Annotated in this window: 38 protein-coding genes, 1 tRNA gene, 1 pseudogene and 1 riboswitch; of the genes and pseudogenes, 23 read left to right on the forward strand and 17 right to left on the reverse strand. The window is 62.9% G+C overall.

Going from position 1 to position 42,170, the window contains the following annotated elements; translation table 11 throughout:
• Positions 1-191 precede the first annotated feature (191 nt).
• The 5 genes from budA (at position 192) to GEU01_RS04130 (ending at position 7,230) form a co-directional block, all read left to right on the forward strand.
• The gene (gene budA / locus GEU01_RS04110; RefSeq protein ID WP_026018484.1) at positions 192-995 is read left to right on the forward strand and encodes an acetolactate decarboxylase; all 804 of its coding nucleotides are present in this window, start codon (positions 192-194) and stop codon (positions 993-995) included.
• Between the two features lie 80 nt (positions 996-1,075).
• The gene (gene alsS / locus GEU01_RS04115) at positions 1,076-2,767 is read left to right on the forward strand and encodes an acetolactate synthase AlsS (RefSeq protein WP_019085052.1); all 1,692 of its coding nucleotides are present in this window, start codon (positions 1,076-1,078) and stop codon (positions 2,765-2,767) included.
• Positions 2,768-2,970: 203 nt separating this feature from the next.
• Positions 2,971-4,704: a D-lactate dehydrogenase gene (gene dld, locus GEU01_RS04120; RefSeq protein ID WP_019085053.1), complete on the forward strand. Its 1,734-nt coding sequence runs from the start codon at positions 2,971-2,973 to the stop codon at positions 4,702-4,704.
• Positions 4,705-4,839: 135 nt separating this feature from the next.
• Positions 4,840-6,534: an alpha-keto acid decarboxylase family protein gene (locus GEU01_RS04125; protein ID WP_019085054.1), complete on the forward strand. Its 1,695-nt coding sequence runs from the start codon at positions 4,840-4,842 to the stop codon at positions 6,532-6,534.
• Between the two features lie 252 nt (positions 6,535-6,786).
• Positions 6,787-7,230: an NUDIX hydrolase gene (locus tag GEU01_RS04130; RefSeq protein WP_019090977.1), complete on the forward strand. Its 444-nt coding sequence runs from the start codon at positions 6,787-6,789 to the stop codon at positions 7,228-7,230.
• Positions 7,231-7,287: 57 nt separating this feature from the next.
• Here the strand turns inward: GEU01_RS04130 and GEU01_RS04135 are convergent, their stop codons facing one another.
• The 3 genes from GEU01_RS04135 to GEU01_RS04145 all read right to left on the reverse strand — a co-directional run bounded on the left by GEU01_RS04135 (position 7,288) and on the right by GEU01_RS04145 (position 10,258).
• A complete protein-coding gene (locus tag GEU01_RS04135; RefSeq protein WP_019085056.1) occupies positions 7,288-7,473 on the reverse strand; it encodes a hypothetical protein in 186 nt (61 codons plus the stop codon).
• Between the two features lie 277 nt (positions 7,474-7,750).
• A complete protein-coding gene (locus GEU01_RS04140) occupies positions 7,751-8,734 on the reverse strand; it encodes a phosphotransferase enzyme family protein (protein WP_019085057.1) in 984 nt (327 codons plus the stop codon).
• Positions 8,735-8,779: 45 nt separating this feature from the next.
• Complete coding sequence (locus GEU01_RS04145; RefSeq protein ID WP_026018486.1) at positions 8,780-10,258, reverse strand: carbohydrate porin; 1,479 nt, start codon at positions 10,256-10,258, stop codon at positions 8,780-8,782.
• A 262-nt stretch (positions 10,259-10,520) separates the two neighbouring features.
• Here GEU01_RS04145 and moaB point away from each other — a divergent pair, with 262 nt between their 5' ends.
• Together moaB and GEU01_RS22270 are read left to right on the forward strand one after the other, a co-directional pair.
• Positions 10,521-11,075, forward strand: coding sequence for a molybdenum cofactor biosynthesis protein B (gene moaB, locus GEU01_RS04150; protein WP_026018487.1), 555 nt, complete (start codon positions 10,521-10,523; stop codon positions 11,073-11,075).
• A 25-nt stretch (positions 11,076-11,100) separates the two neighbouring features.
• A pseudogene (locus GEU01_RS22270) lies at positions 11,101-11,677 on the forward strand (DJ-1/PfpI family protein).
• A 75-nt stretch (positions 11,678-11,752) separates the two neighbouring features.
• Here the strand turns inward: GEU01_RS22270 and folE are convergent.
• The 3 genes from folE to metZ all read right to left on the reverse strand — a co-directional run bounded on the left by folE (position 11,753) and on the right by metZ (position 14,113).
• Positions 11,753-12,358, reverse strand: a complete 606-nt coding sequence (gene folE, locus GEU01_RS04160; RefSeq protein ID WP_010509068.1) for a GTP cyclohydrolase I FolE — start codon at positions 12,356-12,358, stop codon at positions 11,753-11,755.
• A 57-nt stretch (positions 12,359-12,415) separates the two neighbouring features.
• On the reverse strand, positions 12,416-12,826 hold the full coding sequence (gene apaG, locus GEU01_RS04165) for a Co2+/Mg2+ efflux protein ApaG (protein ID WP_019085061.1): 411 nt from the start codon (positions 12,824-12,826) through the stop codon (positions 12,416-12,418).
• An 84-nt stretch (positions 12,827-12,910) separates the two neighbouring features.
• Positions 12,911-14,113: an O-succinylhomoserine sulfhydrylase gene (metZ, locus tag GEU01_RS04170; RefSeq protein ID WP_019085062.1), complete on the reverse strand. Its 1,203-nt coding sequence runs from the start codon at positions 14,111-14,113 to the stop codon at positions 12,911-12,913.
• 125 nt (positions 14,114-14,238) lie between these two features.
• Positions 14,239-14,319: riboswitch (SAM riboswitch) on the reverse strand.
• A gap of 114 nt (positions 14,320-14,433) precedes the next feature.
• Here metZ and GEU01_RS04175 point away from each other — a divergent pair.
• Positions 14,434-14,507 (forward strand) — tRNA-Gly (locus tag GEU01_RS04175).
• 56 nt (positions 14,508-14,563) lie between these two features.
• On the opposite strand, the gene GEU01_RS04180 is transcribed toward GEU01_RS04175, so the two are convergent.
• From GEU01_RS04180 to GEU01_RS04230, 11 genes are all read right to left on the reverse strand, one after another.
• Complete coding sequence (locus tag GEU01_RS04180; protein WP_019085063.1) at positions 14,564-14,980, reverse strand: hypothetical protein; 417 nt, start codon at positions 14,978-14,980, stop codon at positions 14,564-14,566.
• 237 nt (positions 14,981-15,217) lie between these two features.
• Positions 15,218-15,895 (reverse strand): PqiC family protein, encoded by a 678-nt coding sequence (locus tag GEU01_RS04185; RefSeq protein WP_010509075.1) that lies wholly within the window; start codon positions 15,893-15,895, stop codon positions 15,218-15,220.
• Positions 15,892-16,857, reverse strand: a complete 966-nt coding sequence (locus tag GEU01_RS04190) for an MlaD family protein (protein WP_019085064.1) — start codon at positions 16,855-16,857, stop codon at positions 15,892-15,894. Before GEU01_RS04190 ends, GEU01_RS04185 begins: the two co-directional genes overlap by 4 nt.
• A complete protein-coding gene (locus GEU01_RS04195) occupies positions 16,857-17,669 on the reverse strand; it encodes an ABC transporter ATP-binding protein (protein ID WP_010509078.1) in 813 nt (270 codons plus the stop codon). The genes GEU01_RS04190 and GEU01_RS04195 overlap by 1 nt, the downstream gene beginning before the upstream one ends.
• Positions 17,670-17,674: 5 nt before the next feature.
• Positions 17,675-18,811, reverse strand: coding sequence for an MlaE family ABC transporter permease (locus GEU01_RS04200; protein ID WP_019085065.1), 1,137 nt, complete (start codon positions 18,809-18,811; stop codon positions 17,675-17,677).
• A gap of 205 nt (positions 18,812-19,016) precedes the next feature.
• Positions 19,017-20,087, reverse strand: coding sequence for a hypothetical protein (locus GEU01_RS04205; RefSeq protein WP_019085066.1), 1,071 nt, complete (start codon positions 20,085-20,087; stop codon positions 19,017-19,019).
• Positions 20,087-20,821 (reverse strand): 2OG-Fe dioxygenase family protein, encoded by a 735-nt coding sequence (locus GEU01_RS04210; RefSeq protein ID WP_010509085.1) that lies wholly within the window; start codon positions 20,819-20,821, stop codon positions 20,087-20,089. Before GEU01_RS04210 ends, GEU01_RS04205 begins: the two co-directional genes overlap by 1 nt.
• Positions 20,814-23,369 carry a mechanosensitive ion channel family protein gene (locus GEU01_RS04215; RefSeq protein WP_026018488.1) on the reverse strand — a complete coding sequence of 852 codons (2,556 nt, stop codon included), beginning with the start codon at positions 23,367-23,369 and terminating at the stop codon, positions 20,814-20,816. Before GEU01_RS04215 ends, GEU01_RS04210 begins: the two co-directional genes overlap by 8 nt.
• Before the next feature lie 191 nt (positions 23,370-23,560).
• Positions 23,561-24,154 carry an RDD family protein gene (locus tag GEU01_RS04220; protein ID WP_019085068.1) on the reverse strand — a complete coding sequence of 198 codons (594 nt, stop codon included), beginning with the start codon at positions 24,152-24,154 and terminating at the stop codon, positions 23,561-23,563.
• Positions 24,155-24,269: 115 nt separating this feature from the next.
• Positions 24,270-25,505, reverse strand: coding sequence for a bifunctional glutamate N-acetyltransferase/amino-acid acetyltransferase ArgJ (gene argJ, locus GEU01_RS04225; protein WP_019085069.1), 1,236 nt, complete (start codon positions 25,503-25,505; stop codon positions 24,270-24,272).
• Positions 25,506-25,608: 103 nt separating this feature from the next.
• Positions 25,609-26,526 (reverse strand): peptidylprolyl isomerase, encoded by a 918-nt coding sequence (locus tag GEU01_RS04230; RefSeq protein WP_026018489.1) that lies wholly within the window; start codon positions 26,524-26,526, stop codon positions 25,609-25,611.
• Between the two features lie 248 nt (positions 26,527-26,774).
• Between GEU01_RS04230 and secA the strand changes: the two genes are divergently transcribed.
• The 15 genes from secA to GEU01_RS27710 all read left to right on the forward strand — a co-directional run.
• Positions 26,775-29,516, forward strand: a complete 2,742-nt coding sequence (secA, locus tag GEU01_RS04240; protein WP_026018490.1) for a preprotein translocase subunit SecA — start codon at positions 26,775-26,777, stop codon at positions 29,514-29,516.
• 59 nt (positions 29,517-29,575) lie between these two features.
• The gene (locus tag GEU01_RS04245) at positions 29,576-30,325 is read left to right on the forward strand and encodes a YebC/PmpR family DNA-binding transcriptional regulator (RefSeq protein ID WP_019085071.1); all 750 of its coding nucleotides are present in this window, start codon (positions 29,576-29,578) and stop codon (positions 30,323-30,325) included.
• 8 nt (positions 30,326-30,333) lie between these two features.
• Positions 30,334-30,840 carry a crossover junction endodeoxyribonuclease RuvC gene (gene ruvC / locus GEU01_RS04250; RefSeq protein ID WP_019085072.1) on the forward strand — a complete coding sequence of 169 codons (507 nt, stop codon included), beginning with the start codon at positions 30,334-30,336 and terminating at the stop codon, positions 30,838-30,840.
• Entirely contained in the window at positions 30,837-31,457 is a 621-nt protein-coding gene (ruvA, locus tag GEU01_RS04255; RefSeq protein WP_019085073.1) for a Holliday junction branch migration protein RuvA, read from the forward strand. Before ruvC ends, ruvA begins: the two co-directional genes overlap by 4 nt.
• On the forward strand, positions 31,454-32,500 hold the full coding sequence (gene ruvB, locus GEU01_RS04260) for a Holliday junction branch migration DNA helicase RuvB (protein ID WP_010509097.1): 1,047 nt from the start codon (positions 31,454-31,456) through the stop codon (positions 32,498-32,500). Before ruvA ends, ruvB begins: the two co-directional genes overlap by 4 nt.
• Entirely contained in the window at positions 32,501-32,920 is a 420-nt protein-coding gene (locus tag GEU01_RS04265) for a YbgC/FadM family acyl-CoA thioesterase (protein WP_010509098.1), read from the forward strand.
• Positions 32,921-33,121: 201 nt separating this feature from the next.
• Positions 33,122-33,787: a protein TolQ gene (gene tolQ, locus GEU01_RS04270; RefSeq protein ID WP_010509099.1), complete on the forward strand. Its 666-nt coding sequence runs from the start codon at positions 33,122-33,124 to the stop codon at positions 33,785-33,787.
• A 2-nt stretch (positions 33,788-33,789) separates the two neighbouring features.
• Positions 33,790-34,224 (forward strand): protein TolR, encoded by a 435-nt coding sequence (gene tolR / locus GEU01_RS04275; RefSeq protein ID WP_026018492.1) that lies wholly within the window; start codon positions 33,790-33,792, stop codon positions 34,222-34,224.
• Positions 34,225-34,254: 30 nt separating this feature from the next.
• Positions 34,255-35,247, forward strand: coding sequence for a hypothetical protein (locus tag GEU01_RS04280; protein WP_010509103.1), 993 nt, complete (start codon positions 34,255-34,257; stop codon positions 35,245-35,247).
• 30 nt (positions 35,248-35,277) lie between these two features.
• Positions 35,278-36,642: a Tol-Pal system beta propeller repeat protein TolB gene (gene tolB / locus GEU01_RS04285; RefSeq protein ID WP_026018493.1), complete on the forward strand. Its 1,365-nt coding sequence runs from the start codon at positions 35,278-35,280 to the stop codon at positions 36,640-36,642.
• Between the two features lie 247 nt (positions 36,643-36,889).
• Positions 36,890-37,360, forward strand: a complete 471-nt coding sequence (gene pal / locus GEU01_RS04290) for a peptidoglycan-associated lipoprotein Pal (protein WP_019085076.1) — start codon at positions 36,890-36,892, stop codon at positions 37,358-37,360.
• A gap of 111 nt (positions 37,361-37,471) precedes the next feature.
• Entirely contained in the window at positions 37,472-38,200 is a 729-nt protein-coding gene (locus GEU01_RS04295) for a tol-pal system YbgF family protein (RefSeq protein WP_010509122.1), read from the forward strand.
• Between the two features lie 17 nt (positions 38,201-38,217).
• Positions 38,218-39,480, forward strand: coding sequence for a tRNA lysidine(34) synthetase TilS (gene tilS, locus GEU01_RS04300; protein WP_019085077.1), 1,263 nt, complete (start codon positions 38,218-38,220; stop codon positions 39,478-39,480).
• Between the two features lie 144 nt (positions 39,481-39,624).
• A complete protein-coding gene (ftsH, locus tag GEU01_RS04305; protein ID WP_019085078.1) occupies positions 39,625-41,565 on the forward strand; it encodes an ATP-dependent zinc metalloprotease FtsH in 1,941 nt (646 codons plus the stop codon).
• 232 nt (positions 41,566-41,797) lie between these two features.
• Positions 41,798-42,170 (forward strand): dihydropteroate synthase (locus tag GEU01_RS27710; RefSeq protein WP_456303507.1); only part of this gene is annotated, 373 nt, incomplete at its 3' end.

Here is a 42,170-nt window from a genome sequence, read left to right on the forward strand (position 1 = left end):
GCGCTGCCTTGGGCAAGCGCGGGGGCTGCACGCCAGTCCAGACGGAGCGGGACGGGACCGGCCTTTCCATATTTTTTATATATGGAAAGAGCCTTGAATATATATTGGACGTAAGAACCCGCCTGCTTCACCATCCTCGGGCAATCACACATGACCGGGAAGTGCCGCGCCCAGGGGCGTGCTGTCACCCGATGCAGGAGACTCAGGTCTTGAAGCTGAAATGCTATTCGGTAGGCGATGTCGATACCCGCTCCAGCGCCGCGGATGCGACCGGGGTGCGTCCGCGCATGAACCGCCTGTACCAGACATCCACCATGGCTGCGCTGCTTGACGCGGTGTACGACGGGGAAACCACGCTTGACGAACTGCTGATGCACGGCAATTTCGGGCTGGGCACCTTCAATTCGCTGGATGGCGAGATGATCGTCAATGACAGCGTGATCCATCAGTTCCGTGCCGATGGCCAGGCCGGTCGCGTGCCCGGCGACCTCAAGACCCCGTTCGCATGCGTCACCTTCTTCAACCCGGAGAAGGAATACATGATCGACACCGCGCGCGACAAGGACGGGTTCGAGGCGATTGTCGACCAGCTTGTCAACAACCCCAACCTGTTTGCCGCCGTGCGCTTTACCGGCATGTTCGAACGTGTCGAGACCCGCACCGTGTTCTGCCAGTGCCGTCCCTATCCGCCCATGCTTGACGTGGTCGCGCGCCAGCCCACCATGCAGCTTGGCGCCTCCACCGGTACCATGCTCGGCTTCCGCACGCCGGGCTACATGCAGGGCGTGAACGTCGCGGGTTACCACCTGCACTTCCTGACGGAAGATGGACGGCGCGGCGGTCACGTGACCGATTACGCCGTGCTGAAGGGCAGGCTGGAAGTCGGCGTGATTTCCGATGTGGAAATCCAGCTGCCCCGCACGGAACAGTTCGCACGCGCCAACCTGTCCCCCGAAAACATTCACGAAGCCATTCGCGTGGCTGAAGGCGGCTGAGGGGTTTTCCCCTCCCGCTCCCTTGGATTGACCGCCCGCGCACTGGCTGCGGCGCCTACCCGTTCAGGATATCTGAAATAATGACTGACAAGAACAAACCGGCCGCGCCTGAGTGCGGGGCGGACATGATCGTGCGCAACCTGGTCGCACACGGCACGACCCACGTATTCGGCATTCCCGGCGCGAAGGTGGACCGCCTGTTTGACGCGCTGGTGGACAGCCCGATCGAAACGGTGGTGACCCGGCACGAACAGAACGCCGCCTTCATCGCCGGTGGCATTGGCCGCCTGACCGGCAAGGCGGGTGTCGCCATCGCCACATCCGGTCCCGGTGCATCCAACTTCGTGACCGGCCTGGCCACCGCCAACTCCGAAGGCGACCCGGTGCTGGCGATTGGTGGCGCGGTGAAGCTGGCCGACCGGCTGAAGCTTACGCACCAGAGCATGGACACGGTCGCCCTGTTCCAGCCGATCACGAAATACAGCGCGGAAATCACATCCCCCGCCGCCGTGTCGGAATGCATCTCCAACGCCCTGCGCTTTGCCGAAGGTGGTCGCCCGGGTGCCGCCTTCGTCAGCACGCCGATGGATATCCTGTCCATGCCGGCCGAAGGCAAGGTGCTGTCGGGCCGCAAGGTGCCCACCGCGGGCGCCGCCCCGGCTGAAGCCGTGAACGAGGCGCTGGCGCTGGTGCGCAAGGCGCAGCGTCCCGTCATCCTGCTGGGCCTGCTGGCCAGCCGCCCCGATGTGGCCGACGCCGTGCGCGCGCTGGTCGCGACCACGGGCGTGCCGGTTATCGGCACCTATCAGGCGGCGGGCGCCGTGTCGGAAGACCTGTCGGACCGTTTTGGCGGTCGTGTCGGCCTGTTCCGCAACCAGCCGGGCGACCAGCTGCTGCATGAAGCGGATCTGGTGATCTCGATCGGCTACAACCCGATCGAATATGATCCGTGGCTGTGGAATGTCGATAACGCTCGCAAGATCGTTCATATCGACGTGGTCGCCGCCGAACTGGACACGCATTACGACCCGGCGGTTGAACTGGTGGGGGATATCGCCGCGTCCGTGCGTGCCCTTGCAGCGCAGGCGGGCAAGCTGCCGCGCGCGCCGCAGCTGGAAGAAATCCTGTCGCAGTACCACGCGACCCGTCTGGCCGCCCTGTCGGGCGCGCGCAGCACCTCCAACACGGCGGTGCATCCGCTGCAGATCGTGCGCGAGCTTGAGCCGTTCGTGACGCCTGATGTCACGATGTGCCTTGACATGGGCACCTTCCACATCTGGCTGGCGCGTTACCTGCTGTCCTTCCGCGCACGCCAGATGCTGATCAGCAATGGCCAGCAGACCATGGGGGTCGGCCTGCCGTGGGGTATCGCCGCGAGCCTGGTCAACCCGGCGCAGAAGGTGATCTCCATTTCCGGTGACGGCGGCTTCATGATGTCGTGCATGGAACTGGAAACGGCGGTGCGGCTGAAGTGCAACCTGATCCACATGGTCTGGGTCGATCAGGCCTACAACATGGTCGAGATGCAGGAAAAGAAGAAGTACGGTCGTGGTTCCGGCGTGGAATTCGGGCCGATCGACTTCGCCATGTTCGCCCGTTCCTGTGGCGCGCACGGCATTTCGGTGCAGTCCGCCGACGGGATTGCCGGCGCAATGCGCGAAGCCATGGAAATCGAAGGTCCGGTCGTGATTTCGGTGCCGGTTGACTATTCTCAGAATCACCTGCTGATGAAGCCGCTGGCGACACTGGGTGAAACTTCGGCAGCCGCGTAAAACGGCCGCATGCGTGACGAAAACGGCCCGCCACGCCCTGACCGGCGGGCGGGCCGTTCTGTTTGGACATGTGACATCGGCATTTTATGCGCACGTCGTCCGATACGGAACATGCCAGACTATAAAACGCCATTTTGGGAATGCGGCATGGCCCGGGCACGGGCCGCCGACAGGTTCCGCAATGGGATTGAGGAACAAATAAAATGCTGAAAGCGGCACAGGACATGTCATCTACTGCGGGTGCGCAACTGATTACGGAACTGCAGCAGGTCGTGGGTCACCACCACGTGCTGACCGAAGACGGGGCAACCCTGCCGTACCGCCGGGGATTCCGTTTTGGCGAGGGCCGTGCGCTGGCGGTGGTCATGCCCGGTTCGCTGGTGGAACAGTGGCGTGTACTGCAGGCCTGCGTGAAGGCGGGTGTGATCGTGATCATGCAGGCGGCCAATACCGGGCTGACCGGCGGGTCCACGCCTGATGGCAATACCTATGACCGCGACGTGGTGATCGTGCACAGCATGCGCATGCGCGCGATCCACCTGATCGGCGAAGGCAAGCAGGTCGTGTGCCTGCCTGGCGCCACGCTGGACCAGCTTGAAAACATGCTCAAGCCCATCGGGCGTGAACCGCATTCGGTCATCGGGTCGTCATGCATTGGCGCATCGGTGTTCGGCGGTGTCAGCAACAATTCCGGTGGTGCGCTGGTGCGCCGTGGCCCGGCCTATACCGACATGGCGCTGTTCGCGCAGGTTTCGGACAAGGGCGAGCTGCAACTGGTCAACCACCTCGGCATCGAACTGGGCAGCGATCCCGAGGAAATCCTGAAGCGGGCGGAGGAAGGCAACTTCCCCGAATCCAGCATCAACTGGAACGCGGGCCGCGGGCATGATGACGATTATGCCCGGCATGTGCGTGACGTGAATGCCGACACGCCCGCCCGCTATAATGCCGACCTGCGCCGCCTGCACGAAGGGGCTGGCTGCGCGGGCAAGCTGGGTCTGTTCGCCGTCCGTCTTGATACGTTCGAGGCGGAAAAGGATCCCGTCGTCTTCTATATCGGCACCAATCAGACCGATGTGCTCGAAGACGTGCGCCGTCACATCCTGTCATCCTTTGCCGAACTGCCGATCGCGGGCGAATACCTGCATCGTGATGCGTTCAACATCGCCGAGAAATATGGCAAGGACACGTTTGTCATCATCCGCATGATCGGCACGAAGCGCCTGCCGGCCCTGTTCGCGATGAAAAATGCGTTTGACCGCCTGGCGGACAGGATCTGGTTCCTGCCCAAGCATTTCAGCGACCGGTTCATGCAGTTCATAAGCCATTTCTTCCCGCAGCACCTGCCCGCGCGCATGCGTGACTACCGTGACCGGTTCGAACATCACCTGATGCTGAAGGTCAGTGCATCGGGTGCGCAGGAAGCGCGGGATTTCCTGAAAAGCCATTTCGCGACGCATGAGGGCGATTTCTTCGAATGCACCCCCGATGAGGGATCGAAGGCGTTCCTGCACCGCTTTGCCGCCGCAGGCGCTGCCGTGCGCTACCGCAACGTCCATACCGACACGACCGAGAACATCGTGGCGCTGGACGTGGCCCTGCGCCGTAATGACCAGGACTGGTTCGAGGTGCTGCCCAAGGACATCAATGACGAGATCATCGTCAAGCTGTACTACGGCCATTTCCTGTGCCACGTGATGCATCAGGACTATGTGGTCCACAAAGGGTATGACTGCATGGCGCTGGAACATCGCATGCTGCCGCTGCTGGACAGACGTGGCGCGCGGTACCCGGCGGAACATAATTTCGGGCACCTGTATGCGGCGCCTGATGACGTGCTGGCGCATTACCGCCAGCTCGATCCATGCAACTGTTTCAATCCGGGCATTGGTCAGGCCACCAAGCGCCGGAACTGGGTTGCCGAAAGTGTAGGGTGAATACTGGCCGCGCATGCGGCCCCTGCTGTCCTTTCGGCATGATGGCCAGGTTGCGGGCCATCCATGTGGTCCCCCCCAGATGGGGAAAGGGCGCGGTCTTCCGCGCCCCCACACAAGGGAAGGAAAGTCGAAATAATGACGTATACAGTTGGCCATTACCTTGGTGAACGTCTGGCGCAGATCGGGCTCAAGGATCATTTCGCGGTCGCGGGCGACTATAATCTTGTCCTGCTTGACCAGCTTCTTGAAATTGACGGCCTGCGGCAGGTTTATTGCTGTAATGAACTGAACTGCGGTTTCAGCGCGGAAGGCTATGCCCGTGCGAACGGGGCGGGTGCTGCTGTCGTCACCTTCAGCGTGGGTGCGTTGTCAGCGCTGAACGCCGTTGGCGGCGCATATGCCGAAAACCTGCCGGTCATCCTGATTTCGGGTGCACCCAATTCCAACGATCATGGCAGCGGGCATATCCTGCACCATACCATTGGTACGCCGGATTACGGCTATCAGCTTGAAATCGCCAAGCGCCTGACCTGTGCGGCGGTCTCGATCACTTCGGCCGAGGATGCGCCGGTGCTGATCGACCATGCCATCCGCACTGCGCTGCGTGAAAAGAAACCGGCCTATATCGAAATCGCGTGTAACGTCGCCCCCATGCCGTGCCCGCGTCCCGGTCCGGTTGGCGCGATCCTGGCGGATGCGCCATCCGACCCGGAAACGCTGAAACTGGCGATTGACGAACTGGCCAGCTTCATTGCCGCGCGCAAGAAGCCGATCATGCTGGTGGGCAGCCGCCTGCGCGCCGCAGGCTGCGAGGAAGCGGCCATCCGTCTGGCCGATACGCTGGGTTGCGCCGTGACCTCCATGGCGGCGGCCAAAAGCTTCTTCCCCGAGGACCATCCGGCCTATGCCGGGACATACTGGGGGGATGTCAGCAGCCCCGGCGCACAGCAGATCTTTGACTGGGCGGATGGCGTGCTGTGCCTGACGCCGGTGTTCAATGATTATTCCACCGTTGGCTGGACCGCGTGGCCCAAAGGCGACAACGTGGCGCTGATGGACGGACGGCATATTGCGGCCGGGGGCAAGGCGTTTGACGGCGTGCACCTGCGTGACGTGATCGATGGCCTGATCGAACGGCTGAAGGGCCAGCCGAAAAAGGATGCGACGCTGGTTGAATACCGCCGCATCAAGTCTCCGGAAGCGCCGGTGGCTGCGGCCGATCCCAAGGCGCCGCTGGTACGCGCCGAAATGGCCCGCCAGATCCAGGGCCTGCTGACATCCGACACGTCTGTCATCGCCGAGACCGGGGATTCCTGGTTCAACGCCATGCAGATGAAGCTGCCGCGCGGCGCGCGCGTGGAACTGGAAATGCAGTGGGGCCATATCGGCTGGTCCGTGCCCGCCACCTTCGGTTATGCGGTGGCCGCACCGGAACGCCGGATCATTGCCATGATTGGTGATGGGTCGTTCCAGCTGACGGCGCAGGAAGTGGCCCAGATGGTCAGGCTGAAGCTGCCGGTGATCATTTTTCTGGTCAACAACCGTGGCTACACCATCGAAGTCCAGATCCATGATGGTCCGTACAACAACATCAAGAACTGGGATTATGCCGGGCTCATGAACGTGTTCAATGCGGAAGATGGCCACGGCAAGGGTTTCCGCGCCACGACCGGCGCAGAAATGGAAAAGGCCATTGCCGCGGCCGTCGCGAACAAGGAAGGGCCGACGCTGATCGAATGCGTGATCGATCGTGACGACTGCACCAGCGACCTGATTTCGTGGGGTCGCCGCGTTGCAACCGCCAATGCCCGGCCGCCTGCCGCGCGTTGATTGCGAACGGCTGTAACGCCGGAACAGGATCATGTGGGGGCGCCTTCGGGTGCCCCCTTGTCGTATGGGATGCGTTTTTCAGAGGCTGTTTTAAAAGTCGGCAGATCATTAAGAAGTTTTTGGTGAAGCTTTTTGCAAAAAGCTTCAAAGGGCGCCGTCTTTTTGGAAAAAGGCAGCATCCAAAAACTTTTATTATTTTATTATCAACCGGTTGTTTTGAAGAAGTTTCTTAAAATAGGAAGACGTAAAAATATGACAGCAATAACCGGCCCACGCGTGGGATGTGGGGCAGCCATCATAGATGAAAAGGGCCGTATCCTGCTGCTGCGACGCCTGAAACAGCCAGAGGCCGGATGCTGGGGACTGCCCGGGGGCAAGGTGGATCCATACGAAACCACGACCGACGGAACGGAGCGTGAAATCGCGGAGGAACTGGGCATCACCATTCAGGCCCGTGACCTGCTATGCCTTGTGGAGCAGATGGACGCCGATGCCGGGTATCACTGGATTTCGCCCGTGTATTTGGTCACGTCGTGGCAGGGCGTGCCAACCCTTATGGAACCGGAGAAACATGAAGGTCCGCGGTGGTATGCACTGGATGCGTTACCTGCTGACCTGACTGAACCGACCCGTCATGCCCTGAAGGCCCTTCAGGCAAGATCGGCGGCAACAGCACAAAATAATATCAAAGTTTGATTTTTATCGTGGCCGGTATGCTGGTTGTGCGGTCAACTGACCACACGGCGCAGGGGATCAGGTGTTGTCGGTCGGGATATTCAGCGTGCGGGCGTAATCCCGCAGGGCACGGCGGTGACGGGAATAGATCATGCGCGTGGTCTGCGACCGGGTCGGGATTTCATCGGTGGCTACGGACAGCCCGGCGGCAACGACAGGGGAAGCTGCCGGGGACGGAGTGATCGTGTCAACTGCAGGGGTCATTGCTGTTTTTCCGTTATGTGCCAAGGACGGGACGGGCTCCGGTGAATCGGGTTGTTAACCGAACGACACATTACCTAACGTCCATACATGTCAGGAATGAGGCATAAAAGACATACCACGCCGCAAATGCGATTCTGTAAGTCACATTTAATTGATCTCATGCAACCAACGGCATTCTGTCCTCAGCATTACAAAAGTTTCCAAAAAGTAATGTGGGCGCATTCCTCGCAAAGATGAATTAAAAAAATATCTAATTATCCCACCGTTCCCGCCAGTTTCAGCCGATATCGTGCAGTAGTTTCCCCCGTGTCCACGCATGGCATAACCCCAGCGTGCGACCAGCCCAGTCGGGGCCAAGGCTGCGGACCTGCTGCGTATCGTGATGTGTGCCGGTCCATGCCAGTAACTGGATGCGGCGCTGGATGACCAGGGCGGGCAGGATGTCCAGGTCCGCCTGCGTGACGGCGCCTGTCGTGCTGTAGCCGCGCAACCAGTGGTCGACCCAGCGGGACACATGCGGGTGGTCTTCATGGAAACTCAGGGCCGCTGCAAGATCCTGCATGAACCAGCTTATGCCGCAGTCATCAAAGTCGATCAGGCGTGTCTGCCTGCCACTGACCAGCAGATTGGCCAGCCGCAGGTCGGCATGGATCAGCCCGAATCGGTGGGATTGCCTGCCGTAGCCGGCCAGTTGCGCATCAACCTGCCGCACGCAGTCTGCAATCAGGCTGCGCGCCGGTTCGGTCATGCCCGGTACCGTGTCCCATCGTCCCCACAGGGCGTGGGGACCGGTCATGGTGTCGGGTGTCCAGACCTTGCGGATAAACCCGTCGGGGCGTGTCCAGTGTCGGCTGTGGTCATGTAGGCGCGCGGTAATGCGGCCCAGCCGGTCAAACGCTGCGGGATCAATGTCCGGCGTAGGCTCGGTACCATCCATCCAGGCAAACAGGACCGCATGGCGTATTATGCCATCATCACACCGCACGGTGCGCAGGGACATGCCATCATGGGCGGGAATGGGTAGGGGAACTTCCAGCCCTGCCGCATGCAGGGCGTCAAGCCATGCCAGTTCGCTGCGAATTTCGGGCGCGCTGTGGTAACCGGGCCGGTGCAGGCGCAGCGCATAACGTCGCCCGTCGCCCGCATCGATCCGGAAGATGACATTTTCTGAAATGGAAAGCAGCGTCGCCCGCGCGTCCGGCAGGCGATAATCGACCAGCGCCGCATGGGCCTGTCGGTAAAGGAAGGCTGGATCGGTCATGATCCGCCTCCCATACCGTGGGACATCCTCTTGATGAAGGGGGCGTTACAGGATGCAGTTGAACTGCAGGCCCATCACCGCCGCATCATGATAGGTCGTGGTGCCGCCGGGGCGGTTGATGTACTGGAAGTCCGGCTGGAAGCTCATGCCACGTGCGGTGTGGATGTTGTAGAACACTTCGTACACATCCTCATGCGTCTGGATGCCCCATGCCTTGCCCCACTGGTTGGTCAGGAATGGCGTGCCCGCCAGCACCGAGGATTCCTGCTGCAGGACGGATGCACGGCTCATTTCGAAATAATGGAACATCGCACCCACCGTATCGAGCGGACGGCCCCATCGCGCGCCGGTTTCCACGATGCCGGCCCATGCATGGTACTTCATCGCCGAGACCTTGCCCGACGTATACATGAAGCCCGCAAGCGCGATCAGGCCGTTGGTCGGACCCGCGCCATTGCGCATGAACATCTGGTCTGCCTGGAACCATGCGGTACTGACGCCCGACTGCTTGCGGAACGGCCGGCCGGTCAACACGGCGGAATTGCCGTTGATGTCCTGATACAGGTCGCTGTACTGGGAATTGTCGTAGCCGTAGCCTGCCTTGTAGTGACCGGCCAGATGATGACGACCGAATTCCGGCAGCCAGCCGAATTCCACCGGGGTGGAGAATTTGCCAAGGCCGCTCTGCGCCCATGACCAGCCTGAAATGCCACCGTTATAGGAATGCGGCGATACGGCGAACATGCTGGCCATGATGTAGGTATCGACCGTCGGCATGACGCGGGCCACGACCCCCAGGTTACCCGAGGGCCAGTCACGCCCGCCCGGCACGTATTTGCCCGGTGCGGGGTTACCGCATATCGACACGTTCATGAAGTCACAGAACAGCGGGGATGCGGCAAAGAAGCTGCCCACCGGAATCCAGCCCGCGCTGATGTCCAGCCGGTTATGGAACAGGGACTGTTCGGCATACATGTAGACCAGATGGGCAACCACGTTACCACGGGCACCGTAGATCTGCTGCACGCCGGCAAGGGAATCGTGAATGTAGTCCGTACTGTCATTACGGCCATGACCGTTCACGATCATGGTATGTGTCCAGAAATTCTTCGGTGCACCGGCCAGCTTGTGCCAGTCGATATCGATTTCCACGCCGACCTGCCCCGCATCGGTCACGCCCTGCTTGGCGCCGCCGCGGAAGTTGCCTGCCAGTTCTTCATGCACATCGGCTTCGATATGCACGCCATGTTTCAGCAGGAAGGGCTGAAGTCCGGCCCAGTCCCCGAAAAAATGCTGGTTTCCGTAGGGCGCGCTAAAAAACGATCCCGGATCGTTTACAGGAACATTACGTCGTGAATTGACGTTCAGGCTGGGCTGGGAGCCGATCACACCCTGCCCTTCGCCGGGAATGGCCTGTGCCGATGCGGTTTCACTATGGGTGAAAAACGCAAGAAGAAGCAGGGATAGCGGTATAAAAAATCGGGGGAACGTTCTGGTCATCCGCGTATCGATAGCATATTTCATGCCGAATATAAACCTTGGCAGGGGAATTATGTAAAAACTAATGTTTTGTAAAATAACGGTAAAGGATTTTTTTTTGTTATATCAATAGACTTATGTAGAATGTTACTATTCATGCATATGTTTTTTTGTGCAATGCACAAATACATCAGAATTTCGTGTTTGTTCTCACATATTACTCATTATTTCCCTGTCGCAATGGTGGCGCGCCCTCCTGCCGCGCTGCCCGTTGACGCCACGGCGCGGGAATGGTGAACATGGTTTCATGTCGCGACTTGATATGAAAAAAACCTTCCTGCCTGTCCGCATCGCGGTGCTGACGGTATCCGATACCCGCACGCCGGAAACGGACAGATCCGGTGACATACTGGCCGCGCGCATCACCGCGGCAGGACATGTCGTGGCCGCGCGCGCCATCGTGCCCGATGATGTCGACCGCCTTGCCACCACCCTGTCGGGGTGGGTGGCGGACCCGCAGGTGGATGTCGTCATTTCGACGGGCGGCACTGGAGTGACGGGCCGCGATGTCACGCCGGAGGCTTTCGATAAAGTGATCGAAAAACGGATCGAAGGTTTTGGGGAGCTGTTCCGCATGCTGTCCTACCAGAAAATCGGTACGTCCACGATCCAGTCGCGCGCACTGGCCGGGGTCGCGAACGGGACCTATCTGTTCGCGCTGCCCGGATCATCCGGCGCGGTGAAGGACGGGTGGGACGACATACTGGTCTGGCAGCTCGACAGCCGGCATGTGCCCTGCAATTTTGTCGAACTCATGCCCCGGCTGCGTGAACACCTGTCCCCGGACGACCATCACGACTGACCGGATAACGGGAAGGAAACGGATAATGAGCGCACCAAGGCTGCTTTTTCTGGCTGGCGATTATGTCGAGGATTATGAGGTCATGGTGCCCTATCAGGCCCTGACCATGCTGGGCTATCACGTTGATGCGGTGTGTCCCGGCCGCAAGAAGGGCGAGCATGTCCTGACCGCCATTCATGATTTTGAGGGCGCCCAGACCTACAGCGAAAAACCGGGGCACCGCTTTGCGCTGAATGCGACGTTTGATGATATCAGCCACGCTGATTACGCGGGCCTTGTTCTGCCTGGTGGGCGGGCGCCGGAATATTTGCGGCTGGACGCGCGGGTGATCGAACTGCTCCGCGCCTTTGCCGACCGGCCGATCGCCGCGATCTTGTCACGCAGGCCAGCTTCTGGCCGCAGCGCGTATCATTGCGGGACGGAAGGTTTCAGCCTATCCCGCCTGCCGTCCGGAAGTGGAACTGGCGGGTGGCATCTATGCCGATATCGCGCTGGATGCCGCGATTACCGATGGGAAGCTGGTCACGGCGCCCGCATGGCCGGCCCACCCGGCATGGCTTGCGCAGTTCATTGCCGTGCTGGGGGCAAAAGTCACCCTATAGCGTTTTGTAATTGATACAGAAGAATGCCGCCTTTTTGAAAAAAGGCGGCACCCAAAAACTTTTATTTTTTATCAATCAGATACCGCTGCTGTTCATGGCCGGACGGTTGAGTATCGACAGGAATTCGCGCCGCGTATCCGAATTGGTGCGGAAGGTGCCCAGCATGCGGCTGGTGACCATCGACACGCCGGGACGATGCACGCCACGCGTGGTCATGCACTGGTGCGATGCCTCGATCACCACACCCACACCATAGGGTTGCAGTTCCTCGTTTATGGTATTGGCGATCTGGGCCGTCAGCCGTTCCTGGATCTGGAAACGCCGGGCATAGGCGTCCACCACGCGGGCCAGCTTGGAAATCCCCACCACCCGCTTGCGCGGCAGGTAGGCCACATGCGCCACGCCAATGATGGGCACCATATGGTGTTCGCAATGGCTTTCCACGCGGATATCGCGCAGCAGCACCATCTCGTCATAATCATCGACTTCTGAGAAAGTGCGGCGCAGCAGGTCGACCGGATCTTCCGCGTAGCCGCAGAAGAACTCGTCATAGGATTTTATGACGCGCTGGGGCGTGTCACGCAGCCCCTCGCGGTCGGGATCTTCACCCGCCCAGCGCAGCAGGGTGCGGACGGCCTCCTCTGCTTCCGTGCGGGAGGGGCGGGAATCGATGGGAGTCATGCTGTTGGTTCTTGTTGCATGGGCATGTCCGGCACGGACACGCCGCAGAGGGAAAATTCAGTGGAGAACGGTCGGGTGATGCGGGCTGTACAGGCTGAATACGGGAATGCTGACATCGAAATGCTGCCGGCTGGCGGGACGGATCATGTGGTACATGCCCCCCATGAAGCCGGTTGGCGTTTCAAGGGCGGCCCCGGACATGTATTCGAAACTGGCCGCGGCGTCGATAAGGGGCTGTTCCCCCACCACGCCGTCGCCTTCCACCCGGTCGATCCGTCCCTTCCCGTCCACGATGCGCCAGCTGCGGCGTAGCAGCTGGATCTGTTCCGTGCCATGGTTTTCGATACGGATCCGGTAAGCCCATACATAACGGTGTTCGTCCGGTTCCGACTGGTCATCCAGCCAGAAGGTCTGGACAACCACGCGCACGTCATCGGTCGTCGCTTCGAAACAGGGGGTATTGTCCATTGTCTCGCCCAGCGGGGACTCCGCTCCTTCCCCGCCGGGGGGAGGGAAAGGCCTGTTCTTGCTCATGACGGGACTGCTCCTTGCTTACCGGTTGGCCAGCGCCGCGATGCCGCGCTTGAGGTCGTCAATCAGGTCGTCGGCATCTTCCAGCCCGACGGAAAAGCGGATCGCCCCGTCGGTAATGCCAAGCCGGGCGCGTTCTTCGGGCGCCAGTTTCATGTGTGTGGTCGTGGCCGGATGCGTGACAAGGGAGCGCGCATCGCCAAGGTTGTTGGAAATCGAGATCAGGCGCAGCGCGTTCATGAAGGCGAACGCCCCTTCCTTGCCGCCCTCGACCTCGAACGCCACCAGTGTGGAACCGGCGGACATCTGCTTCTTCGCCAGTTCGTACTGCGGGTGGTCCTTGCGGCCGGGATAGAAGACCCGGACGATGCCAGGCGCCTCCGCCAGGAAGTCCGCCACTTTCGCGGCATTCTGCGTCATGGCGTTTACACGCAGGCCCAGTGTCTCGATGCTTTTCAGCATGACCCATGCGTTGAAGGGGGACAGGCTGTTGCCGGTATTGCGGGTGAAGGGACGCAGGACCTCGTCAATCCACTTGGCATTGCCCAGCACCGCGCCGCCCAGCACGCGGCCCTGTCCGTCGATATGCTTGGTGCATGAATACACCACCACGTCCGCCCCCAGTTCCAGCGGCTTCTGGTACAGCGGGGTTGCAAAGACGTTGTCCACCACCACCGTCGCCCCGGCCTGGTGCGCCAGGTCGCAGATCATGCGGATATCCAGCACATCCAGCATCGGGTTGGACGGGCTTTCCAGCAGCACGGCGCGCGTGGGCTTGCCGAGCGCTTCCTTCCATGCCGCCATGTCGCCGCCATCAACGAATATGGTTTCCACACCGTAGCGCGGCAGCAGTTCGGCCACGATCCAGTGGCACGACCCGAACAGCGCGCGTGACGCCACGACCCGGTCTCCCGCGCGCACCTGCGCCAGCAGGGCGGAGGAGACGGCCCCCATGCCTGTCGCCGTCAGGACGCATGCTTCCGCGCCCTCAAGGTCACACAGGCGGCGTTCAAGGTTGGATGTGGTCGGGTTGCCAAAGCGCGAATACTGGTAATGCGAGACATCGCCCGTAAAGGTGCGTTCGGCCTGTTCCGCGCTGTCATAGACAAAGCCGGAGGTCAGGAACATCGCCTCGCTGGTTTCGCCATAGGGTGTGCGCTCAAGGCCCGCATTGATCAGGCGGGTGGCGGGACGGAAGGACTTGGGATCAGGCTGGTCAGTCATGGCGGATGGCAATTCCTGTGAACGGGGATGGGCGTGAATACGGGCAGAGGTCAGCGCCGGTCTGTTCCGGCAGCCCATTCCCCAAAGGCGGTTCACGACCGTGGAAACCATGATGCCCGCGCCCTTGCGGGCGGGATCAGGCCTCTTTAGCGCGTATGTTTTACCTCGCCGCAAGCCGGCCGCATCAAATCACGAGGGCCCGGCAGGAAGCCCGCCGGACATCAATGCTTATTGCGGATCAGGGCAGGGTGCGTCAACTGCCGCCCGTATGGCAGGGGTGATTGCATCCGTCAGGGTTGTGCAGTATAGAGGGCCGGCATGCGGGTGTAGTTCAATGGTAGAACGGCAGCTTCCCAAGCTGCATACGAGGGTTCGATTCCCTTCACCCGCTCCACCATTCCCCCGGAATTCCATATTTACAGGATCGATCGCTCAGGACGTGGCCGCCGCCTATTGGCCTGTGGGCGCAGGTTCGGGCGCTGCCTGCGTATCGATGTAGGTCGTGCCGTTCCAGATCCAGCGATCTGTCTCATCCACCAGCAGGTCATGCATGTTGTCATGCACCTGCGGGGTGATGGTGATCGGCCCGCTGACGGAATCCAGCACCAGTGTCCATTTATGCCCGTCGGGCAGGTACACGGACGTGGAACACCCCGCCGATCCGCACAGGCTGGCGGACTGCAACTGCACAAACAGCGCCATTCGGCGCGGGTTGTCCGATAGCAGGCCCGATCCGGTCAGCAGTACGGGCTGTTCACGCCGGTTCGCGGCATCATGCAGGTCCTGCGCCACCAGCCTGCGGGCCTGCCGGTCCAGTTCGGTGCCGGGATGTTGCGCCAGGAGAACCGGCCCGCTTTCCGCCGCCATGCCAGCCCCCGATGACCCGAGCGCGATAGACAGGCTGGCGGCAGAGGCAGCCCTGCGAAGGGCACGGGAAAATTGGGACATGACAATACTCCGGCAGACTGGACACGGTTGCGCACCCAATGCCTTTCATGCCGAAAGGTTCCCCATCCGTACGGACCGGGCCGGGTGTCGCGGTCCGTTTTCCCCTCCCGCGGTCAAGCCAGGCCGGGACAGGACCGCACCTGTCCCGCCACAGGGTCAGCCTTTGGTATGGCGATGGAAGGTCATGGCGGTCTGTGGTGCCGTGGTGCTGGGCCAGCTTGCCTCGATCCGGTCGCTCAGCTCGTTCAGCAGGCTTTCGGTCACCTTGGCAATGTTGGCATTGCTGGCCGTGCTGCCATCCATGACAATGGTGGTGCGGTTACGCAGGATGGAGGCGCGCGAATCCTCCGGAATGATGGCCCAGTCGGCATTCAGCGCGGATTTGCCGTCGCGGCTGACATCAAGGCGGCTGATATTGAGCTGCAGCCGCCATGTCGGCCGGTCAGGCTGGCTCTGGTCGGTTACGAACAGGTTCGGCCATTTCTGCGCCAGCCGCGCGGTGATCAGGTCGGTCGCGCCCACCGACAGGCGGCTGGCCCAGCGACCCAGCCCGCTGCGTTCGATTTCATGGCCGTTGCGCACCATGATGTCCTGGCTGTCCAGGTAATCGGGCATGCGCGCGCGTTCGACCTCGATCACGGGCGTGCTGTCCGTGATGGGCTGGGTGGCGGTGCTTTCCGCGCCGACGGCCACGGCAGGCGCGCCAAGGGTATAGAAGCGAACCGGGGCCGAGGAACAGGCCGACAGCATGACCGCCGACAGCAGTAATCCGCCACTTGCCCGCAGGGCCGGATACAGACGTGAAAGGGAGACGGCGGGCTGGCGCGTTTTCATTTATTGCGTCCCATCAGCAGAAGTTGCGGATTACTTTCGACTTCATTGGCGAATCCGCGCAGCCCGTAACCTGCTTCCATAATATCACGCATCGTATCGTCCAGATTGAGCCTGTCACGTGATTGCGGGTCAGTCAGCGTACGCAGGCTGGCAAGGGTTTCATGCGCCTGTGCCATGGTCTGGCGGGTATTGGCGATCAGCGCCAGAAGCTCCGCCCGCTGTGCGGCGAACTGCTGGCTGTTGGTGGCGATCAGCCTGTCCAGCCTGTTGATGGTGATGCTGGCGCGGTTTTCCACATCCGCAACGGCCGCGCGGATCTGGGTCACCGCCCCCTCACTGCGTGCGGATGTCGTGCGGATGCTGGCGATCATGCCCGGCAGGTCACGATTCATGTCTTCCGCCAGCTTGCGGATGCTGGCCATCGCGGTCTGCAGGTCATGGTGCAACTGCTGGACGGAAGTTGCGATCAGCATGGTCTCCATCTGCTGCAGCGCCGTCTGTCCCATCGGTATTTCCGTCAGGTCCGTGTCCACCAGGCCGGGATGCAGCCGTACCGGTGTCCTGGGGTCCATGTCCAGGTCAAGCTCGGTCTGCCCGGTGACAAGGCTGTGCAGCGTCATTTCCGCCCGCAGGCCGTTACTGATCAGTTCGGGCAGTGGCGGCAGATCGCTGCGTCCGGGCGCATGATTGGGGTCGAACAGGATATAGACCGGCATGTAGGTATGGTGACTGGCCGGATCGACCTTGACCGTAATGCGTTCGACGGCACCCACCGGCACGCCCCGGAAATTGACGGGGGAGCCGATGTCCAGCCCGTTGGTCGGGCTTTCAAAAATCACCAGTGCCTCGCTGGTGCGGCCGGGCAGGGGCAGCGATCCCTTTACGCCCAGTATGACGAGCGCAATGGCCGCAACCCCCAGCACGGCTGAACCGATCAGCGTCTGCCTGCCGGGCACTGGCATTACCCGTTTCCAGCGGAGCTGGAACTGTCCAGCTGTTCACGGTGCATGAAGGCATGGACCATCGGGTCGGTGCAGTGATCGCGCAGCCAGCGCGGCGAGCCGTGGGCAATGGCGGTTTTCTGGTCGGCATCAAGGAAAATGCCGTCGTCGGCGATGTGGAACAGGCTGGACAGTTCATGGCTGACGATGATGATCGTCGCCCCCAGCCCGTCGCGCAGGTTCAGGATCAGTTCATCCAGACGGGCGGATGTGATCGGGTCCAGCCCGGCGGAAGGTTCGTCAAAGAACAGGATATCGGGGTCCAGCGACATGGCGCGCGCAAGGCCCGCGCGCTTGCGCATGCCGCCACTGAGTTCGGAAGGATACTGGTCAATGGCGTGCAGCATGCCCACCAGCCCCAGCTTGAGTTCCACAAGCTGGCGGATCACGTCCGGTTTCAGTCTGGTGAACATCTGCATGGGCAGGGCGACGTTTTCGCCTACGGTCATGGAACTCCACAGCGCGCCGCTCTGGAACAGGACGCCGAAACGCCGCCCGATACGCACGCGGCTGGCATCGTCGCCCGCCCAGTAATTGTCCTTTTCCACCAGATATGTGCCATGGGTGGGGCGCAGCAGGCCGATCATGCTCTTGAGCAGGGTGCTCTTGCCGCAGCCCGACCCGCCCATGACCGCAAAGATGCTGCCCCGTTTCACACGGAAGGACACGTCATGCTGGATCACCTTGCTGCCGAAGGCCAGGGTCACGTCATCGACGGAAATCATCACCGGACGGTCATCGGTGGCGGGCATCTGGGTGTTCGTATCATTCATGGCGGTCAGATCCCGATGACATTGGCGATAACCGCGAAGACGGCATCAAGGGCGATCACGCCCACGATGCCCACGACCACGGCCTTGGTCGCGGCAATGCCCACGTCGGTGGCGCTGCGCCCGGCCTTCAGCCCGATGCGGCAGCTGGTCAGGCCGACAAAGGTGCCGAATACGAAGCTCTTGATGAAGCCGAAGGTGAACTGGTCCAGCGGCAGCGCCTGGATCGTTTCGTGGAAGTAGCCCAGCGGCGATACATCAAGCATGATGTAGGATACGAAGAACCCGCCCAGCATGCCGATCAGGCAGCCGTACAGGTAAAGCAGCGGCATGGTAAAGGCGAGGGCAAGCACCGAGGGCAGGATCAGGTAACTGGAAACCGGAATGCCGAATACCTGCAGCGCGTCGATTTCTTCATTGGCCTGCATGGTGGAAATGCGCGCGGCATAGGCGCCACCCGTGCGCCCGGCCATGATGATGGCGGTCATGACGGCGGACATCTCGCGCACCATGGCAATGGCCACAAGGCTTGCGACATAGATGTCGGCCGCGAATTTATGCAGTTCCACCGAACCGACAAAGGCAAGGATCGCGCCGACCAGGAAATTCACCACGCCCACGATCAGCAGCGCCGCAGGCCCCGCCGCGTTCAGGTCGGACATGAGGTCGACGGTGCGCATCATCCCGCGCCCGACCAGCGAGGCGAGGCCGCCCCGGGCCGCGGCCGCGCCCATTTCGCTGACACAGCCGACCTCGTTCAGGGTATCGAGCGTGAACTGCCCCACCGCCGCCACCGGTGCGAAATGGTGGGGCGGGGGCGGTGTCGGTTCGGGCGGGATTTCAGGCAGCAGGTCCAGCAGCTTGTGCGCGGATTCCGGCAGGGTGTTGGTGTCGACGTTCACATGGGCTTCGCGCGCGCTGCGCTTGAGTTCCCACAGGAAGCTGATCAGCGATGTATCCCACCTGCCAAGCTGGTCCGTGCGGAATTCGACCGGCTCATCATGCGGCACATCCTTCAGGGCGCCGGCGGGAAAGGCGGGTGTGCGTCCTTCCTGTGCAATCCAGTCCCCTGACAGCGTGACAAGGGTCCGGTTCGCCTCGGGCTGAAGATGCCATTGCGGCGCACCATTGACGGACGTATTCACCAGCCTCTCCAACCTCAGTGCCGCAACCTTGCCTGCCCGGTCACGGGGGCGGCATGCACAAAATGATCCCCGTCCACGTTACATGACTGCGTCGCGCATGCGTATGGCGGGCACCCCATGATATTCTGTTTTCCATACCAGATGACCCGCCCGGCACAAGCCCCGCCGGTGTGGAGGTTCCGCGATGGCAGCGCATGGCTTTGGGCTACGGTCGGCTCATATCGGGGCCGTCATGCGGGTCATGCAGCCTGTCCAGCGCTGGATCCGCAACCGGCCTGCCCTGCACGACAGCCGTGATATCTGCCATCAGCCGCCGGGCCACGGGGAGTCGGTAATGCAGCGGATCCCAGAAATTGTCACGGTTTTCCGTCAGTGGGCCGTCATGGTTGAAATCAAGGGCGATCACGTTGGGTTGGTGGGCTGCGATCCTTTCCACCCCCAGCCTGCATGCCTGCAGCCGGGTCGCAGCAATGCTGTCCGCCGTTCCGTGCAGGAAGGCGGATGCAGGCGGAAACCACAGGATGCGGATGGTGGAGGCAGGCATGCGCCCGACCATTGAATCCAGCAGCGCCATGGTAGCTGGTGGTGTCCCGGCCATGCCGGGTGGCGCCGGGGTATTGTCAGGCGGCGCCCAGTGGTCGAAGGCGGCCTGGACCCGCCCCCGCAGCCGGTCATATCGGTCATCGGGCGGGACAAAGCTGGTGTAGCCATCCAGGCCGAAACGCTGGGCTTTCAGTCCCACCAGCCACAGGAACTGGTTGGTGGCTTCCTGCAGGGCGTACAGGCTTGCCATGTGCAGGTAGCCGGTCCAGGCCGGATGGCCGTACATCCATTCCGGCCACGGCCGGTTGGGGGATGTCAGGCTGCCGGGGCGTTCATGGCACCAGGCGGCGTCCACATCGATCATGACAATGCGCGGGGCGGGGTGCGCGCGCAGGAAGATGTCGAGTTCGCGCGCCTGTTCCCACGGGCTGGCGCTGTTCATGGACATGTTCAGGAAATGCGTGCCCAGTGCGTGATCCAACACGGCGGGCTGGATCAGCCTGCTGGTGGACGTGCCCAGCATGACGGAATCGAAGCGCGGGTCACGGGCCAGCGCGGGCATGGTGTAGCGGGCGTTGGATGTAATGGGAATGCGGGGCAGGCGGGGGGAAAGGGGCAGCACGTCCCACGGGTCAACCGTTACGATGAACAGATAAAGCCCGCCGCCCAGCGCCAGCATGGTCCCCAGCGCAAGCGTGCAGAAATGCTTCCACGCCCCGGACCGCGCCTGCATCACTGATGGCGGAATGTCACGACCAGTACGTCACGATAGGCCGGTCGCGTGGGGTCAAGGGGCCTGACCGCCGTCACCCCATGATAGACACGGTTGTCATTGACCACCGCCGTATCCAGCGGCTCATCCAGCATGAAGCTGCCCACCATGGTGCGCTGCAGGTCATGAATCGCGGTTTCGCCAGACATGACGTTCTCGCGCCGGATCATTACGACCATGACCCAGTCCACGCCATCGCGGTGCAGCCCTTCCGGCGTGGGCTGGCCGGGACTGTCATCCAGCGCCTCGATCCGGAACTGGTGGATTTCGGTGTGCCATGTATCGGGCATGCTGGCCGGGTCGGTCAGGTCGGCGACGATCCGGTGCATGAGCCGCAGGATGGCGCGCAGTGCGGGGTGCGTGCCCACTTCCGGTTCCACCGCGCGGAACCAGCGTTCGATCCCGCCATTGAGTTCGTTGTAATCGCGGCTCTGGTAATGGGGCTGGTGTTTCTTACGCTGGATGCCACCGTCGCTGATGGCGAAGGTGGCATGACGACGGCGGCGGTAACGCCCGCCATCCGCCATGTAGCGATCCAGCCCCAGCCGGTTCCAGCTGGCGGCGAAACTGGCCCAGTCCCGCAGCCCGTACTGTTCCAGCAGGGGGCGCATCTCCCCCGCTGGCACGAAGGCGAAGCCATCCGTGCGCAGGGGGGATTCCAGCCGCGCCAGCAGCGTGGGCGTGCCGTCAGCCATTGGAGGGTTCATTTCCCTTGGGGCTGGCCGCCTGTCCGTCGCCATCGGCCTGGGCCTTCGGGGCCGCCGGTTTCGGCGCGTCCGGCTGTGCTTCGCGCGCGGCAAGTAGCGTGGCCGGATCTTCCTCCATGTTCATGCGCAGCGCGCCGCTCGGGCCATTGGCCAGCAGGTTGACCGAAGTCGGGATCGGGAATGCGACCTTTTCCTTCACCATGCGTGCGCCCAGGCGGCTGTAGTATTCACGATAGACCTTCCACTTCGCGCCCGCTGCCGTGCGGATGGAACCAAGGAACTTGGCCCCGTTCCCGTCCGCCTGCTCGACACCCAGAAACGAGAAGTCGGACTTGATCAGCGGACCATACACCGGGTCCTTGCGCATCAGCGACAGTTCATCCTTCAGGATCGCCGCGACACGGTGCGGGTCTTCCGACAGGTCCAGCATGAAGCTGACCACCACAAGGTTGTAATCGCGCGAGGTATTGGCAATCGAGGTCACGGAGGAGAACGGGATGATGTGCAGGTCCCCGTTCACCGCGCGCAGCCGCAGGGTGCGGATCGACAGGTGTTCCACCGTGCCCGCGACACTGCCTGCGGTGACCCAGTCACCCACCTGCATCGCATTTTCCACCAGCATGAAGAAGCCGGTGATGAAGTCCTTGACCAGGCTCTGCGAACCGAAGGCGATGGCGGCACCCATGATGCCCGCGCCGGTCAGCAGCGGGGCGACGTTGATGCCGATCTGCGACAGCGTGGTCACGGTCACGATGATGATGATGAAGGTCAGCAGCACCGTGCGGATGATCGGCAGCACCGTGCGCAGGCGTGTCGCGCGGGATGCCTGATCTGATGTCTCGAACCGGGTGATCTGGTTCTGCAGCGTGGCGTTGGCCACTTCCCACACCACGATGGCGATGGTGTAGGCGATCATGATCGTCAGCATGGCGCCCACGATCTTGGTGCCCAGCGAACCATGCAGGAAGAAGCGGATCGCGGGCAGGCCCCATGACTGCAGCAGCAGCACGATGGTCACGAATGTCAGCAGCACCGACAGCGCGCGCCGCGCGATGGGGTAGTAGTAGTCCACGCGCGCCTGCAGGCCGGGATAGCGCTTTTCGGTGGCCTCGGGCACATGGAAAATCTTGTTCTGCATGCTGAAGGCCAGCACGGACAGCAGCCGCGCCCCAAGGATGACCACGATGGTCAGCGACAGCGTGCGCAGGATCCAGGCATAGCCGCCACGGATCTGGGTAGCCCAGACCAGCCACAGCGCAAGGTCGAAGAACATGGCCGGGATCCACCAGAAGCGGACCATCCTGCCCACGAAGATCCAGAACGGCTTTTCACGCAGGCGCGCCGATGGCTGCAGTGCTGCGGCCACATGGTGGCGGATGCGCCAGATGAAGATCGCGATCAGGATATGTTCGATCAGCACCACGGCGCGGATGATGGCTTCCGTGCCACGGGCCGGCATGTCGAACACGCCACCCAGCGTGGACAGGCACACCACGATGGAAGGTGCTGCGACAAGGAAGTTCCACCACCGCGTGACCATGCGCGCCGTGGCATCCGACGCGCTGCACAGGCGGATGGTGGGGGAATGCGGCACGAACACCGTCTCGAGCAGCAGGTAGATCACGCGCGCAATCACATAGGCGTTCGTCAGCGTGATGGTGACCATCGCGGCCTGGTGGGTGGAGGTGAACAGCGCGGACGCGCCATAACCCAGCCCGCAGAACAGGGCGACCGGCAGCAGCTTGATCAGCAGGTGCAGCAGTGAATAGGGAATGCGCGTGATGATGCGCAGCGTTTCATGCTGCTGGCGGTCATCGTTCTGGCGGGCCTGTTCGGTCTGCTGTTCGGCCTGTGCATCGGCAGTGGAGGCGGGCGGCGGGGCAGGCTGGTTCTGGTCCGCCTGGTCTTCACGCTTCAGGCGCTGGTTCAGGCGCTGCTCGGTCGCCACCGCGCGCGCGGTGACACCGGCCAGCGGCTTGCGCATGGCGATGGACAACGCGCGTTCGGCGACAAGGGCCAGGATGAAGATGATGCTGGCGCGACCCATCGCATCCAGCAGGATCCGGCGCGAATCCGCATTGGACAGGATGGAGTGGACCCACCGGCCCACAAAGGCCAGATCCTTGAACAGCCCCATGAAGTTCTGGCCCTGCTGCAACGCGAGGTCGCGTATGTGGGTCAGTTCGCTCATGGTTTCGCTGCTGATGCTGTCGGGTTCAAGCGACACATCGGCGGGGGCGGCGGCTTTTTTCGCGGGGGCTGCGGCGGGGGCCGGCTTGGGCGCGGGCAGTCCCTTGGCGATGGCGTCAAGGGTGCGGGTGAATTCCTCGCGCTTCTGCGGGTCGTTCATGACCGACAGGACCTGCTGCGCCTGCTGGCTGGTTATGCCCTGTGTCGCCGGGTCGGTGTCCGCCGCGCGGGCCTGCATGGCCCACGGCAGCAGCGCCAGCATGAAGGCCGCCAGCAATGTCAGGATACCGCCCCGTCTGGACCGGGTTGGAGCGGAATGGACCGTTGTCGCGTAATGGGCCGACATGCCGATTGTTCACCTCCTTGGAAAATCAGGAACCCCGGCGCAGCGCAGCGTCAGGATCCCCGCCATAACACCAAAACGCCCGCGCGCATTCCTGCGCGGGGCGGACCGTCATGCTGCGGGAAAAACATTCAATATCAGAATAGAAGGCCGGCAGAGGCGGGAAGGTTGCATTTTTGTCATGTTTTTTTGTGTCAGCCGCCCCATTGCGGCGGCGTCGGGGCGGCGGCCCGGGCTTCGCGGCGGATCACGCAGGTGCCCGCCAGAATATCATGCAGCCCCTGCTTGCGCTGTGTCCACATGACCATGAGGAACCCCACCCCACAGATCAGCGCCGACAGGTATTTGCCGAAATACCGCCCCGCCGCGCGCAGCAGCGTGATGCGGTTGCCATACAGGTCGGTCACGCGCATGCTGCACATGATCTTGCCCGGCGTGGCCTGCAGGGATGACGCCTCGAACATGATGTAATACGCGGCGGGCAGCAGCAGGGTAATCAGTTCGAACAGCCCGTTGCCGTTCCAGTGCAGGTGGGGCGTGCTGGACAGGATGGTGTAGTCGGCAGGCTGGATATAGGAGATTCGGTAATCCCCCCCGCTGCCCCCCATCGATCGCGGGTCGAATATCGAGATCGAGAGACTGGGCGGCACCAGCAGCATGCCCAGCAGGCCAAGCACCGCCCACAGCACGATGGAATCGATCACATAGGCCACGACCCGGATCCAGAACCCCCCATAGGTCCAGACATCCTGTGGGGTGGAGGCAGGGCGGAAAAACGGGTTTGTCATGCAGGCTGTTCCTGTCTGGCAGACGTGATGGGTATACCCGGACAGCAATGCCATCGCTGCGTGCGCAACGGAACAGGAAAAAAGCGCGCGCCCGCAATCAGGCGCCCGCCATGGCCTAGCTGCGATAGGATCCGTTGATGTCGATGTAGCCGTGCGTCAGGTCGCAGCCCCATGCCTGCGCCGTGCCGTTGCCCAGGCCCAGGTCGATGGTGATCTCGATTTCCTGCCCGCGCATGTGCGCGACAACGGGGGTTTCATCATAATCGGGCACGACGGTGCCGTTTTGGGCAATCCATGTCCCGCCAATGCCGACCGACAGCGTATCGCGGTTGGCGGGTTCGCCACATTTGCCAACCGCCATGACGACGCGGCCCCAGTTGGCGTCTTCCCCCGCCACGGCCGTCTTGACCAGCGGGGAATTGGCCACGGACATGGCCACGCGGTGGGCCGATTCATCGGATACCGCGCCCGTGACGGTGATGTGCATCATCTTCGTCACACCTTCCCCGTCGCGGATCACCAGCAACGCCAGTTCCAGCAGCAGGGAATCGAGTGCTTCGCGGAAATCCGCCAGATGCGGCGACTGCGCATCCCCGATTTCCGTATTGCCGGCCTGCCCCGTGGCGAACAGCAGAATCATGTCGGAGGTGGAGGTATCCGAATCCACCGTAATGCAGTTGAAGCTGCGGTTGACCCCATCGGTCAGCAGGGACTGGATCACGCCTGCGGGCAGTTTCGCATCGGTCGCGATGAAGGACAGCAGGGTCGCCATGTCCGGCGCCACCATGCCGCTGCCCTTGACAATGCCCTGGATGCGCACCGTCGTTTCGCCAATGCGCGCCGTGCGGGTCGCGGCCTTGGGAAAGGTATCGGTGGTCATGATGCCACGCGCGGCATCCGGCCACCCGTCATCCGACAGGGTGGCGTACAGGCCGGGCAGGGCGGCTGAAATCTTCTGGTAGGGCAGGATTTCACCGATTACGCCGGTGGAGGCGAGGAAAACCTCGCTTGCCGCGCAGTTGACCAGTCGCGCCGCGTCGGCCGCATTGGCCTGCGTCGCCTCGAAGCCCGCGCGGCCGGTAAAGACATTGGCGTTTCCCGCATTGACCACCAGCGCCCGCGCGCGGCCATCGGCCATCGCGGCGCGGCACCAGTCCACCGGCGCGCCGGGGCACTTGCTGCGGGTATAGACACCCGCCACCGTCGTGCCCGGCGCGAATTCCGCCATCACCAGGTCGGTGCGTCCCTTGTAACGGATGCCTGCTGCCGTTGCGCCGAAACGTACGCCCGCCACGGGCGGAAGTTCAGGCATTGGCCGGGCAAGGGGGGAGACGGGCAGGGCATTGGCCATGGTCGGTCAGGGTCCTTGGATGACAGCGGGAAACGGGGAACGAGTATGATTCGGCGGCGCAGGCGGGAACGCGGTTGCATCCCGCCCGCGCCGCAGCCTTGGATTAGTGGGCCGCGGGCTGTTCAGGCAGCGGCTTGCCGTCCGGGCCAAAGCGCACGACCTTGACCTGCGACAGGGCGTTGCTGACGGCCTTCTGCACGCCTTCCTGGATCAGCTTCTGGCGGATCTGGTCGCGGGTCGCGTCCAGCGTGGGCGTCGGCGCGGTGCGCTTGCCCAGCACCTGGATCACGTGCCAGCCGTACTGGGTGTGGACCGGGGTCTGGCTGAAGGTGTTGGGCTGCATGGAAGATGCCGCGTCCCAGAAGGTCGGCAGCATGTCACCCTTCTTGAACCAGCCCAGGTCGCCGCCATTCTGCTTGGCGGATCCGGGGTCCTTGGACAGCTTGGTGGCCAGCTGGCCAAAGTCGGCCCCGCCCTTGAGCTGCTTGATGACGTCGTTGGCCTCGGCCTCCGTCTGCACCAGGATGTGGCGGGCGTGGATTTCTTCAGCACCCGGCTTGTTGGCGTAGTTCTTGTCGTAATACGCCTTGACCGCATCATCGGTCAGCGTGGGGGCGACCTGTGCCGACAGATAGGCATTCTGCAGCGCATTCTGCGCCGCCTGCTGCATCTGTTGCTGGACGTCGGGCTGCTTGTCCAGCCCGGCCTTGGCCGCCGCGACCTGGATGGCGCGCTGGTCCACAAGCTGGTTGAGCAGGATCGGCACGATGATGTTGTCGGGCAGCTTGCGCAGCTGCTCGGGCATCGTGGCCATGGCCTGCCGCACGTCATTGAGACGGATGTCCTGCCCGTTCACCGTGGCGAGGAGCGGATTCTGGTCCGCCGTGCCGGGCGCGCCCGGCTTGGCCGCCGCGGGGGCGGGCGCCGGGGCGGGGGACGCCGCGAATGCAGGAGGGACGATGAAAGAGGAAGCAAGCAGGGCCATCGTTGCGACAGCCTTTGCCGGACTGATAGTCCGCATGTGCAAAAAACCCTAGTTATGAACGCGTTCGGCGGGCATCATGGCGAAGGGCGGCCCAGCCTGCAAGGGCCGGATGCGATATGGCCGTTTTCCCCCGCTTTTGCCATGGCGCCACGGTCCATCGGTTGACCGTTGGCGGCATGGGTCCTATCTCATGTCTCCGCGCGAGAATTTTATCCGCCAAAGCCTGCCCCCGCCCCCGCCGGTCCGTCGCGGGCGTGCGGGAATGCCATTCCGGGAAGGTCTTCATGTTCGCCAGTATTGCCCGCGCCCTGTTCGGAACCGCCAATGACCGGGCGCTGAAATCGTACCAGCGGCGCGTGCCCGCGATCAACGCGCTTGAACCCCAGGTCCAGGCGCTGGACGATGCGGCCTTTGCCGCCAAGACGCCCGAATTCCGTGAACGCCTTGCCAGGGGCGAAACGCTGGATGCCCTGCTGCCCGAAGCCTTCGCCGTCTGCCGCGAGGCCTCGAAGCGCGTGCTGGGCATGCGGCATTTCGATGTGCAGCTGATTGGTGGCATGGTCCTGCATGATGGCAAGATTGCGGAAATGCGCACCGGTGAGGGCAAGACCCTTGTCGCGACGCTTGCCGTCTATCTCAGCGCGCTGGCGGGCAAGGGCGTGCATGTCGTGACCGTCAACGACTACCTTGCCAGCCGCGATGCCGACCAGATGGGCAAGCTGTATGAATTCCTGGGGCTGAGCGTGGGCGTGGTCGTGCCCAACATGCCCGAGGACGAACGCCGCGCCGCCTACCGTGCCGACATAACTTACGGTACCAACAACGAATTCGGCTTCGACTACCTGCGTGACAACATGAAGTACCGCGTGGAGGACATGGTCCAGCGGCCCTTCCACCACGCCATTGTCGATGAAGTAGATTCGATCCTGATCGATGAGGCGCGGACCCCGCTCATCATCTCCGGCCCCGCCGAGGACAGTTCCGACCTGTACCGCGCGGTGGATGAGGTGATGGTCGCCCTGGTGGCCGACCCCGAAGCGTATGAGAAGGATGAGAAATTCCGCTCCGTCATCCTGACGGAAAAGGGCGCGGAACAGGTGGAGGAACTGCTGCGTGGCGCGGGCGTGCTGCATGAAGGCGGCCTGTATGACAGCAATAACGTGGCGGTGATCCACCACGTGCAGCAGTCGCTGCGCGCGCATACGCTGTTCACCCGCGATGTCGATTACATCGTGCGTGGTGGCAAGGTGGTGATCATTGACGAATTCACCGGCCGCATGATGGAAGGCCGCCGCTATTCGGACGGCCTGCACCAGGCGCTGGAAGCCAAGGAGCATGTCGAGGTCCAGCAGGAAAACCAGACCCTGGCCTCCATCACGTTCCAGAACTACTTCCGCATGTATCCCCGCCTGTCCGGCATGACCGGCACGGCCATGACGGAAGCAGATGAATTCGCGGATATCTACAAGCTCGACGTGATCGAGATCCCGACCAACCTGCCCGTCGCGCGCAAGGACGACGATGACGAGGTCTACCTGACCGCGCGGGAGAAATACGAAGCGGTCGCCAACCTCATCAAGGACATCAGCAAGACATCCGGCCAGCCGGTGCTGGTGGGCACGACGTCGATCGAGAAGAGCGAGTACCTCTCCTCCCTGCTGCGCCAGCACGGCATCAAGCACAACGTGCTCAACGCCCGGTTCCATGAACTCGAGGCCGAGATCGTGGCGCAGGCCGGTGCGCCCGGGGCCATCACCATCGCCACCAACATGGCCGGGCGTGGCACGGACATCAAGCTTGGCGGCAATGTGGACATGCTGATCCACCAGCGCCTTGCCGGGATCGAGGATCCGCAAGACTATGCCCGCAGCGAGCAGGAACTGCGGGAGACGGTGGCCCGCGACCACGATATCGTACGCAAGGCGGGCGGCCTGTATGTCATCGGCACCGAACGGCATGAAAGCCGCCGTATCGACAACCAGCTGCGCGGCCGCGCGGGGCGTCAGGGCGATCCGGGCAATTCGCGCTTCTTCATCTCGCTTGAAGATGACCTCATGCGCATATTCGGTACCGACCGCATGGGCAACATGCTGCAGAAGCTGGGCCTGAAGGAAGGGGAGGCGATCGTGCATCCCTGGATCAACAAGGCCCTTGAGCGCGCGCAGAAGAAGGTCGAGGCCCGCAACTTCGACATGCGCAAGAACACGCTCAAATATGATGACGTGATGAATGACCAGCGCAAGGAGGTCTATGCCCAGCGCCGGGAATACATGGCGGCGGAGGATGTCTCCCCCATCATCACCGAAATGCGTGAAGACGTGATCCACGACATGGTGGCCCGGCGCATTCCCGAAAAATCCTTCCCCGAGCAGTGGCTGAAGGATGAACTGGCGCAGGATGTGCAGACCACGCTGAACCTGACCCTGCCGATTGCGGAATGGGCGAAGGAAGACGGCGTGGACGGCACGGTCGTGGCCGAACGGATCGAGCAGGCGGCCGCCCAGTCACAGGCCAGCCGGGCCGCCAATTTCGGCCCGTCCGTCATGCGCTATGTGGAAAAGCAGGTGCTGCTGACCACGTTTGACGCGGTATGGAAGGAGCACCTGTTGGCCCTTGACCAGCTGCGTCAGGGCATCGGCCTGCGCGCCTATGGCCAGAAGGACCCGCTGAACGAGTTCAAGCACGAGGCGTTCGAGCTGTTCCACGCCATGCTTGATCACCTGCGGGTGCGCGTGACCTCCACCATGGCGCGGGTGGAAATGGCGCCGCCGCCGATTGACAACCCCTTTGCCGGTGTTGCCGAAATCCATTCCGACCCCGAGGTGCCGGGGCTGGAGAACGAGCCGGGCCCCGGCCTCATGCCCGATGCGACGGGCCGCCAGCCGGATCCGTCCATGGCGGCGCCCATCGGCGGGGCCGCGGTCATGCCCGATGACCCGTCCAGCTGGGGCGAGGTCTCGCGCAATTCGCCCTGCCCCTGCGGGTCGGGCAAGAAATACAAGCACTGCCACGGGCGGCTGGTCTGACCAGCCATACCGGGGTGGATGGCCAAGAACGATAGACGAAACAGGATCAGGGACGAACGATGGCGGGTCATTCCCAATTCAAGAACATCATGCACCGCAAGGGCGCGCAGGACGCCAAGCGGGCCAAGCAGTTTGCCAAGGTCATCCGTGAAATCACCGTGGCCACGCGTGAAGGCATGCCAGACCCGGCCATGAATCCGCGCCTGCGTGCTGCGATTTCGGCCGCGCGTGAAGTCAACATGCCCAAGGACACGGTCGAACGCGCGATCAAGAAGGCATCGGGCGCTGGCGGCGGTGATGACTACACCGAAGTCCGTTACGAAGGGTACGGCCCGGCCGGCGTGGCCGTGATCGTGGAAGGACTGACGGATAACCGCAACCGTACGGCATCCGATGTCCGCGCGGCGTTTTCCAAGCATGGCGGTTCGCTGGGGGAGACGAACTCGGTGTCCTTCATGTTCACCCGCCTGGGGGTGATCACCTATCCACTGGATGCGGCGTGCGAGGACGACCTGATCGAAGCCGGGCTTGAAGCCGGTGCCGAGAATGTCGAGACCGTGGAGGGCATGCATGAAGTGACCTGTCCGGTCGAATCCTTCTTTGCCGTGCGCGACGCGCTGGAAACCCGTTTTGGCGAACCCGCTTCGGCCCGGCTGGACTGGCGGCCGTCCAATACGGTTGAACTGGATGAAGACAAGGCGCGCAGCGTGTTCAAGTTGATCGACACGCTGGAAGACCACGACGACGTGCAGGCGGTATACGCCAATTTCGACGTGCCGGACGACGTGGCCGAAAAGCTGTCGGCCTGATCCGGCCGGTGGTCCGCATCCTTGGCATCGATCCCGGCCTGCGTTTTACCGGCTGGGGGGTCGTGACGGCGCAGGGCAACCGGCTGAGCCATGTTGCCGATGGTGTGATCGCCACCGATTCGGCACTGTCCGTGCCCGAGCGCCTGCGCCACCTGCATGATGCGCTGCTGGAACTGGCCCGTAACTTCGCCCCCGATGAAGCGGCGGTCGAGGAAACCTATGTCAACCGCAACGGCTCTGCGACGCTGAAGCTGGGCTATGCCCGTGGCGTGGGGCTGCTGGTGCCGATGCTGCTGGATATTCCCGTATCCGAATACGGAGCAAAGACGGTCAAGCGCGCCGTGGTCGGCACCGGGGCCGCGACAAAGGAACAGGTCGGCATGATGGTCCGCCGGATCCTGCCCACGGCCCTGCTGAAGAGCGCGGATGCGGCGGATGCGCTGGCGGTGGCCATCTGCCACGCCCACCATCGCGCCAGCGCCATGCATATCGCCAATGCGACGAGGATGGCATGATCGCGCAGCTGCGTGGCCTGCTGGCGCAGGTGGAGGCGGATCGCTGCGTGATTGACGTAAGCGGCGTCGGCTATCTGGTGCAGGCGTCCTCGCGCACGCTGGCGGTCCTGCCGCAGCCGCCGGAACTGGCCCTGGTGCTGGTGGAAACCGTGGTGCGCGAGGACGCCATCCTGCTGTATGGCTTTGCCGAGGCGTCGGAGCGGTCATGGTTCCGCCTGCTGACCACCGTGCAGGGGGTGGGGGCCAAGGTGGCGCTGGCCATCCTGTCCGTCCTGCCGCCGCCTGACCTGATGGTGGCCATTGGCGGGGGCGACAAGGCCATGCTGACCCGCGCGGGGGGCGTGGGCGCGCGTCTTGCCCAGCGTATCGTGACCGAACTGCGTGACAAATGCGAAGGCATGCCCACGGGCGCGCCCGCGGGCAGCGTGGTGCCAGGCGTGACCATTGCCGTGCCGACGCAGCGGAGCATCGCGGCGGATGCGCTGCTGGCGCTGTCCGGGCTTGGCTTCCGCCGGGCGGAAGCGCAGCCGGTGGTGGAACGGGTCATTGACCGGCTGGACGGCAGGGCCGACCTGGATGTCGTGATCCGTGACGCGCTGAAGGAACTGGCCCGATGAGCGAACAGCCCGAGCGCGAAATCGACGCCCGACGGGGCGAGGAAGACGGTAGCGAAGGCTCGCTCCGGCCCCAGACGCTGGATGATTTCACCGGCCAGAAGGCCAGCCGCGAAAACCTGGCCATTTTCATCGCCGCCGCCCGGCAGCGTGGGGATGCGCTGGATCATGTGCTGCTGCATGGGCCGCCGGGACTGGGCAAGACCACGCTGGCGCAGATCGTGGCGCGTGAACTGGGCGTGGGGTTTCGCGCGACATCGGGGCCGGTGATCCAGCGCGCGGGGGATCTGGCCGCGATCCTGACCAACCTGCAGCCGCGCGACGTGCTGTTCATTGACGAAATCCACCGCCTGCACCCGTCCATCGAGGAAGTGCTGTACCCGGCGATGGAGGATTTCCAGCTTGACCTGATCATTGGGGAAGGGCCTGCCGCGCGTTCGGTGCGGATTGACCTGGCCCCCTTTACGCTGGTGGCCGCCACCACGCGCGCGGGCCTGCTGGCGACGCCGCTGCGGGACCGGTTCGGCATTCCGCTGCGGCTGGTGTTCTATACCCCTGAGGAACTGTGCCAGATCGTGACCCGTGGCGCGCGCAAGCTGGAATTCGACCTGACACCGGAGGGGGCGGAGGAAATCGCCCGCCGTTCGCGTGGCACGCCGCGTATCGCTGGCAGGCTGCTGCGCCGGGTGCGCGACTTCGCCGCCGTGGCGCGTGCGGGCAGCGGGCCGGTTGACCGGGTGCTGGCGGATGCCGCGCTGTCGCGTCTGGAAGTCGATTCGATGGGGCTGGATGGCATGGACCGCCGGTACCTGCGCCGCATTGCCGAATACCACCATGGCGGCCCGGTGGGGGTTGAAACGCTGGCGGCCGCCCTGGCCGAGGCGCGCGATACACTCGAGGATGTGATCGAGCCCTACCTGATTCAGGAAGGGCTTGTGCTACGGACAAGCCGCGGGCGCATGCTGGGCGAGCGGGGCTGGCGCCATCTCGGGTTGCAGCCCCCCGCCCGCACGCCCGGACAGGGAGACCTGCTGGGGGATGACTGAATGGTGGAACATAATATCGATTTCCGTATCTACTACGAGGATACGGACGCGGGGGGCGTCGTCTATCATGCCCGCTACCTTGCGCTGGCGGAACGCGCCCGCACGGAAGCGATCCGCGCGCAGGGGCAGGCGGCGTCCGACCTGCTGGCCGATTACGGGCTGGCCTTCGTGGTGCGGCATGCCGCCATCGACTACCGCGCGCCGCTGCGGCTGGATGACATCGTGCGCATCACGACTCGCCTGACGGACCTCGGGGCGGCAAGCTGCCGGCTCATGCAGGACTTCCACCGTGTGGACGGGAACGGCGGGCTGGGGTGCGGGTCGCTGGATGTCCGTCTGGCCTGCGTGCGTGCGCAGGATGGACGGGCTGCCCGATTTCCGCCGCGATGGCGTGATCTTTTACGCGAACTCGTGGCCTGAGCCAGACGAAGGCATGCAGTATGCATGTGCTTTTCATGCCATGGGTTGACCGGGACGCAAGGCTGTGCGGAAAGCGGGTTGGCCGTGACTTGCTAAAGGGGCAAGTTTCGTGTTTGTGCGAACGGTCAAGGTGGGCAGGAGGTATATTTGGACCAAGCGGTTAATGCGGCGAATCTGGGCGCTGCAGCAGGTGATCTGTCGATGTGGGCGTTATTCATGCACGCATCGGTTGTCGTTAAGCTGGTAATGATTGGCCTGGTGACCTGCAGTGTGATTGTGTGGGCAATCATCTTCGACAAATTCACGACTGTCCGCCGGGTCAACCGGCAGGCGAATGATTTTGAGGAACGCTTCTGGGCCGGTGGCAGCCTTGACGACCTGTATGAATCCGATGGCGCGAAGCCGGTCCACCCGATGGCCGCCGTGTTTGGCGCGGCGATGGGGGAATGGCGGCGTTCATCGCGCATTACCGGCATCGACCTGGTGCATGGTGGGGTGCAGGATCGCGTCAACCGCGCCATGGCCATTACCATCACGCGTGAAATGGACCGCCTGAACCGGTGGATCATCTTCCTGGCCACCATCGGGCCCGTGGCGCCGTTCATCGGCCTGTTTGGGACGGTGTGGGGCATCATGCATGCCTTCGGGTCGATCGCGGCCATGCACAACACCAACCTGTCCGTCGTGGCCCCCGGCATTTCGGAAGCCCTGTTCGCGACCGCCATCGGCCTTGTCACGGCCATCCCGGCGGTGATCGCCTATAACGTGATCAGCAACAGCATGAGCGTGTTCGAAGACCGGCTGGATGCCTTCGGCACCGAATTCGCCGCCATCCTGTCACGCCAGTCCGAAGAAAGGGGTGCGTGATCATGGGGGCAAGCCTGAGCGACCTGCGCGGACGCCGGCGCAAGCGGCGGCCCATGGCGGAAATCAACGTCACCCCCCTGGTTGACGTGATGCTGGTGCTGCTCATCATCTTCATGGTGACGGCGCCGATGATGACAAGCGGCGTGAACGTGGACCTGCCCAAGACGGATGCGGCCCCGGTCAATACCGATACCAAGCCGATTACCGTCTCGATCCGGTCCAATGGCGACCTGTACCTGGGTGATGAACCCGTCTCGCCCGACCAGCTGGTGGATCAGCTCAAGGCCGCGGCCCAGAATGACCGTGAACACCGCATTTTCGTGCGTGGGGATTCCCATATCGACTATGGCCGGGTGATGCAGATCATGGGCCAGATCACGGCAGGTGGCTTTACGCACGTGGCGTTGCTGGCGCAGCAGCCGCCCGGCGGCCATTAAGCTGAACCTGATACCGGGAGCCGTCTGATCGTGGTGCCACCGCGTCGTTCCGAACGTATCCTCATGCGGCGTTCCGTCATTGTATCGGGCGGGCTGCATGTCGCGCTGCTGCTTGCCGTGCTGTTGCGGATGCCGGTGCCGGTTCCCAAGGAGCCGCCTCCGCCGCCCACGATCGAGATGGAATTCGCGGCCGATACCGGCACGTCCACCCCGCATAAGGGCGACAGGCCGGCGCCCAAGCCCGCCCCGGCGCCCGCGCCGGTCAGGCAGGAGGCACCACCCGCGCCCACCCCGCCCGAAAAGGCGCCCAATGAGGAAGCGGCCCCACCGCCGCCGCCACCGCCGCCCATGCCGCCACCGCAGCAGGCGCCCAAGCCCGTGCCCGACGCGCCAACGCCGCCGCGTGAACAGCAGCCCTCGCCCGATGCGGTGAAGCTGCCGCCCACGCCGCCCAAGGCCGCGCCAGCACAGGCCCATGCCCCCGTGCCCCCTTCGGCCCAGCCGGACCCGACGGCCGCACCCAAGGTGCAGGAACACTCAAGCACGACGCAGCCCAACGAGGCGAAGAAGCATGTGCCTGATACGCATTCCCTGCTGGCCACGCTGGATTCCTTCCGCGCTGACCAGAAGCAGACCCATCCGCCCAAGGCGCGGCCCAACCCGCAGCAGGGTGGCGCCCCTGATGGCGGTGGAACGCCGGATGGGGACATCACCAGTGCGCTGAACGCAACGCAGCAGAAGGCGATCGGCAATTCCGTGCGCCGCTGTTATTCGGAAGATACGGCTGCGCGTAATTATGCCCAGTTCGTGGCGCATCTGGTTGTGACAGTGGATGAGACGGGCACGGCACGCCTGGTGGAATTCGCCCCCCAGACGCAGGCACAGATGGCGTCGGACCCGTCCTATCGCGCACTGGCGGAACGTGCGCGTGATGCGGTGCTCAGCCCCACCTGTGCCAAACTGCCCATTCCGCAGAATCTTCTGGGCCAGACCAGGCAACTGAAATTCGTATTCCGTCCCTGAGAACAGGTGGACGAAGACGGGGAGATGAAAATGACATCAAGCGTAAAGCCTTTGATTCCAGATGATGATGCCGACCGGCTGGCCGCGGCCTTTGGCCGTCGTGGTTTCATGGGGGCAGGGGTGGCCGGTGGCCTTATGGCCACGCCGCTGTTCGCCGCGGGTGCTGCCCATGCACAGGCTGGCGATGCCGAAATCACGGTGGACCAGGCCCGCACCGCGCCCATTCCCATTGTCCTGCCGTCGCTGGGCAGCGGTGTCGCGCAGCAGATCACGGATGTGATTTCCGCCGATCTGGCCAATTGCGGCCTGTTCCGTCCCATCAGCGCCAGCATGCCGCAGGGCACGCCCGATTTTGGCAGCTACAAGTCCATGGGCGCGCGCGCGGCCATGACCGGCAAGGTCATGGACCAGGGTAGCAGCCTGCGGGTGGAATTCCGGCTGTGGGATGTCATGACCGGCAAGCAGATCCAGGGCACGGCCTACACCGCGGCAGCCCAGGACTGGCGCCGCATTGCGCATGTGATCGCCGATGTGATCTATGGCCGCCTGCTGGGTGAGCAGGGATATTTCAATTCCCGCATTGCCTATATTGCGCGTTCCGGTCCGCGGGCGCGACAGATCACGCGGCTTGCCATCATGGATCAGGACGGGGCGGACAGCCGTTACCTGACCAACGGGCAGTGGTTGACGCTGACGCCGCGTTTCAACCCGGCAAATAGTGAACTGGCATTCATGTCCTATGCCAACTACAGGCCGCGTGTTTACCTGTTCAACCTGAATACCGGACAGCAGAGGCTGCTGGGTGACTTTTCGGGTATTTCCTTTGCCCCCCGTTTCGCCCCGGATGGACGTTCCGTGGTCCTGTCGGTCACGCGTGGCGGCGGGTCGGACATCTATACGGTGGACCTGACAACGATGGCGCGGCGGCAGATCACGTCATCCGGCGCGATTGACACCAGCCCGTCCTACAGCCCCGACGGGTCGCAGATCGTCTTCAACTCCGACCGTGGTGGTTCGCCGCAGCTTTATATCATGAGTGCCGCAGGCGGCGACGCGAAACGGATTTCCTATGGCCGCGGGTATTACGGGTCCCCGGTCTGGTCCCCGCGCGGTGACCTGATCGCATTTTCGCGCATTGCCAACGGCAGCTTCTCGCTGGGGGTCATGGCGCCTGATGGAACGGGGGAGCGGATCCTGACGCAGGGCTTTACGGTGGAAAGCCCGACTTTCTGCCCCAATGGCCGCGTGCTGGCTTTCTGCCGCCAGAGTTCGGCGGGCAGAAATGGTGCCGGATTTGCAACAGGTATCAATACAATTGACATTACCGGCTTCCATGAACGGGCCCTGCCGGCGGGCAGCGCCTCCGATCCGACATGGTCGCCGCTGAATAAGTAATTCTTTCAATATGTTGGACAGATAATATTCCGCTACCTAATCATTTAGAAAATGGCGGGTATGTGTTTGTCCAACATTGACTGTGGCCGGGTTTTACCTCTATGTTGATGGCGGTTTCCAGCGATCGCGAGTTTCTGTTGGACAGTTTGTTTGGCAGGGCGCAACGAGACTCGGGACCGTTCTATATTTAAATCCGGAAATTCAACAAATGGTTTCAAGAAATGAAACCGATCCAGGATCAAAAGTAATGAAACTGAAGCTTCTTGGTGCGGCCGGCATGGCCCTTTTTCTCGCTGCCTGTTCCGATCATGCGAACAAGAACGTGAACACGGGCGCCGCCACGCAGCAGGTCGGCCCGACCCCGGGCAGCGAGGCTGATCTGGTCGCAACCGCGGGTGACCGCGTGCTGTTCGCGCTGAACCAGAACACGCTGTCAAGCGACGCGAAGGCAACGCTGGACAAGCAGGCTGCCTGGCTGGCCAAGTACCCGCAGGTACACGTGCAGATCGCTGGCAACTGCGATGACCGTGGCACGGAAGAATACAACATCGCGCTGGGTGAGCGTCGTGCCAATGCCGCGCATGACTATCTGGTGGCGAAGGGTGTCGATGCATCGCGCATCACCACCATTTCCTATGGTAAGGACCGTCCGACCGCTGTTGGCGATGACGAAGCATCCTGGGACCAGAACCGTAACGCCATCACGGCGGTACAGTAAGTTTCTGCCCACGCTTTTGATGGCGTGACAGTTATGGAACCGGCCGGGCGCTTATCGCTCAGCCGGTTTTGTTTTAGGTATGCATGTCTTGTGTTTCAAAGGGTTTGGTCCATGCAGTCTGTGATGTCATGTTTCCTTTCGGTCCCCCTTCTGTGCCGGCGGTGGGGCAGGGTGGGCGTGCTGGCCGGTGGGGTCTCGCTGGCAGGCATGGGGCTGGCGCAGGCTGCTGGTGACAATACCCTGACCCTGCAACTGCTTGACCGTGTAAACGCACTGGAAGAACAGACGCGGGAAATGCGTGGCCAGATCGACCAGCTGACCAATCAGGTACAGCAGCAGAATGCCGCCCTGAGCAAGCAGATCGGTGACATGGACTTCGCCATGCAGCATGGCCACGGCGGCACGGGTTCCAGCACCGTTGCCCCGCCCGCGACCACCGCCGCCCCGGCAGCCAAGCGCACGCCTGATGATGTGCTGAAGGCCGGCAATGACGCGTTGCTGAAGCAGGATTACGCCACGGCGCAGGCTGATGCGCAGCAGGTCCTGTCCGGCCCCAAATCCCCCCGGCAGGTGGATGCCCAGTACCTGCTGGCCCAGTCGCTGGCGGGGCAGAAACAGTACCGTCAGTCGGCGCTGGCCTATTATGACGCCTATAACCGCGCACCGCACGGGCAGCGCGCGCCCAGTGCCCTGCTGGGGGTGGCGGCGACGCTTGTGGCGCTGAATGACAAGGCATCGGCCTGTCAGGCGCTGGACAAGCTCTCCAGCGAATTTCCCGAACCCGCCGCCCGCATCAAGTCCGCCGAACAGGTTTACCGTAAACGCGCCAAGTGTAGCTGACCTGCGAGAGGGCGCTGGTGCTTTCGGCTGAACCCGTCGATCCGTCACGTTTTGCCACCATGATGGCGTCCCTTGGCCCATGGCCGGGCCAGGGCATGCCCGTGGCGGTTGCGGTATCGGGCGGGGCGGACAGCATGGCGCTGGCCATCCTTGCACGGCAATGGCGGCATGACGTGATGGCACTGGTGGTCGATCATGGCCTGCGTGCCGAATCCCGGTCCGAAGCCGTGCAGACCCTGGCCCGGCTGTCCTCGCTTGGTATTCCCGGTCGCCTGCTGACCCTGACGGGGCTGGCACGTGGCCCCCGCATGGCGGAACGTGCCCGGCGCATGCGCTATCAGGCCCTGTTCGCCGCCTGCCGGGAAATCGGGGCACTGGACCTGCTGGTGGCCCATCATGCGGGGGACCAGGCTGAAACGGTCATGATGCGCAGGCGCGCCGCCAGTGGTGATGACGGGCTGGCGGCCATGGCGGTTGCGACGCCCGTGGCGGATGTGCGCATTGTCCGGCCATTGCTGGGCGTTGCCAAGTCTGCCCTGTATGCCACCGTTCGCGCGGCGGGGGTGGCATGGGTGGAAGATCCATCAAACCATGACCTGCGTACCGAACGCGCGCGGGCGCGGCAGGCGCTGGCCCATGACGGGACGCATGCCACATGGTTGCTGGCAGCGGCCCGACGCGCGGGGGCCGGGCGCATGGCGCATGATGCGGCGGATGCGCAATGGCTTGCGGCCCATGCACGGTTTCATTGCGGGGGATGGGTGGTGCTGCCTGCGGGGCTGGCGCCCGCAAGACTGCTTGCCGCCCTGATCCGCGTGGTTGGTGGACGGGATTACCCGCCCGGGCATGAGGCCGTCGGGCGACTGGCCCATGCGCCCCGGCCTGCAACTCTGGCGGGGACGGCCATCATCCCGTGGCGCGATGGGCAGTGGATCATCGCGCGTGAGGAATCGGCACTTGCCCCACCCATGCCAGCCCGCGCGGGAGATGTCTGGGACCGGCGGTTCATGCTGCGGGCCCATGGCCTTGCGCCGGGGTGGATGATGGGGGCGGCGGGTGCCGTGGCATCATGGTGGCCTGCCGGCTGGTCGCGGTCCGTCTGGCCCGCGCGCGTGTTGCGTACGCTGCCCGCGCTGTGGCATGATGGCCGGGTCATGGCCGTTCCGCATATGGGACTGCGCACGCAGGATTGCGCGGCCGATGCGGTTTTTGTGAACCAGCCACCCCATCCCGTGCTGCCCGGGGCCATGTTTTATGCGCCCGATGGCAGGCCTTGCTGATCCATTGTCATAAAAGGTGGTGGATTGGGGGTGTGAATGTCCCTTGATCGTCCTATGTATGATAGGACGTAGTGAACGTGGCGTCTGTTCGTCTGCCCGCGTGGGGTGATGGCGAAGGGGCCAGCGGATGGAACAGTAGGCAAGATGAACAATTTCGGCCGTAACCTGGCCCTGTGGGTTATCATCATCGTCCTGTTGCTGCTGCTGTTTAACGTTTTCCAGCCGGGAAGCGTGCAGCACGCATCGCAGCAACTGGCATATTCCGATTTCATCGGGGACGTGAACAGCGGGCATGTCCGGTCTGTCGTGGTGCAGGAACATAACATCACTGGCACACTGACGGATGGCACTTCGTTCGACACGTACGCGCCGCAGGACCCGACCCTGATTTCCCGCCTGACGGAAAAGGGGGTGGAGGTTGCGGCCAAGCCGCTGGAAAGCGACACCAACCCCTTCCTGCGCTACCTGATCAACTATGCGCCGCTGTTGCTCATGGTGGGTGCGTGGATCTTCATCATGCGCCAGATGCAGTCTGGTGGCGGACGCGCCATGGGCTTTGGCAAGTCGCGTGCACGGATGCTGACCGAAAAGCAGGGCCGCGTGACGTTTGACGACGTGGCGGGCATTGATGAAGCCAAGGGCGAACTGCAGGAAATCGTCGACTTCCTGCGTGATCCGCAGAAGTTCACCCGCCTGGGCGGCAAGATCCCCAAGGGCGTGCTGCTGGTTGGCCCTCCCGGCACGGGTAAGACGCTGCTGGCCCGCGCCATCGCGGGTGAGGCGAACGTGCCGTTCTTCACCATTTCCGGTTCCGACTTCGTTGAAATGTTCGTGGGTGTGGGCGCGTCGCGTGTCCGTGACATGTTCGAACAGGGCAAGAAGGCCGCGCCCTGCATCATCTTCATTGACGAAATCGACGCGGTGGGCCGTCATCGTGGCGCGGGCCTCGGCGGCGGGAATGATGAGCGTGAGCAGACCCTGAACCAGATGCTGGTCGAGATGGACGGGTTTGACAGCAATGAGGGCGTGATCCTGATTGCCGCGACCAACCGTCCCGACGTGCTGGATCCCGCCCTGCTGCGTCCCGGCCGCTTTGACCGTCAGGTCGTGGTGCCCAACCCTGATGTGGCAGGCCGTGAAAAGATCCTGCGTGTCCATATGCGCAAGGTGCCGCTGGCATCTGATGTGGACCCGAAAGTGATCGCCCGTGGCACGCCCGGTTTCTCGGGTGCGGATCTGGCCAACCTTGTCAATGAAGCAGCCCTCATGGCCGCCCGCCTTGGCAAGCGTACCGTCGCCATGCTGGAATTCGAGAACGCCAAGGACAAGGTGATGATGGGGGCCGAGCGCCGGTCCCTGGTCATGACCGAGGACGAGAAGAAGATGACCGCCTATCACGAAGGTGGCCATGCCCTTGTCGGTATCCTCACGCCCGGTTCCGACCCGGTTCACAAGGCGACCATCATTCCGCGCGGCCGTGCGCTGGGCATGGTGATGAGCCTGCCGGAAAAGGACCGTTATTCCGAAAGCCGGTCATGGTGCATCGGCAAGCTGACGCTGGCCATGGGCGGGCGCGCGGCGGAGGAAATCATCTTTGGCCCCGACAATGTCTCCACCGGGGCGTCGGGTGACATCAAGATGGCGACCGATGTGGCCCGCCGGATGGTGACCGAATGGGGCATGAGCGAAAAGCTCGGCATGGTGGCCTATGGTGGCAACGGGCAGGAAGTGTTCCTTGGCCATAGTGTGACCCAGAACAAGAACGTGTCGGAGGAAACGGCCCGCGAGATCGATAACGAGGTCCGCAAGCTGATCGACGCCGCCTACGACCGTGCGCGTAGCCTGCTGCTGGAACATATTGACCAGTTGCACCGTCTGGGTAGTGCCCTGCTGGAATATGAAACCCTGACGGGTGAGGAAATCCGGCAGGTGCTGCGCGGCGAGAAGATCGAGCGGGTGGTGGTTGACGACCCGATGCCGGAAAACCGGCGTCCGTCCGTGCCGCCTTCGGCTCCCTCGGCCCCGGTTGCGCCGCTTCCTGCGCCAGAAGGTGGCGGTGGGGTTGGTACGGCGCCGGCTGGTTAGGACATCTGATCCGGACGGAAGAATGTGGCGGGGTGGCCCATGGCTGCCCCGCTATGTTTGTATCTGGGCCATAAAAGATTGTTTCCAAATAATCTTTTGATAAAAAAGCAATAAAAATTTTTGGCTGCCGCTTTTTTGACAAAAGGCGGCATGCCCGGAAATATTCTGGAAAAAAGCTTTACTACAGACGCCCCTGGTATTTGCAGCACGACACCCGCATTGACAGATGATGATGAACGACTGGTTGATTGAACCCCTTGGCCTGCTGCATGGGCCTGCCGCCCGACAGGCTGTAACGGCCGGGCTGGCCCGCTGGCTGGCAGGCGGACCATCAGCCTATACGCTGGCGCGGTTATGGGGCGGGGAGGAAGACGGACATATCGTGCCTGCCTGCGCCATTCCCGCGCAATGGGCACAGGTTGCGGACCGGGTCAGCGCGCCGTTTCCCGATGCCGGTCTGCCGTCCGGCCCGCAGGTGATGGGAATCATCAATGTCACGCCCGACAGTTTCAGTGATGGGGGACGGCATTATCATGCCGTGCCCGCGCTGGAGGCCATACGGGCGATGTATGCGGCCGGATGCCGGATTGTTGATATCGGCGGTG

It is taken from the genome of Komagataeibacter europaeus LMG 18890 (assembly GCF_000285295.1).
Lineage (GTDB): Bacteria > Pseudomonadota > Alphaproteobacteria > Acetobacterales > Acetobacteraceae > Komagataeibacter > Komagataeibacter europaeus.

Bases quoted from the DNA above. Each gene is read 5' to 3' on its own strand.
- budA (WP_026018484.1), top strand. From the start codon at position 192: ATGCAGGAGACTCAGGTCTTGAAGCTGAAATGCTATTCGGTAGGCGAT.
- alsS (WP_019085052.1), top strand. From the start codon at position 1,076: ATGACTGACAAGAACAAACCGGCCGCGCCTGAGTGCGGGGCGGACATG.
- dld (WP_019085053.1), top strand. From the start codon at position 2,971: ATGCTGAAAGCGGCACAGGACATGTCATCTACTGCGGGTGCGCAACTG.
- GEU01_RS04125 (WP_019085054.1), top strand. From the start codon at position 4,840: ATGACGTATACAGTTGGCCATTACCTTGGTGAACGTCTGGCGCAGATC.
- GEU01_RS04130 (WP_019090977.1), top strand. From the start codon at position 6,787: ATGACAGCAATAACCGGCCCACGCGTGGGATGTGGGGCAGCCATCATA.
- GEU01_RS04135 (WP_019085056.1), bottom strand. From the start codon at position 7,473: ATGACCCCTGCAGTTGACACGATCACTCCGTCCCCGGCAGCTTCCCCT.
- GEU01_RS04140 (WP_019085057.1), bottom strand. From the start codon at position 8,734: ATGACCGATCCAGCCTTCCTTTACCGACAGGCCCATGCGGCGCTGGTC.
- GEU01_RS04145 (WP_026018486.1), bottom strand. From the start codon at position 10,258: ATGAAATATGCTATCGATACGCGGATGACCAGAACGTTCCCCCGATTT.
- moaB (WP_026018487.1), top strand. From the start codon at position 10,521: ATGTCGCGACTTGATATGAAAAAAACCTTCCTGCCTGTCCGCATCGCG.
- folE (WP_010509068.1), bottom strand. From the start codon at position 12,358: ATGACTCCCATCGATTCCCGCCCCTCCCGCACGGAAGCAGAGGAGGCC.
- apaG (WP_019085061.1), bottom strand. From the start codon at position 12,826: ATGGACAATACCCCCTGTTTCGAAGCGACGACCGATGACGTGCGCGTG.
- metZ (WP_019085062.1), bottom strand. From the start codon at position 14,113: ATGACTGACCAGCCTGATCCCAAGTCCTTCCGTCCCGCCACCCGCCTG.
- GEU01_RS04180 (WP_019085063.1), bottom strand. From the start codon at position 14,980: ATGGCGGCGGAAAGCGGGCCGGTTCTCCTGGCGCAACATCCCGGCACC.
- GEU01_RS04185 (WP_010509075.1), bottom strand. From the start codon at position 15,895: ATGAAAACGCGCCAGCCCGCCGTCTCCCTTTCACGTCTGTATCCGGCC.
- GEU01_RS04190 (WP_019085064.1), bottom strand. From the start codon at position 16,857: ATGCCAGTGCCCGGCAGGCAGACGCTGATCGGTTCAGCCGTGCTGGGG.
- GEU01_RS04195 (WP_010509078.1), bottom strand. From the start codon at position 17,669: ATGAATGATACGAACACCCAGATGCCCGCCACCGATGACCGTCCGGTG.
- GEU01_RS04205 (WP_019085066.1), bottom strand. From the start codon at position 20,087: ATGCAGGCGCGGTCCGGGGCGTGGAAGCATTTCTGCACGCTTGCGCTG.
- GEU01_RS04210 (WP_010509085.1), bottom strand. From the start codon at position 20,821: ATGGCTGACGGCACGCCCACGCTGCTGGCGCGGCTGGAATCCCCCCTG.
- GEU01_RS04215 (WP_026018488.1), bottom strand. From the start codon at position 23,369: ATGTCGGCCCATTACGCGACAACGGTCCATTCCGCTCCAACCCGGTCC.
- GEU01_RS04220 (WP_019085068.1), bottom strand. From the start codon at position 24,154: ATGACAAACCCGTTTTTCCGCCCTGCCTCCACCCCACAGGATGTCTGG.
- argJ (WP_019085069.1), bottom strand. From the start codon at position 25,505: ATGGCCAATGCCCTGCCCGTCTCCCCCCTTGCCCGGCCAATGCCTGAA.
- GEU01_RS04230 (WP_026018489.1), bottom strand. From the start codon at position 26,526: ATGCGGACTATCAGTCCGGCAAAGGCTGTCGCAACGATGGCCCTGCTT.
- secA (WP_026018490.1), top strand. From the start codon at position 26,775: ATGTTCGCCAGTATTGCCCGCGCCCTGTTCGGAACCGCCAATGACCGG.
- GEU01_RS04245 (WP_019085071.1), top strand. From the start codon at position 29,576: ATGGCGGGTCATTCCCAATTCAAGAACATCATGCACCGCAAGGGCGCG.
- ruvA (WP_019085073.1), top strand. From the start codon at position 30,837: ATGATCGCGCAGCTGCGTGGCCTGCTGGCGCAGGTGGAGGCGGATCGC.
- ruvB (WP_010509097.1), top strand. From the start codon at position 31,454: ATGAGCGAACAGCCCGAGCGCGAAATCGACGCCCGACGGGGCGAGGAA.
- GEU01_RS04265 (WP_010509098.1), top strand. From the start codon at position 32,501: ATGGTGGAACATAATATCGATTTCCGTATCTACTACGAGGATACGGAC.
- tolQ (WP_010509099.1), top strand. From the start codon at position 33,122: ATGTGGGCGTTATTCATGCACGCATCGGTTGTCGTTAAGCTGGTAATG.
- tolR (WP_026018492.1), top strand. From the start codon at position 33,790: ATGGGGGCAAGCCTGAGCGACCTGCGCGGACGCCGGCGCAAGCGGCGG.
- tolB (WP_026018493.1), top strand. From the start codon at position 35,278: ATGACATCAAGCGTAAAGCCTTTGATTCCAGATGATGATGCCGACCGG.
- pal (WP_019085076.1), top strand. From the start codon at position 36,890: ATGAAACTGAAGCTTCTTGGTGCGGCCGGCATGGCCCTTTTTCTCGCT.
- GEU01_RS04295 (WP_010509122.1), top strand. From the start codon at position 37,472: ATGCAGTCTGTGATGTCATGTTTCCTTTCGGTCCCCCTTCTGTGCCGG.
- ftsH (WP_019085078.1), top strand. From the start codon at position 39,625: ATGAACAATTTCGGCCGTAACCTGGCCCTGTGGGTTATCATCATCGTC.